This is a genomic window from Hoylesella loescheii DSM 19665 = JCM 12249 = ATCC 15930 (genome assembly GCF_000378085.1).
GTDB classification, from domain to species: domain Bacteria; phylum Bacteroidota; class Bacteroidia; order Bacteroidales; family Bacteroidaceae; genus Prevotella; species Prevotella loescheii.
In genome coordinates this window covers 1-57671 of the sequence record NZ_KB899212.1, presented here as the reverse complement: position 1 = coordinate 57671, position 57671 = coordinate 1, and the positions used below count along the sequence as shown (strand labels likewise).

Sequence of the window (57671 nt, the reverse complement as noted above, 5' to 3'; positions counted from 1 at the left end):
TTACCACTTGCAGCTTACCTTTGGATTCGCGCACCTTCTGTTTGAGCATGCGTTGTATCTCCATGCTCTGCATATTGGTTGTACTCCATACGTTGAACACGGCCACCGCAGCTTTGTTATAGGGCTGTTGACTAACCTTTTCGCCCTTTGTGGAACGAGCCTGAAAGGCTGGCAGCGGTGCACCCACAGAGGTTTTGGCCAATGTGGATATAAGCGTTTGCATGCGGTTTAACTCTCCATTCTTTGGCTGTTGTGCCAAAAGCAACTTCACCAAGCGTTCGGCCTCCTTATAATTAGGCGTTGGCGTGGTGATGAAATACCGTCTAACAAGATAAACGGACACAAGCGATGTGGGGTTATCAGCCGCAAACATGGCAGCTATTTTTGCCACCTGCGGAGGCGAAGCGTTGACAATGGCCTCGCGAAACTGATTCATCAGCTTGTTGTCTTTGGTTCCTTTTACGGTTAATTCCTTCAAGTGAGATGCGTCGCCCTCAATGTCTACGCTCTTTCCTGGTTGTGCAAAGATGGGCTGTTCAGAGAAATTGGGGAACACCATGACAAGCGTCCCCTCGCGTTCGCAAGGGATATCGTAGGTAAAACGTCCGCCTTCGAGTTTCACGGTGTCGATACCATCGATGAGTCCGTTGGTACTATACACGTAAAATTCGCCACGATTGAGGTTCAGGAAACGTCCTTCAACCCTGAAGCGTTTGCCGTCTACACCACATGCAGCGAGCAAAAGTGCAAGCGTTGCAGCAACGAAGCCAGCCCTTACACCTTTAAAAGGAGAAGGGTTAACAATCAGCCAAGCCCTACTAACGAAACCTTTCAGCATGATGCATATAGAAGATATCGATGTCATAGTGACTTAATGCAAATTGTTAACCCTTCAATCATCGTGGCCATAATGGCCGTTCGATGTGCGATTATTACTTGTTCACGTTGGCGAACTCGAGGTCTACGGCTGCACGTTGAGCCAGACGAGCGTCCTTAGCGGTAGCAGCTTGCAGTGCAGTGCTAGCATCTGCGTTGTTACCTTGGCGTGCATAAACCACTGCCATCAGGTAATCGGTAACTGCATCGGGGTGCTTCACATTCTTCAAAGTAGTGAGCGCGCCTTCGTAGTTCTTGTTCATCAGCTTGGCAAGAGCCGACATGTTGCTCTCGTAGCTGCCCAATGTAGATTCAGCCAGCGAGTAGTTGCCCTTGGCGATGTTAAGTGCGCCTACGGCCTTGTTGATGTCGTTAGCCTCTTGAGCTTTAGCGATAAGCGTTTCAGCTTCAGAGATGTTGCCTTCGTAGAGAGCAACCATACCCAAGTTAGCATTTGCTTCGGCAGCGTTTGGCGAAGTAGCCAAAGCCTTTTGGAAGTAAGTGCGAGCCTCAGCCAAGTTACCAGCTTGCATAGCTAGCACACCAAGGTTGTTGTAGGCACGATAATCTTGATCGTAAAGTTCGGTTGCCTTCTTATAGATGTTAGTCTTTTCGTTGGCATTGTCTGTGAGCGTAGCATTGTAAAGAATTTCTTCTGAGCTGAGTTGAGTTGGGTCAGCAGCAAATTGTTCTTTGATTTGCTCATCGCTACGACCAACAACTTCGTAGTTGATGGTAAGACGTGCGCGACGAAGTTCTGGCAAAATGCCAGTGGCCAGTTCGCGGAAGCCTTCGCTCATGTTACGTATTTGGCGCTCACGCTCTTCAGGATCCTTGTACATTGACAACACGCGCAAGATAACGGCCTTATCTTGTAGGTCGGATGCCTGTACCAATTCTTGGAAGCCTTCCCAGTCTTGAGCCGTGTAACGAGCGTCAACAGAGGTCTGAATCTTATTCTGCTTGAGTTGTCCCTTTACGTAACCTTCACCCGTTGTTTGGCGTTTAGCGGCCAACTTGTCGTTGATGGTGAAACCACCTTCGGGCGAAGCGTAAGCGTTAACTTCTACATTGCGCAAGTTTAGTTTCTCGCGGTCGGCGTTAATCTGCTTCAGCATCTTCACAAATTCGGTAACTGAGTTGTTCTTCAGCTCGGTTTTACGAAGGTTGGCTTGGTTGATAAGGAACTTGATGTTAGCCTCTTGCTTCTGTGCCTTGATGCGTTGGAAGCTGTCGGGTGCAATGCAAAGACCGTCGTTGGCCATTGCTTCTTTGTAGAGTTGCGACGTAGACAACACGCCGTAAGAAACTTTCACGGCAGGGATGTCCACCTTTTTCTTACCCTTTCGAGCGTCGAAAGTGAGGTAGAGGTCGCTCTTGATCATGTCAGGCACGTAGTTGAAGTCGGTCTTCATGGAATAGCGACCGCCCATTTTGTAAGGCACCTGCTGTCCATTGGCCATTGCTTTCTCGCCTTGGAAGGTTGCGCCTTCGCCTGTTGCTACTTGACCACCCGCGTAACGCAGTTCGGGGATGATCTTAACTACGGCTTTCTTCTTCATGTACTTGGCTGGGAAGTTGGCATCGATGGTTGCTGATACCAATCCGCCATTGGCTTCCAACGGGGTCGGAGTGACCTGGAAGTTGTCGGCTGACAGTGGTCCGAGCTTCGAACACGACGTCATCGCCAACGAAGAAAGCACTGATAACGTAAGGATTAGATTCTTATTCATAATAGATAAAGTGTTTAGAAGGTGTGCCGCGAGCGGGACTCGAACCCGCACAGCCATTACTGGCCAAGGGATTTTAAGTCCCTCGTGTCTACCAATTCCACCATTGCGGCATCTCATTGGCCTTTCTTTGGCTTTGAGCGGAAAACGAGACTCGAACTCGCGACCCCAACCTTGGCAAGGTTGTGCTCTACCAACTGAGCTATTTCCGCGCAATGATGTGTGCAAAGTTATGCTTTTAACACGTAACAACCAAAGGATTTTACACAATTTAATACATAAGTGCATTCTGCCATTCATCACAAAAGGCGGAAACAGAACATTTTTTCGTCCATCGTTTTTACTCCGTTTGTTTTACGACTTCACATAATAACCGCATCAAGAAAGATTTGCCCAACTATTAAATAAGGTGAACAAACGCAGGCAATTCGGTAAAACAGAAAAAAAACGCAGCAACGAGAGGTTCTCTTAATTTAACATTGTTATGGGGTTGAAAGGCTTTTGGAGGAGGGCATGGAAGCAGGAGAAAAACCTAACCCCAACCCCTCTTAAAGAGGGAGAAGGGAGCAAATGGCATTGCGCCTTTACCTCTTTATCAATGCATGAACTTGCCAAACGGTAGAGCTTTGGGACGTCAAGCCGTGATGTTCCAAGCTTATTCAAGTGCGTGTTATCAAGCTTATACGAAGTCCATGCACAAACATGCAGGCGATATTTCTATGCCCATATATAACAATGAGCAAACGCGCTAGGTGCATTTGCATATAACGAGTGCGCCGTATAACAACGCACCGCAAGGCTATAGACGGGAGGTAAGAGAGCGTTTAGAAAGGTATTGAGCCATGTTTTAGCTGTTCGCGCATCGTTATCACTATGGTGTACTCCTATTACAGATAAGAAAGAACCGTGTTACAGTTGAACTGGAACAAGATTACACATAAGAAGTAACAGGAGTACAACATAGCGGGAACGATACGGGGACTGAAAAAGCCGTGTTTTAGAGCTTATTTCCCGTCTTGCAAATAGCGTAGACCGAGCCAACTAGATATCACCAACAACTTACTTGTTGCTTGTCAACACAATATCATTGCTTAACAAAACAACCACAGTTTGCCGTGTTGCCCGAGCCCCGCGTATATGATACGGCAAGGCGTATTATACCCCTCCCCTTATCGGAGAGGGGTTGAGGGTGAGTTCCTTAAAGCCTTCTTCGCCTTACGACAATCCTTCGATAACGCCGTTCACAACGTCGATGCGTTCGGCCTGCGGACTCTTTGGCAGTCCAGGCATGCGCATAATGTCGCCAGCAACGGCCACAATCATCTCCGAACCCGTGTTGATAACGAAGTCGCGGATGGTGATATCGAAATTGGTTGGCAGTCCGTAGGCCTTCGCATCTTCAGAAAACGAATATTGCGTTTTGGCCACGCACACGGGGAAATGTTCCAAACCCAGTTCCTTTATACGTGCCAACTTCTTCTTGGCAGCAGGTTTCAGCACCACATCGTTTGCCCCATAGATGTTTTGGGCAATTTTGCGCACCTTCGTTTCGATGTCGTCGGTATCGTCGTAGAGCATTTGCAGCGGTTTCGAAGGATTTTTCTCAATGGTTTCCACCACCAGTCGTGCAATCTCTTCAGCACCTTTTCCGCCCTCGCCAAAGGCTGTGTTGAGCGCGAAACCCACGCCCTGCTCCTCGCAATGACGGCGAATGATGTCCAATTCTTCATCCGTATCGGTTGCAAAGCGGTTAAGGCACACCACCACCGTTTGTCCGAAAGTCCGCATGTTGGCAATGTGCTTGTCCATATTGGCCAATCCGCGACGCACACCTTCCACGTTGGGCGCCTTTATTTCCTTTTCGTTCACGCCTCCGTGCATCTTCAAAGCCTGCGCGGTAGCCACCAAAACTGTGAGTTTTGGCGAGATTCCCGCCTTTCGGCACTTAATGTCGAAGAACTTTTCAGCACCCAAGTCGGCACCGAAACCTGCCTCCGTGATGGCATAATCGCCGAAGGTCATGGCCATTTTGGTAGCCAACACACTGTTGCAACCATGTGCAATGTTGGCGAACGGACCGCCATGGATGAATGCGGGTGTGTTCTCGATGGTTTGAACCATATTGGGATGGATGGCATCGTGCAAGATGGCGACGATAGCTCCACCAACGCCAAGATCCTTAACCGTGAAAGGTTGGCCTTGAAGCGTTATGCCCAGCAGCACGTTATCAATGCGTCGGCGCAGGTCTTCCTCGCTTGTTGCCAAGCAGAAGATGGCCATTATCTCCGAGGCGGGCGTGATATCGAAGCCCCCTTCGGTAACGATGCCGTCAGTTTTACCGCCCAACCCAGTAACGATGGTACGCAGATTGCGGTCGTTCACATCAAGAACGCGGCGCCACAGCACTTCTTTCATGCCGAATCCATCGTCTTGGTGTTGGTATATATAATTGTCTAGCAGGGCGGCGATCATGTTGTTGGCCGAGGTGATGGCATGAAAATCGCCCGTAAAATGCAGGTTAATCTTCTCCATTGGCAGCACCTGTGCATAGCCACCACCAGCTGCGCCGCCCTTCATTCCAAAGCACGGACCGAGTGAAGGTTCACGCAGGGCCACCACGGCATTCTTTCCGATGCGGTTCATACCCAGTGCCAAGCCCACGCTAACGGTGGTTTTGCCGTTTCCGCTCTTGGTGGGCGTGATAGAAGTAACCAAGATGAGGTTGCATTTCTTCACTCGCTCTTCATCAATGAGCGTGTAGGGCACTTTGGCAATATGCTTACCGTAGGGTTCTAGCTCAATTGCCGATATGCCGGCCTTTGTGGCAATGTCGTAAATGGGCAGTAAGGTGGCCTCGCGAGCTATCTCGAAATCTGTCTTCATAGATGTATAAAGCTTAGTGTAGTAATACTTGGGTTTAATTAACTCGGGCTCAAATTTAGGCTATTTTTTTGCAACAGCCAAGCCTTTTAGCAAGAAAAAGGTAACGTAAGTTGAATTTTATGTGTGCTTGGGATGGGCAAAGCATACAGCGCCAACCACAACAAGGAGGAAGAAAAGGGATGCGGCAACACGGCCAAGAGCATCACTTTCTGACTTCTTCCCTACCCTTTTTCCCGAAAAATGTAGTACCTTTGCAAGACGATAACAACGGTTAGGCATGGCCTAACCCACTTTTCCAACAACAAAAGTAATGAAAAAGCTATATATCGAGACCTACGGCTGCCAGATGAACGTGGCCGATAGCGAGGTGGTGGCTGCGGTGATGCAGATGGCCGGCTATGAGATGTGCCAAGACGAAGCCGAAGCCGACGCCATATTTATGAACACTTGCAGCGTGAGAGAGAATGCGGAGAACAAGATTTATAACCGACTTGACACGCTGCATGCCGAACAAAAGAAGGGTCGGAAGGTGATTTTGGGCGTGCTGGGATGCATGGCCGAACGTGTGAAAGACGACCTGATAGAGAACCATCACGCACAATTGGTGGCCGGACCAGATTCATATCTGAACCTGCCAGACATGATTGCGCAAGCCGAAGCAGGTAACAAGGCCATCGATATCGCCCTATCGAAGACCGAAACCTATAAAGACATCGTTCCGCAACGCGTCGCTTTGGCCAAGATTAGCGGCTTTGTGAGCATCATGCGTGGTTGCGACAACTTCTGCCACTATTGTATCGTGCCCTATACACGCGGTAGAGAGCGGTCGCGCGATGTGGATAGCATCCTTAACGAGGTGCGAAACCTGCAGCAACAAGGCTACAAAGAGGTTACGTTGCTAGGCCAGAACGTTAACAGCTACCGATTTGTGAACGACGAGGGACAAACGGTAGACTTCCCCCAGCTGCTGCGATTGGTGGCCGAGGCAGTGCCCACGATGCGCATCCGCTTCTCTACACCCCACCCCAAGGATATGAGCGACGCCACGCTTCGCGTTATCGCCGAGGTGCCAAACGTGTGTCGCCACATACATCTGCCCATACAAAGCGGCAGCGACAAGGTGCTGAAGCTGATGAACCGCAAATATACCGTAGAGTGGTATCTTAGCAGAGTGAAGGCCATTCGCGAGCTAGTGCCCGACTGCGGTCTATCAACCGACATCTTTGTGGGCTATCATGGCGAGACGGAAGCCGACCATGAGGAGTCGCTTCGCATCATGCGCGAGGTGAGTTACGACTCAGCTTTCATGTTTAAGTATAGCGAACGCCCTGGCACTTACGCCTCGAAGCACCTGCCCGACGATGTTCCCGAAGACGTGAAGATACGTCGCCTGAACGAATTGATTATGGTTCAGAACGAGAATTCGGCTCGCGCCAACCACGCCGAGGTGGGAAACATTCGCGAGGTGTTGGTCGAGGGCCCGTCGAAACGTAGTCGCGAACAGCTTTGCGGCCGAACAGAACAGAATAAGATGGTGGTGTTCGACAAGGGCAACCACCATATCGGAGAGTATGTTAAGGTGCGGATAACGGGCAGCACTAGCGCCACACTGCTGGGAGAAGCAGTGGAATGAGAACCATAACATAAAGCAATGTGCGGGGACAAGCTGCAGAAGCGGCTTGTCCCCGCAATGTTTTTGCACGTCAATAACACCCAAGATTCACTTAGATCTCCAAGCTGGCCCTTTGAAGAAAACAACCTTGCCTGCCCATAAAACATCTACAATAAGCCTAACTTTAATTGCCAACTTCATTGCGCGTAAAGAAAAAATCACTAACTTTGCAACGATAGATGAAGTGCACTTCACAAAGAGTCAAAATACCAGAAACGAGCTTTACCCGCCATTTTTTTAAGGCGTTTTACCACGAAAAGACAATACGAACTAACCCAACCGATTAGTTCAAAACCGATATCTTTTAACAATAAAATGTACCAACAATGAATAAGAGTAATTTCTTAGCGTGCTGCGCGAAGTCAATCTTCGTGTTCTCAGCAGTAATGATGGCAAGCGTTGCCTTAACGAGTTGTTCAAAAGACGAGCAAGAGGAACAGCCAACCAAGGAGAATTTCGTAGTTTTAGACGGAGCGAAGAAAACCATACATTCTGGCGAATACGAAATCTGGGATTGCTATAAAAATACCAAAATTGAGCTTTTTCTATCAAAAGACGGAAAAGAACGCATCCTTTTGGCCCTTAATCAAGAGCTTCACCTTTACGACGAAATAGATCTGACCGCTAGGGAGACAGAGCGTCGGGCCCATTGGTATTGGCAAGTGGAATACGCTAACGAGAAAGGCGAAAGAACGATTAATGCTTCTGGCAAGCCAGAGAGTTTCTTTGAGAAGTGGGAAAAGCCCGAACCCGTATTCAACAGTGGCACACTTTACTATACAAAGATCAATAAAGACAGCACCACAATTCTGCTAAAAGGGGGGCAGGTGGTGGACAAAATCGGCAAGTTGCATACCCTCACCATCAATTATGAAGGTCCTTTAAAGAAAATCGGCGAATTAGAAGATTAAGGTAATACTTGTGCAAAGATAGGGACTAGAAACCTATCTACCTGTTAACTATTAATTGCCGACCAACAGAAAACGCGGGGACAAGCTGTGGAAACGGCTTGTCCCCGCGGTATTTTTTCAACTTAATCATACCAAGAAATGCTTCGGTTCCCACGTCGTTTTTAAGCGAGGAACCTTGCAGAGCCACAGAACATCCACAATAAGCCTAACTTTTAATTACTAATTTCATTGCATATATAAAAAAAAGTGCTAACTTTGCATCATGAAATGAAGTTCACTTCATAGGTAGATAAAGTGCTGGGAAGAACTTTGAACGAGCTTTGTAGGCCGTTCGCCATGAATATGAGAGGATAAAGTAGCCTAATGAATGAAATCTTAACATATATTCTTTAACAATTAAAATGTACTAACAAATGAGTAAAAAGATTTTCTTAGTGAATTGCGCGAAGTCTATTTTCGCGTTAGTAACAGTAGTGATGGTGAGCATGGCTTTCTCTGCTTGCTCAAGCGACAACAAGGACGACGAGCCGCAACTCAAGCAAAATGCCCTAATCATTAATGGCAGGGAGGTCGCCGTAAAAGAAGTGGTATGCTATACAGACGACGAATGCATCTACAAAATCAAGGTATTCTTCGATAACGATCGCATGGAAGAGCTGCGTTTTCTATTGAATGAGAAAGTCTTCTTCAACAAGGTGATAGACCTATCCAAGAAAGAAGATACGCCCAAGTACTGGGAAGTAATGTACGATGATCAGGCTGGAAACAGGAAGATTGATACATGGAGCAAGCCAGACAACAAATATAATGAGGGTGAAGAAAGATACCCCGTCTTTCAAAAAGGCAGCCTTTTTGTCGTAAAAAAATCCGACAACAGCATCCATATCAAGTTAGAAGGTAAAGTAGATGGCACTGATAAAGGTGCTGTGTACGACCTTGGCTTCCTTTATGAAGGTGAGATGAAAGTAGTTAAGGAATAATAGTATCAGCCATTAAAACGCCCTAACGCCTCCTTTTTGGGTACGGCGTTGCTCTAAAAAGAGAATACTTGGGAGAAGGGCATGATACCAATTCCCCAAAGAATCAATCCTGTGCAACGGCTGTTGCACAGGATTATTTTTTTGCCTAGATAACAAACGATGCGCGAGTTTGGCATAAGAGCGACTCGTTATGTCAACTACCACTGGGCGGTAATTGATGAGATCGACATTCATTTTTTATCTAATCTTGCTCTATAGCCATCGCATCTTATCCCGAATTCACGAAAGCTATACATCTATACGCAGTTGTAGGCCAATATGTATGGCAAAAGAGGGGAAATATTTAACGTGAGTTCGACGAATTCAGAACAACGTAAGTTGTGTGTCAAAAGTCCTATTGAGATTGATGCACGGTTTCTTAGGAAACAGGCAATAAGCTGCAATGGCACCTAATAAGTTGACGATGAAATTGTCAAAGCATCTATGCCTGGAGTGCTCTACCTGTGCGATGTTTTTAAGTTCATCATTCACAGTTTCTATAATGGCTCTTTTTCTGAGTAAAAGTCTGTCTGAAACGCTCATCAAAGCTCCTTTCATGTTACTTTTCAACTTGGTAATAAGCTGTATTCCGTCAACGAAAAGCCTTTGAAAGAGGTTCTTGCCGATGTACCCTTTATCACCGACCAGCTTACCATAGATGAAATCTATGAATGCTTTGTATTCCAAAGGCTTACGGTCATCAACATCTCCCGGCGTTATCATAAAGTTGAGAAGCTCTCCTTTCTCATTGCAAATCAAGTGCAATTTGAAACCGAAGAACCAACCCATAGAGCATTTCCCTCTTTGGGCTATACCCTTGAAAACTTTGTGAATATGTATTCTTTGATTCCTGCAGACGCGTAAGGGTGTACTGTCAACAAAGCTTATGCCCGTGCATTTTCCCAACAGGACTTTCTTGATAAACAAGGTTAAGGGTATTGCTACTTCCCTTTCCAATTCTACTAAACGGTTGTAAGAAACAACTTTGGGAAAGAGGTGGCGAAGATGCTTGCATACTTTTTCAGGATAGAAATGCTTAAAGCAGCGATAGCCAGAATCGTGAAAAAGAATCATTATCAGCATGACTTCTGCTTTTGACATGGTGGAACTTCGCTGATATTTTCTTTTTCCAATAGGTTTTAGCGTATATTTTGCCGTCATTGCATCAAAAAACTTGCAGAAGTCATCTGCCATACAAAATATTTCAGTAACTTTGTCCTCGGTGATCATAGCGATTTTTGTTTGTAATTATTTGAATGTTAACACCTTAAAGTTACAACAAATTTCGCTAATCACCAAATTTATAGACACTTATAATTCATCGAACTCACGTTAATTAATATGTAATATCTATTTTATAAAATGTTGCCAAAATGATTTCTACCGATAAAATAAAAAATAAAATAGTATGCATACTTGTATTATGTGCTACAATTTATATGCCTGTGTTTGGACAAGCAGTCCCTTTCAAATTATGGGGTAAAATAATGACAAAAGCAGGGAAACCTCTCGTAGATGTCAATATAATTATCTATTTTACTAATGATTTGAATAATATCGCAGCATATTGTATATCAGATGAAAACGGGGCTTATTCTATAGAAAGTGCATATAAAGGTGATAGTATAAAAGTGGTAGCTACAGGGCTCAACATAGGCAACTATACTGCCTACATACCTTCCAAAACAAGAGAATTTAATATCATCGTAGAAGAAAAAACATTTATACTAAAAGAAATTGTAGTGAAAAGTACTAGATTATATGCTCAAGAAGACACTATCAATTACAACGTTTCATCATTTCTTTCTAAAAATGAACTTTCTCTTGGTGACGTGTTAAAAAAGATGCCTGGAATTACTGTTGGTGAATCAGGTGAAATTTCCGTAAAAGGAAAGCCTGTTAAGCATTTATATATAGAAGGGATGGATATGATGAAAGACCGCTATGGTATAGCCACCAACAACATAGATCCAAATGCGATTGCTACTGTTCAAGTTTTTCAGAACCATCAAGATATTAAGGCTTTAAAAGGTTTAACAGAAGAAGATAAAGCCTCTATAAATTTGAAACTTCGTAAGGGAGTTAAAGGGGTGTTCAATGTTATTGCGACGCTAAGTGGTGGTGCTGAAAGAAAAATGTTATGGAGTAATAATTTGATGGCAACTCTTTTCAAAAAGAACAGTCAGTTTTTTGCCATTTACAAGGGAAATAACACGGGCGAAGATCTTCGTAGTGAACTACAATCGTTTGATTTTAGAGATACAGGCAGTCCTATGCTCACTCAGATTAGTTTTCCTATTCCCCCAGAGATAAGTAAAGAAAAATATTACTTCAATCGTTCACATTCTTTTAACTATAATAATGTTTATCGTGTCGGTAGAGATGCCGAACTTGCTCTCAATGCAGCTTATTATACCGACTGCGAAAATCGAAATAGTCAAACAACAGTACAACATCTCCTGCCTGATAATACCACCATAGCTTTTAACGAAATCAGCGATGGCAAAAGAAAAGAGCATATGGTATACTTAGACTTCAGCATTGAAAGCAATAAAAAAATGAATTATCTAAAGGAACAAATCAGATTAAACTATCAGAGAGAGCACTATTCAATGAATATAGTCAATAAAGAGCAAATCACCCAAAATAGTGCTATGGATTATTTTAATACGAGTAATCACCTACACTGGATAAAAAGAGGAGACCATGACAAAGGTATGGAAATAAATTCGAAGACTGGTTTTTCACAAAAGCCACATTGGCTTGGTGTTAATATTGATTTATTCAACGAAGACAGTATCAGCATTTCAAAGGGGCTATACCAGCATGCTAAAACATGTAACTTTTACACAGAGAATACGATGAGGTTTCTTCAAACCCTTATTATTGGACCTGTCCAAATTCATCTTGTTACAAATATGAATGTCCATCACGACCGATTGGAAAGTCAGCTTTCTCGTTTATTAGAAAACGATATAACAACATTATTTGCTGCTAATAACCTTAGCATGACTCGTTTTGATGCAGGTATGGGAGTAGAATGTTTCGTGAAATTCCGGCGATTTTCTATAGATGCATATTCCCCAATATTGTATCAACATTGCATTTTAAAAGAAATAAACGGCAAAACATTGAGCACCAAGAACCAGATAGTAACATCGCCTAAAATGACAATGCGCTACAATCTCAATACTGATAACACGCTATCTTTATCTATATGGCGTTCAACACATACTCCCCTCCTTACCAAACTTTACAGTCAAAATATCCTAACTAAATATAATGTACAAACTGTCTATACGTCTCAAGATTTATATAATGCAGACTCGTGGCAGTGCAGTTGTAGCTATAATTATAAAAATTTGCTCTCAATGCTCTTTGTAGACATTTCTACTGGTTATACACATACTCTTCCAAGAATTCTATATGGCTATTCGTATAAAGGCAATACAGAGATACTTAACAGTGTACACACCAATCAAATTGGGCATTCATGTTTTATACTTCTCCAGGGAAGTAAGGGATTTGATTGGAAACGTTCAAAAATAGGTTGGGAAGGGCGATTTATATTCGGTAGCAATCCTATACTCTTGCAAGATCAAGTGATAGATAGTCAATCGAAAATATTGGCTTTCAATCTAGACTTTTCTGCTGTACTAAATTCTTTTCTTGCACTAAACTATCGAGGAGCATTTGCCAATTCTACAGTAGGAATAAAAGATGGTAGCAATATACCTGAACTCACACAATTTACAAACAAAGCAACCTTGACTTTCTCGTTACCAATCCACATCGATCTCAATTTTGGTATTTATCAATACTATAATAACCGTAATACCATCAATAAAAATTATATTTCTGAAGATATTGAAGTAATTTATAACTGTAAGCGGATAAGGTTCAGTCTGGTATGTACTAACCTATCCAACAATCAAACTTATTTAAATTCTACACAGTCAGGACTTTCTTCCTACATTACTCAATACGGTATCAGAGGTCGAAGCGTATTGATGAAGATGAGATTCAAGATATTATGAGGGAAAAGTTGTAATAATCAAGTTTAAAAACAGAAGAAACCAAAACATATTATGTATCATAAAAGAGCGTTTAGATCCGTAAAATACGGTAAGTTTAGCTTAAACAAACATTTTATTTAATTATTTAGTATGAAAAAACTAAAATTACATGAGTTCTCCAAACGAGCTTTAGAAGCTAGGGAGATGAACAACCTTATTGGTGGTTCTGATGAATGGTGTGGTTGTCATGGTCCGTCATCAACAAGTGATAACGGCTTGGCGAATCGCGCAGGAGATCTTGAATCCTCTAGTTCTATCATCTGGATTGGAAGACATTAGTTTCCAACCTACAGCTAAGAGGATTTATCCTCATAGCTGTTTAATATATTTAGAAATATGAAAAAGATAAATTTAACGTTTGCGTTGTTAATACAAGTCATATTAACATTTAGCCAAACCTACACTCAAGGCTGTGCCTCGATTGAAAAAAGTAATGTCCTTGACCATGCTAAGTATAGAATAACTTATTGCCTAAAATTCAAATATAGCAATAATGATAAGGAATATAATCAAGATACTCGAATAGTGCAAATAGGTACAAAAGTTGTCAAAGATTACAGCGATAGATTATTACACTATGATACCCTGGCTACATCAAACTTTAAAATGGGGCGTCCAACTCCTCATCTTTCTGATGCAGTATTTCCATATGAAATTATCAATCATTATTCTTCACAAGGAACATTAGTCAACTATCGTATGTTTTTCCAATTGGGAACGCTAAGATACCTTGAACAATTTGTCAAGCAAAACTGGTCATTAACTAATGGAACAACTATTACAATTTTAAATCATAAATGTCATAAGGCGACATTAACATTTGGCAAACGTATTTATACAGCTTGGTATGCTCCAGATATTCCTATACATTATGGACCATATAAATTTGAAGGTCTTCCTGGCCTAATTATGCAAATAGAAGACTCGGAAAAAAAATATATATGGTCTATTACAAATTTGCAGAATGTGGACGAACCGATATATGACCATATATATAGCGGTACTAAAAAGACTGATAGTAAAAAAGCTAGTGCAACAATTAAAAGACAGTTTAAATCCACAAATGCTCTACTCAATGCAACAGGTGTAAAAAGGATGAAAGTTGTAAGTGGAAAGCTTGTAGAAATGACTGCAACCGATGAAAAGCCAATACCTTTTGAACCAATAGAACTTCCTTAGATATATGATAAAGTTAACACCAGAAGAGGTTAAAGAATGCCTAGCCACTACACCTCAAATTACATTTGAAGTAACAGAACGATGCAATTTAAATTGCACTTATTGTGGATATGGTAAATTGTATTCTGACAAGGAATCTAGATCTGATAGGAATCTTCACGCAGATGATGCAATTGCTTTTCTATCATTTATAAAAAATTATGGGAAGATGGTTATGACACTACAGGAGAATCTGTTGTTTATATAAGTTTCTATGGTGGAGAACCCCTTTTAAATATGCCGTTTATAAAGGAAATCGTTTTTTTTGTTGAAAGCCAGCTTCAATCTTATAATAAACATTTTGTCTTTTCCATGACAACAAATGCAATTTTGCTTCCTCATTATATCAAGTATCTTGTTGAGAAAGATTTTCATCTCTTGCTAAGCTTGGATGGGGATGAAAATGGCTCTTCTTATCGAATATATCGTAATGGGAAACCTGCATATAAGACAATCGTTGATAATATAAACATTGTGAAATCTTCTTATCCTGCATTTTACAAGAAAAACATAACTTTCAATGCAGTTCTTAATGATCGTAATACGATACAAGGTATTAATGATTTTTTTAGTTTACACTTTTGTAAGAAACCATTTATTGGAGAAATAAATGTAACAGGCATAAATCCAAATGAAATTGATCTATTTAAAAAAATCTTTCGAAGCAAAACTCGAGAAGTAGCAAAAGAAAGAGGTCTCCAAATAGAGAACTTTCAAGAGAGTACATCTTATGATACTGTAGCACGTTATCTACAAATGCACTCTCCATATTTTTACCTAAGTTATAATGAACTGTTATATGGTAAGAATTCTCGCAAAAGTGTACCTACAGGTACCTGCCTTCCATTTGGTAAAAAAGTTTTCATCACCGTATCTGGAAAAATATTACCTTGTGAGCATATGTACGTTGTCAAAACAAAGTGCACAACTGCAAATATAGTTATTTACTCTGTAGTTTCATTCTTTTATTCTCAGAAATTCTTTTGTTGATTGAATTTTGCTTTATTATTTCTCTTATCTTTTTGATTTTCTCCCCTTGTCCTAAATATACGTCTCTAGGTGTAAGATTATCCAACAATTCATGAAATCTTCTCTCATTATAATATTTCACCCACCCATCGATAGCCTTTTCTAATTCAGAGGGGCAGAAATAATGATTTAGCTTAATTACATTTTTCATTGATCTGTGATATCGTTCAATCTTTCCTTGCGTCTGCGGATGCAAGGGTTTGCCATGGATATGCTTGATATCATATTTCTTACTGAGATTCTGTTTGAGAGAAGAAGCAATATAGCACGGTCCATTGTCTGAGAGTAGGCAAGGAGGATTCTGGAGTGTAATACCAGTCTTTTCAACCGCTTTGTCTATTGTTCTGGATACATCTTCTGAGGTCATACTCGAACATAGCTCCCAATGGATAATATAACGTGAGTTCGTCGAACTCACGTTATTTAGTAAGGGCAAACGCCTCTATTTGTAAATATTATGTACTGCTTTTTAACATTGTGAGCGCCTATCCAAACCACAAACGCGCCATCAACCCGCATTTAACCGATTCTCGTGAAAATTTATAACTGGCCGATATAGCACTATTTATACAATTCACCCCAACCAAACGACATGCTTTAAAGGAAGCTTTGACACGTCTTATTGCTAGATTTGAGCCTTCTAGACGTAAATGTTAAGTTTACGACTGCTCACCTCGTGCCTTCCGTTTTGTAGGATTCGGCTTGACGTTTTCCCGCTCCTTAGGCTGCTCTTTAAGGTAAAATGTCGTGTTATCGCTAAGCTGGAATGCTGTTCCAGCTTAGTTGGAATAATGTTCCAGATGATATGGAACAGTGTTCCGGCTTAGTTGGAACAGGTGTCCCGTTTATAAAAAATCCAGTAATCAACCTGATAATTCACTTCAAAAGCCAGTGTTATACACTTCGTTGGTTAGTGAATTTGGAGGCGTGAAAATAATGTCGCTTTGTCGTTTGGTGAAATCGGGAGTTGGTAAAACATGGGCAGCGGCGGAAAAAATGAGGCGTAACGAGGTCGGAAAAGAAAGCCTTAAAGATATGTTTTTACCAGTTTTTAAAGGCAAAACCTTCTAGAATGGTGAGGAAACAAGGGATTAATTTGTAAAGTTTAATTATTACGTTTAACACTATCGAAAAACTATGGCACGAATGAGCCTGTGCATATAATACCTGAATTCGGGATAAGATACGATGCATTTTGAGAAAGATTAGATAAAAACGAATGACTATCTCACCTACTACCGCTACGTGGCAGTTGACCTAACGGATTTCTCTTACCCCGCATTCACCCAACAAACGCTATACACGCTACCCAATTTGACGCAACATTATCCCAACTCTCTCCATTAAAACTACATTTACGCCATGAACCTTTTAGGGGCAATACATAAAAAAGGGGTAGCCGAAGCTACCCCTTGGGCATTAGTTGCGACTTGCAAACCACCCCTTTTCCGCCAGGCCCTACATGTAACCAATGCTTCATGCGAACATGAAACCACCTTGTTTATAAGGTGTTCCTTTCCCTCCCTTTCCCTTTCCTCCCTTCCTGCCGTTCCTTTCGTTTTCATTCTTTTTCGTATACCACCATTTAGTGCGTATAACAAATAAAGTAGAATTCGTCAGTTAGGGCAGAGCCAGTCGGTCCGTTTCACGTCGGTACTCAGAAAAAAAATACATCCTTACAGTATCTATCCGGGTCATATTTGGCCTGCTTGCAATTGCTTCCCTATAGGCATCACCTTTCGATCAAGCCTAGCCTAAAAGCTCTCCCATAAAAGAATATCCTTAAACGTTAAAACTCCAGGCAGTTTAGGTAACAACGACTTACTCTAAAGGCTCTATTAAACCACCAAGCGAACTCGGGGCAAACAGACTCCACTAGACTTCTTCTAAATCACAAGAAACTTGTATTAGTAAGAGTTCCAGAAGATCAACCATTTCGCAAAATGGCAACCATTAGTATCTATTGCAAATTTAGTTATAATATCTCAAACATGCAAGCTTTTACGCATCTTTTTTCTGCACATTTACATCTATTAACGAATCGTATTTCAAGCCACTATCTGCCTGCATTCCCTTTATCTGCGTTTGATAACCTAACCAATTGAATGTCTGGCCGTTAATCCATCTTGCGCGCTGGAAATTCTTCACTACGCGCGTGCCTACTTGCTGTACCTCTTCTTCGTTAATAAAGAGTGGCGAATAATTTGCATAATTATCATTTTTCAAATCACGTCTTAATCCCTGCGAAAGGAACTGCGTTCGGGGGAGTGCCGCCACGCGTTTGCCATTGACGACACGTGGCATTTTTCCGCGTCTCAACACAATGTCGCGCCCACCGAGGAAGAACGGGTCTCCGTCGTTCTTGTCTTTTGCGGGATGCTGTGGCACAAAGGGTATCCAGTTGAGTGGCACCTGCGTTTGCAACACGTAAGCATAGTCGGCCGGTCGGTTACCCGCGGCGTTCATCGAGCCATTACCCGCACCCTTCAAGCTTAGTTCAGACTTTTCGCTTGCATTTTTCTGAGCGTTTTGTTCATCCATAAAGGCTTGCACTTGTGCCGCTTCCATAACAAGGTCGATATTTCCGCCACATCCGTCGGACGCATTAGTCTCTACGCCCCACACCATATTGGCCATCTCGTCGCGCAACATCTGCACCTCTTCTACTGGCTTACTCTCCATAATATGGTTTAATGCGGGCGGCAAGAATAGGCCTTTGTCCACCGTTTTCTCTTTGCCCTTGCGCACATTTCCATACATTTGCCATCGCTGTCCGAACGAAGCCGCATTACCGTCTGAACTTCCCGACATGCTTGTTATGGTTGTGACAATGCCGAAGGAGTCGGCTACCTCTATCCGTTCTACGCTGAAGTATGTACCCAACTGGGCTGTTAGTGGGATGAGCATCCAATCGTTTCCGTACATGGTGGCATACTGCATCATGGCAATATTACCTTTGGCCTGCATGCCAACAGCATTTCCCAAGAACACCTTATTATCTTCGAACTCCCACAAGCGTTTGCTGGGTGCACCAGGGAAGGTAGCCAGCGTGGGAATAGACCAGATGTTTTCGGTTTCTCCCGTATCGTTCGGCTGAGACGATTGTTCTTTTGTTACGTCGAACGAGTACCAAGAAAGCTCTCCCGAAGAGTAGTCTTTGGCCTCGAACTTCTGTTGTCCCACCTCCATTTGGCAATCGTAACCCAACTGGTTGTTCTTCCAATACTTGTTGCCACCGCTTCGAGGGAAGTACGTTTTCTGAACCCAGTCACAGAAATCATAATACATCACCTCGTTGAGCCTTTCCTCAATAAAGTCGACACAGTTTTTTCCGCAGGGCTTAAGCTTCTCGAATATGAGATGCGAATTTTGTTTAGCTAGGTTTTCGTAAAGCTCTATGCCATCGAAAAGTTTTTTAGCAAAGCTTTTGGAAAATACACCGAGGCGTGCGTTAAGCTTACGCGTGTGATCTTGCACTTCCTTTTCGTCGAAACTACTATGGCCAAAACCAGCAACCAAATCACCTAAGGGAAAGAGTTCACGTAAGGCTTTCAACGCTCCTGCACGATCTATCTGTGGAAAACGACCTTGCAAAAGATCGAGGAAATACATGGCCGTCTCTACACGCATCAAGGGAGTGATGTCGTGGTTTACGCCTTCCACTTCGGGCTCGATAGGCATATCTTCCTTTGGCTGCCATTTCACAGCCGCCTTTTTACGGTTTACGCGGCATTTTACGTTGAGTGCCGAGCCTGCGTTATTGCCCTTAAACTCGCCCAACTGCCATTGTCGGGAAAGCATCCACAGGGGGTCGTGCACACGAAAGCGTAGTGCGTCGGTTAGGTCTTCGTGCCTTGTGCGACTCTCCAAACGACGCCCAAAGTTCACTTTCAGATTTCGCAGTTCGTCCAGGCTTTCTATATTGAAAAGCAACTCTTTACTTGTTATATAGGCTGTTACCTTATCATCCGTATACATGATGCAATCGTATTAAGTTATTGGTAGACATTATTTTTGCGTAGGATAATTGAGTAGCGGGAAGATACACGATGTCCATCGGTTCTTATAAACGTCTTCGGGCGACACTGCGCGGCTCTTAGCCATACGCATAGCGGCCTTAAGCGTTCCCAGGACATGCTTTTCTGACCAGCGATGTTTGCCACCACGCGTAGAAACACCCACAAGAATGGCCTGTGGAGGTTCGGCGTCGGGCTGGTCGTAGCCAAAGGTGAGGGCAGCCGTCTGCGTTTTGTAGGGGATGCGCTCTACCCAGAAATCGAGCACCACACCAGCCATGGGCTGGAAGGCGTTGTCTTGTTTGTTTACAAGACGTGAGGCATTCATCACCACAAACGAATTGGCGTCGTGCACATGCTTCTCGTCCTCAACCTGCAAGCCCACCCATTGTGGTTCTTTCTCTTGTATAGGCAACTGCATGGGCGTGAGGCTTACGTTGGTTTCGAGGGCGTTGCACTTGGCAAACATGCGCAACTGGTGTAACAGTTGCATAGGTTGGCGCACGCGACCGACATCCATTAGCCAGCTTTCCATATCGAGCTGCGACACGTTAGAGAAGCATCCACCTTGCTTTTGCTGTTCCAAACTTTCGAGATTAACCAAAGGCATCTCGGTATCGGTATAGGTACTACCAGGACGTAGTTTGGTATCGGCATTAAAGTGAGGTGCCATTACAAAGTTGTTCACGAGCATTTTCTTGGCACTTTGCGTTAGGCTCTCAACGTCTACTTTGTTTCCGCCATCCAGCAGCTGCTCGCCGGCATTCAGTCGGGTGTTCAATTGCTCGAGTTGCGAGGTTAAAGCCTGCACAAAAGCTGCCTGCTGCTGGGCTTGTGGGGCTGTAGCCTGAGCGTCGGCGGTGGCAGCAAACTTCATCAAATCGTCTGTTACCGCATCGAGCGCATTGAAAAGTCCTAGCCTGAAAGCGCCCAGCAAATGTTCTATACCAAGCGTAACCGCCTCTTTAGACAAGGAAGCAGCATTATCCTTGCCGCCATTTGCCTTAAGCCAAGCCGCCATATAATCGGCCAGACGTTTCAACTCGCTTTTCAGCACACCGCATCGGCTACCCAGTTCGCTAATATCGTAAGCCTCGTCAGGCGTTTCGGCACCATTTACGATGAGATCATTCATACGCAGCATCCTTGTCGAAGAAAGCATTTCGCGCAAGTTATCTACCGCCAGTTCGGCCTCCTCAAAGGGCAGTTCTTCGCCCTGGACAACGGTGGGTGCGTCTATCACCTCCTGCGAAACAGCTTGTTGTTGCATCCAGCACTTAACGGCCAAGAAGCGGTTAAAACGATCTTTATCGCCAGAAAGATAAACAATATCCGACGGCGACAATCCCAATTCGGCAGCCTTCACGTCATGAGTCTTATCCAAGAGCGTGAAAGAGAATCGCATTTGGTTGTATCCCATCATCTCTCCCATCCACTGGTCTAGAGCTGGTTCAGCCATTTGCAGGGGTGAGGAAGAATGTTTGGGAGCCTTCGCGTTAACGTCTAGCGCCACGAGCATGCGTTGTTCCACATGTGCCGAGTTAAGCGGAATATTCACGACATCGGGCAATGGGATATTACTTTCGCTCTGTACGCAATTCATCAACGCCTCAACGGCCACGCGGTTTCCTTCGCACAGCTTGTAAACACACTCGGAATTCACCACGTCGGCTAAAGCATCATAGGCATCTTCCAGTTCTTGCAACAGCACGAAGAGCCTTTCACGTTTTCTTGAATCAAAAAGCTGGGCCCAACTGCTACCGCCTAAGCTTTCGAACCATTCGTCTACCTTGCCCTTATCGCTAAGATAAAGCGCGGTGAGCGTGCTACGCTTATTGTCTTTCTCCACTAAACGCTTACGCAAATCGTTAAGCAAAGCTACGCCATTTAGCACCCTAACGTCTGAGGGTTTATCTATTTTACCTTGGCTTTCTATATCGGCATCGAGGGGATATAGCTGCCTAAGGTAGAATATAAAGAAGTCCATTTCATAACCACCATCCTGCTTATAGTCTTCGTGTAGCATTCGTTCAAAGTCGTTACCCAAGATGGCACCCAACGACAAGCCGTTTTGCACACCCTTGATGATGCGCAAAGCCTGGCGAACACGTTCAGAAGAGAGGTTGATGCTAAGGTCGTAGTTGTAGCCTTTTTCTCCACCCGTATCTACATGGCTACGTTTAAAGCTGCTTCGAAGCACAGCTGCCGTGAGGGCCTGGTTCACCGATGGAGCCAGCATATACTCGTCTAGCTTGTTCTTCGTCTCGCTCTCCCTGAGATTGAACACCCATCCAAATGCACCGATGGCGATGTGATGTTTGCGCGAACGACGCATGCGTTTGGTCAGCCTATAATGAAGTAGGCCTTGCATCCAAGCGTCGAGGCGATAGTTGAAGAGGTCGAACGCCTCGGTGATGAGCAGTTCCACTTCTTCATTACTCAGCGTCATTCCATTCTTTCTGTTCTTCACAAACTTCTTTACAGTGTACACGATGTCCTTAAAGGGATTGTCTTTCAAGCGGCATAGCGCCCTGTCGTCAGTGAAAGGAACATTTTCGTACTCTTGCAAGAACTGTCGCTGCATCTCCTTATAAAGCCCGTTGGCGCCCGTCGCTTTCTCCACAACATTGAAGAGATTGACGAAAGGCTGCTCGTTTCTCTGCTTTCCACGGAAGAAATATGGCGAAAAGAGCATATTCTGGTTTGCCACGGTGCGCGAATAGAATGTAGACGAATAGGGTGTAGAGTTTATTACCCTCAAGAAATTGGTCTGGCTGTTTCCCACAGACATGTTGTCTTCGTGCAACACATCTTTAACTACGATGTTATTCCAAAACTTGGTGAGGTAGAGCAATATCTCGTGCAGCACATGTAAGGCAGAACCACGCCAGTAAGTCATTTCCCTAAAGTCGCACACAGGCAATATGCCATAGGGTTGCGAACCAATACGCACAGCAGGATAAGCGCCACTAGAGAGAACGCTATACATGAAGTATTTTCGTAGTACATCGTTCCCGCGTATGAGTTTTGCTATGGCATTGCCCTTATTAGCCATAAGTCCGAGGAATGCTTTGTTTACCAACTGAGCCTTGTTTACCTCACGATTGTTTCGGTTGGTGGTGTTAATGAAGGGGTTGTTGATATTCTTGGGCCCGAAACTGTTGCGCACCGGCATCTTAAAGAGGTTAGACAGCATGCGTGCATCGCCATAAGGCAGTGGCAATGTCTTATCTTTGAGCAGGTTCAGCGTCTGGTCGTAATAAGCCTTGACCAAACTCTCGGTAGATGTATCGTAAGTGTTTCCCGTTTGTCGACGTTCGTCTCCATCGCCCATAATATTGGTAGGCGTACCCATGTTAAGCAGTTCGAACCCTTCTTCGCTATAAAGGTGTGCATTGAACAAGTTGCGAACCAGCTCTTGGCTTTTCTCAGAGTTCACGCAATAGTTGTCGTCAATATGCTTGATACCCATTACGTATAACGAGTTGAACTCAAATTTACGTTCTATATGGTTTTGCTTACCATTACCCCTTTGATTGTGGCGCATGTGTGCAAAAGGCTCGAGTGACAGCGTGATGGCCATACCCATACGTTCGGCCTCATCATAATCGGTGAGCCATCGCATAGCGCCTTTAAGTTTCGCATTAGACTTAACGAGGCTGTTATCACCTTCTTCTCCTGCTGCAAAGTTAACCAACTGGTTGAGATCGAGTCCCACTTGCAGTTCGTGGGGAATAAGATGCCCATAGCAATAGATGTCGCGCTCGGAACCAGAACTTTTTTTCAAGGTAGCTTGCAACACGAAGCGGTCGGGCAACAACCGTGTATAGGGCACAGTGAACTTGTTAGCCTCTTCATCGTCGATGGGTTTTCCACATTGTTTGATAGTGGCCGCGCTATAAGTCTGACGTACGATCCACGCCGCACGATAAGGCGGATACTTGTCGCAAAGCCCTTTCCACAAGGCACGACATAGCACATCGTTACCCTTTACTTTCTTCCACTCTTTCCAAAACTGCTTGGCATCATCAAATTCGCTTTGCGTAAGCTTAGCTGTCATCTGCGTAACGGCAATTTCATCGGGATAAATGCGCACACAAAGACATTTTTGGAATTTCTTGTAGCATATCTTCTTCTTCATAGATGACTGTAAGCGTCGCCTAAACAATTCTACTTGGAGTTGTGCATCGGGATCTTCCTCCACCCGCGTGTTATACGCCTTCACCATTTCGTACAGCCAATCATACTCCGCGTGGAAATTAAACACGGTGTTGTAAGCAATGTCCCGCCATCGATTGAGCGTGGTTTGATCAGCCACAGCCTCTGGGTTGCCTAGGTTTATGATACGGAAATGGAGTAACCGCTCTGCCAAGAGGGTGTAACGCTGATAATGCCGCACCATCCTACTCGACTTGATGTTAAGGTCTAAACGTTCATTACGAACGCGAGTAAGATGTTTTTCGAGCTCCTCCAAGGTTCTATAATAGCCTTTACTAATGAAAAACAGATCTTTTTGGGCTTTCCCTCTTCCCTCGTCTACCTTATACATGGTACGTAAAGGTGTGAAATCCATCCTCAAACCTTTAAGCAACCGCACGAATTTCTTTTGCTGTTCGCCCGTAAAATGGGTGATGGTGTCAAGATACTTCGAGAAGTCTTTATCTTTATAATATATGGTTTTGAAGAAGTTGTTGCATTCTCGCAAATTCTTTCGGGCATTCGTAAACTGTATCGTGTACGAATGTTTGTTCACCTTATAGCTACGTTTATGCCCCATGTAGTTAGGGTTCTTCACCATGTTGCGCAGCCTCCGCACCACATGTTCGAAGGTATTGAGGAACTTGGTGGCCTTATGCGCCGAGAGTTCACCGATACAAACGAGACGTGGCAGGGTGTTCATGATACGCGTCCACAGGTCGGCGAGTTTCAGTTTCCATGCCTCTTCGGTTTGTTCGTTCTCGATGTTGCCAATTATTTTATTGCCCAACAGCTGTAACAAGTCGCGCAAACGTGCCTTGTCTTCAGTGTAAATGGCGTCGAGCCGTTCCACCGCATCGAGCAACAGACGTGCTGGCTCCACCAGTTTTTCGGGTGTTTCATAATACGTCTCTGCCTCTTCGAGGAAGGTTTCGAAAGCCATGAATGCACGAATAGCCAAGTCGGGCTCGCTAGCGTCGTCCACATAACGCTTCATGAAACGTGTCTCAATGCGCAAGGGGAACATCACGAGCGACGTAGACACAGCCATATTACCTATTTTGTTGGCTGCGTGCTTCTTTCTTATATTTTGGTTGCTGTACATGATAGATGTTTTTTCGGGTGATGGTTTTGCTGTTTGCTAAATGCTACCTTTTGTCTTATGGCAATTCTCTCACGGCTATACCCCAAGCCTCCTTGTTTTGGCTGCGTGCGATGGTAAATCCATTGGAGTTCTCGTCACGACCTTTTTGCATTGGCATGAAATAAAACCGTTGTGAGGATTCTTTCTCGGCAAATACCAACATGTTGTTGTTGGCCTGTCCTTTGGTCATATTTTGGAAACCCACGATATACAACTCATCAGTTAGCCACAAGCACATGTCGGGCTTAATGGGTGTAGAGTTAAAGTTGGGCTTGCCGTTTGACAATGGCACCATGTAGATATCCGTTTGCGGATACACCTGCATCAGGTCGGCACGTACAGCAAACACCAGCATCTCGCCTTTGCCTTTGGAATGGTTTCGGCCTAAGCTGTCACTCCATTGGTCGATCCGTTTCACATCGTAATAGGTGTCGCCGAAGTCGTCGGGCAATAGTGGTTGATCCCAGAACTTAAGGAAATAGCTTCCCCTTTCGTCGGTGGGATACTCGCGCCACAACAATTCGCGACCCATTTCGGTGTTCATTCCTGCTAGGAAAGCCTCTTCGAAAGCCGGGTTTGAAGCGAAACAGCAGATGCTGTTCTTAGCGATCTCGCCCGATGAGGGCAAGAAGAACTTGTCGGAAAACTCGCGTAAGTAGAACGATGTTGGGTCGGGGAACTCTGGATAAGGCATCACTGGATACCGGTTCGTTATCCGTTGGTTGAAGAACGCTTCTACTACGTCGATCTTCACACCTCTCTTGCCATAGTGTCGAAGTATGTTTTGCAGCTTATTGAGGTTCATCTCGGTCGCGTCAACAAGCTTCTTCTCCTCCGTAGGTTGTTGCGGGGTGGTTATCGATGGTTGCTGTTCAAACTTCAACTCCGACCTTATTGCAGCGTTGGCTTTCCTCAGCATGTCATTAAAAGCACTAACGAAGTTTCCTATTTTCCTTAGTTCCTCGTTTCCACCAGCCAACTCGAAAGCCGAAATTGTAGGTAATCCTGCTGGGCTACTCCATTCGATGGTGCTGGGAACAAAGCTGTTATTCTCTAAATGAACGATGCCATCGCGAAGTTTCTCTAGCAACTGGCGTAAAAGAGATGGATAAATCTCCAGTTTTTTCTTTTCTATCACAGCTGCCTTGGGCAACGAAGGGTTAGCTTCCTCATCATAAGGATAGAAAAATAAGGTGTCATTGTCTATCTCCATACTAAGTGTATAGTACTTGCTATCTACCTTAAGTTTAAATGACCCATTACTTCCCGAATAGGATTCTTTTCTACCTTTCTTAATGACAAAACATTGGTCATCATATTCTGAAAGCACATTTATTGCACTTTCTATAACATTAAACCTCTTCTCTCCTGTAAGAAGGGCAAGGCTGTTGTCTCCTTCCGTCTGCTTAAAAGTTTTATTCTCGTACTTAAACTTCCACTCTCCAGACAATGTTTTTGTGCCAGTCTCTGTTGAGTATTGCGCTTTTGTCAGCACAAAAGAAGGCGATGTGCCCATCACAACAGAAAAGGGAGCCACCACAAAGTAGCGTAATTTCCGTTCAGGGGTATAATAAGCCACCTTAAATCCATTCTGAAAGTCATCCCCTTTATCGCCAAACACATTCGAGTAAACGTCATCGGGCAAAATAACACCATGTTTCGATTCCCCACCTGCATTAACGGTAACAAGTTTGTAAGGCATTGCCAAATCATAAAGAAATCCACTTGTGGGATAACCAACTTGCGACAAGGGGTCTGTGTACTCACGTAACGCGCCCCATGCTGCATATATTTCGTTCTCTATGGTGTCCACTAGGTAAGTCCTCTTGCGTATTTTCTTCCTGTCGCCAATACGTCTTAACCACGTATATATCTCGTGATAGTCCGTGTTTGTGGCATAACTGCAAGGCGTAGGCACCTTTCTTGGCTCCAATCCATAGAAGAATAAAGGATCTACTCTCACTCCTCCGCCCTTTTTCTCACCATCTTTCCACACGGGAGTAAAATACGTACCCTTCTCCGGATCTATAATGAAACCATTCGTTTTGATACCAAACACACCACGGAGCGCGTTAAACTCTGGATAGAAATCGAAAAACTTATTATGTTTGGGTATTACATAACGATCAAAATCGCTTTTGTGTATCGAACGAATCATGCGTACAATGGCCAACGAGTTTATTATCTTGAGCTTATAATCATTCCATGTACCCACTGATGTCAAGCGTAAGGCGTCGCTGAGACTAACTCCTTGACCTACCAAGTATTGTTCTAGCACGCTGTTCATTGGCGAAACCGATCCCTTAGTGAGGTTCTTGGCCATTGTGTTGGCGCTCATCTTGCCCTGGCTCACCTTATTTATAAGCTTCACAGCGGCGTTCGATTGGATGCCCGATAGGTTATCGGTTAGGTTAAACGTACGAAGTTCGTTGATTTTACGTGCCGATGCATCGTTCATTTTCGACATCTGGTAAATCTCGCGAACACGTTGGTTCAACTTGTTTATCTGCTCCACCATACCCCAAGCACGCGTAACAAATTCCTCTTGATAGTCTTTCACCACCTGCGCACCAAGTCCTGCCGCTGCACGATTTCTAAACGCCAAGTTTATATCGTTAACAGCAAGGTTGGTGGTCCATGGTGTGGCAGCGGTCCTTTGTGCCAAAGTATGTCGTGCGCCATAAATGGGCGGAGTCACCCAGGGATCTTCCTCCATGTTTATCTCGCCCTTCTCGTTCTCCAACAATACAGGGTTCAGATCCAAGAGCTCTTTCAATTCCCTACTCATCTCATAGGATTCTTTCTGCAAGCTCCTTTCGTCAAAGTTGAGCATCTTAAGCGCCACGGGCATGTCGATAGGCTTTAAGTCCTCTCCTTTTCCTGCTTCCAATCCAGTGCTGTTGATGTCCAGTTTCAGTGTGGGGTGCATCTTACGAAAACACTCATCGCTCAATGGGTTCATCCTATGTGCATAACCCAAGAAAGTTTCTTCGCCTGTGCTGAACGCCCAATGATAATACACGGGGTACTTTAGGGCCTCCTCACACCCTTTCGCTTCTTCTAAGCTCTGTCTCCACGATGCCGTTTGCATCGAGCATTTTGCCTTTTCACCTCCGCCTGATAGTGCCTGCGGAGCAAGAACGGCCAATCGTCCTGTTTCGAAAGCAGGAACAAGGAAGAGATGATACTGCGTTTTCCTTTCCAATGCTCGATGGCACAATATGCGCGACACACCCGCTTCGGGATGTTTCTCCAAAAACTGTTCGATCTCGCTATCCACATTCGTCGTCACTTGTACGTGAGCGTACAAATGCTGCTCGCCTAAACGGGGGAACAACTCGCCATAATGCGCATCATTCTGTGGGGTTAGCACCAGTATGGAATTACTCTCTTGGTTCTTTTCAAGTTTATATTCGCCCTCTTTGCAGGCCAGCAGCACCATCCATGGGCGCAATCTGCCTTCGTTGTCTTTAACAGGCGTATACCGCCAAGGGATATCTTCTTCGTAAAATTCCACGTAGGGCATGTTAGTAAACGACACGCCTGCGCTGCCATCGGCAGGAACCACTTGGCAAATGGCCTTCTCATCGATGGCCTTCACTTGTTCTGGACCTGCGATGAAGAAGCTACGGCTTATCATTCTCTCGCCACGGCCACCGTTGTTTGGCAGTTCTGTGCTCAGTTTTGTCGACACATTGAGCGTAGAGCGAAGCACTCCACCCTTCTCATTACCTTTTAACGAGTCGGTTTCATTGGCATAGTGCCCTAGTCCTCGCCTAAAATTCGGCAAGACATATACTTTATTACCTGTTGTCATAGCACTTATAATTTGTCGATGAGGTTAGATTGGTCTACTGAATTACGCGATTTCCTTTGGTCTAAGATCTTCACGTAGCGTTGAAAAGACGACTTATCTCTGCGTTCGAAAGCCGACGACACCATTTTAGGAGCAGTTACTGGTTGGACTATCACTTCTGCAAGCGATCCAAAATCAATCACCTTATCGCGAATGAACGAGTTGTATGCATGATCGAACTTGGGATCTTTTATTGCCAGAATTCCTTTTAGGTCTGGCAGTTCGGTTATTCTCCGTGGCCATTTCAGTCTACCTAGCACACCTAGTTTTTCATTCACCAAATCCTCCACCTCCTTGGGCGAGAAATAGCCAACAACACTTCCGTCGCCCTTTACTGCTAAGCCGTCTTCACAAAGCTGAACGTTGCTCAGCAGATCAGAGTCTTTTATCACCAACTTCTCAAAAGCAGCGGCATGTCGCCATGTGGATGGTTTATGGCGAATGTTCGTCATCTCTTTCTCCGTACCTTGTGTCAGCCGTTCTATATTATTCTTTCCAATGAAGGCTTTCACAGGAATGCCAGCCAGTTTCATTTTGGGTTTGGGGGTAAACTCAATGTCTTTTCCTTCTAACTTGTCTATGCGCTCTATCTTTTTGTCCACGCCATTGTCAAGTTCTATCTTACGGGTTCGAAACGCCTTATCGTTGCGCACCTTCTCAGCGTATGAAACGACAACCCCCTTCTTTTTCCATGTCTCGTATTTTATACTGTTCTCCATCACCCTTTTACTATTTTCGTCAAATGCGGGATGTCCCTCGTTCATGCCATCAATCGTAAATCCGCTGTTGCATTTAATGTACGATGGCGCTTTAATCTTATCATCTACAGAGAGTTCGCGATAAAGCGAAGGTGCGAAATCGTTTTGCTCGTCAACAAAGCCCTTTCCACGTTTAAACTCGCACTGCTCTGGGTTAGCGTTCGATCCAAAGCTCACCTGCTGCACTTCAAGACTTACACAGTCGATGGGCAGTGCGTCGTTGCATTTCTCCATCTTGTCGAGTGCAAGTAGGTTGTTGCTCTCGTGTACGGTTTTCATCGGCACAGCGGTCTGGTTGAAGGTGATCTTACCTGTGGGTTGCAACACTTGCAGGTTCTCGTCGTCGTTCTTCTGATCAACAAACCTTACAAGATTGTCTACCATATCGGTGTTGGTTATCAACCAATTGCTTGCCTTTTCGTATTCTGCTTCCAACAAAGGCCACACCTCGATAGTTTTTGCCTCAATCGGATCGGCATTATTTCCCCATGTAAGGTTGAAGTCTACATTTATCTTGAAGATAATGCGGAACGAAGCCTTGCCCTTTATCTTCCATGGTGCAGGACCTTCCACGTCGAGTGACAAGTGTACGCTTGCAACATTCCAACTGCCCACACGCACGCTCATACCTGCAACCGCCGTGAATACGAAGCGGAAAGGATCGAACTGGAACAGGGCATCGAAGCCCGCATAGCCATGTAAACCGAATCGCTTCCAACCTACGTTGATGTCGAGCCGCGCACCTATTTGGAAGGTGTTACTGGTAATGGCAAGATAGCTTTCTAATGACATGCGCACGATCTTATAGTCTAGCTTCACGGCCATGCGCTTCATGTTACTCACCATAAGACCTGGTTCGGGCTTATAGGCGGGATGGAAACCACCAACAGAAAGCAAGAAACCCTTGTTCGGACCACCCCAGTTAAGGCGGAAGGCCATTTCTCCTTCGAGCGTCAGACCCACAATCTGCGAGTCTACAAGGGCTGCATCGAACCACATTCCCTCTTCAAACCTTATGCCGCCAGCGAAGAACACGTTGATGCGGATTATCTTGTCGAGCTTTGGCAACGACACTTTCAGTCCGCCAACGATGAGTATTTCGGTGGGCGACGGCAACTGCAACAGCAGTCCGAAGTCGCATTTTAAAATGGGTTCGTAGCTTATCTGGGCCAGCAAACCAAAGAAGAACTGACCCTTCTTGGCTGGGAACAGGGTCATAACCGAAGCCTTCATCTCGGCCAGATGGTTCGAAAGGTTCTCTACAAAGAATACGCTTCCAAGCGTTCCTTGGCGCACACTCTGCACCATTCCTTCGCGACTGATTTCCCTGTTCAAGCCCAAACAACCGCCAACGCCCGTAAGACTGAATCCCAAACCTAAGGGGATGCCAGGCGTAAAACGTGTGCTGATGAGCACCACAAGACTAAAATCGTGGCCAGGTTTCGAACCTGTGTCGCACAAGACAAAGCCCGACACGGCAAATAGCTTCACGATATTGAGCTCTACCGCACCGAAAAACTCGCCCGTTTCTTTATTTATCGAGATTATTCCACCACCTTTCACGGCAGCGTTATCAATGGTTATGCCTAGGCCTGTGGGCAAAGCCAGCTGTGCCGACAAGTCCCAGTCGCCTACACTTCCGTCTGGTTTACGGTAATTAACGTCAAGCCCTACGCCCAAATCTTCTAACGCCATGGTCACCACACTAGCGAAGTTTATCTGGAACGTACTCTTTACGTTCAGCGCTAGCGTGCCGGCAACTTCGGGTTTTGGACCAAAGTCGATGTCGAAGTGGTTGAAACGCACTGGCCCTAACGTCTTACCGTTAAGGTCGAACCTTAATTTTAGGCGTGCATTTCCACCAAAGTCGAGCCCCTCTTGCAGGTCAAACCACAGATAGGTGTCGAAATCCATCGTGAAATCGTCTTTCAAGAACGTTTTCAACAGTTCCACCTCACTAAGCTTCAGCACAACCTTAGCGCCCTTTATGGCACCTAGATAGCCAAACATCAACTTGTTGCTTTCGTGCGTTTTGGGTGCTATGCTAAGGCCAGTTCCGCCAATGGCCTCACTACAAGTGTTGGCATAGCCCAGATATAGCAGCTGCGGATAGTTGTCGATGCTTGCTGCGAGATACTTGGTATCAAACAGTTTCAAAGGCGGAGCATCTGCATTGCGGGCAAATTTGGCAACAAACATGGCGCAAATCTTATCCCATTTGGTAACATTATTTACCTTCCATCCTTTGGTCACATTAAATCCAAATCCGCTTTGCAGGGCATCTATCGTATCTTTATCTATTGCTCCAACCTCCACTCTACCTGCTTGCAGTTGCGCTTGCAAAGCTAGTGTATGGTTCTTGCCTAACTTAAACGTGGCAGCAAGGTCGCCTTTGAGCATGACGTGGAAGAATATGGCGGGCCGTTTTTCCTCCTTGTCTTCGCCCACAAAGGTGCAAAGCTGCACCAATAGCGAAGTATCTAAGCTAGCCGTTTTATTTGCATTAGCTGCTTTCACGTCGGTTAGATTTACCAAAGTGGCCAAGAGGAACTTACTTTCCAGGTCGTATTGGTAGTCTATATTGCGTACATATTGTGTAAAGTCGTTGTCGGGGATGCTGGGCAGCACGTCGTCGATGTACTTGTGCACCTCGTTTGGCAACCCTTTATACAAGCTCATAACAAGGGTAAAGATGTCTTTATACCCCATAGGCGACGTAGCAAACACGATGGTGGCATCTACAACCTTGCCAAACCATACAACGTATGCCTCTGGAATATCCACGTTTATCGTTACGCCCGTTTTCTCGTTGATAAACTTCAACACCCTTTGACCCGTGTCTTTGGCCTCTTTCAGCGCCGTTAGCGCTTGTGATTCCAAAAGCTTTTCCGCAACACTCACACCTTCCGCAACAAGGTCTACCACCTCGCCAGCCGTTTTCTTGGCATCGCTTGCCAAGTTCATGGCGTCCTTCACCATGCCGTCGAGTCCCTTTACCACCTGTTGCAACCGCTGTCTGATAATCAAGCGCAGCGTGCTCGTTACTGTCGCGGTAATCTCGCGCACGTAAGGCATAAATATTTTTTGCTTTACACGCTGCCAAATGGCCTCGGCTAGGTCTTTGGCAAATCGGTCAATATCGTCCGCTTTGATATCAGGAATCTGCGCTTTACAGTTTGCCACAATTGTATCGACGCATTGGCGGAAACCCATATAATAGCGTTCGGGATTGGGTACAATCACTTCGTTGGCCGCCTTGGTAACGATGTTTACGTAGTCGGTTAGACTTAGCTCGCTCTTTATTTGCGAAAGCTTTTTCTCCATGTTGCCCGAGAGCTGCTTAACAGTATGTGGCGACAACAGCGTAGCAAGGTTATTGGTTTGCACACCTGCCCCAATGCCATCGACAGAAATCGTATTGAGGTCTTTTCTCAATTCTGCCTTAAGCTGCATAAGGGCCGTTTTCAGTCTATTTTCCCATGCTCGCTTACTTAAAGCCTTATGCATGTGGGTGTACACACCGCTTCCCCATGCCCTTATTTCGGTGTTGGCAGCCTTCGCAAGCTTATCAGCCACCGACTCGGGATTAGGCACTTGCCATTTTTTCAGCACGTCTTTAACGGCGCCAACCAACACTTCATCAAACAATTCCTTCTCTGCGGGCGACACCTTTACCTTAGGCACATGCCTCAATACGGCCTTGCGCGCCTCCTTAACCTCGTCTTTCGCACCTTTCCAAGCGTTGTTTGCAGCCTCGGTAAGCAATGCCTCCAGGTCTTTTTCAAAACGTGCACCTTTGTCGTAAGCAGCACTCAACTCGTTGCCCACGATGTTCAGTGCCGTGTCTAAGCAAGCTATGGCCTCTTCCACCATCGCGTCCATGTCGCGCTGCATGGTCTCGGCCAATTCGCGTAACATGTCGATAATCTTACGTATGGTGGTAATGATGGGTCGTATCTTGTTCCACAATTCTTTCTTAGCTTCGCCCACCGTAGTCAGAACCTTTTCGGCAAGGTTGCGAACCAATGTTTCGAGCATGCTGCGAAGCGAAGCGAAGTCGGGGATATCGGGGTTAAACTGCCGTGCTAAGTCCATTACCTTGGCCACTAGAGCTTGTGCGTCGTCAATGTTTTCAATGGGATAAAGGCGCTTCAGATAATCTAAGGGGTGCGCAAAAAGGTCGTCTAGCACATCCCATTTTATCTCCACCACCTCGATGGGATAGGTAAGCTTCGTTAAGTCTGCAAGCTTGTCTATTTCTTTTCCAACACCCGCTTGCACATCGCGCACAAAACTTAGCATGCTGAATTGCGAAAGGTTGAGCAAATTGGTAGAGATACTCAGGTCGCCACCCAGCAATTCAGACATTTTCTTGGTTTTCTCGTTTACGGCCTCTATACCCTCACGGCCCATTTCTTCGGCCTTTTTCAGTTTCCCGTCTGCTGCCGTTGCTGCTTTGGCTATTTCTTCGGAAACTGTGTTTATGCCTTTTTGGGCATTGTTAAGGGCGTTTACCAATCTCTTAGGAACATGCAACTCAATGGTTTTAGGACCAATAATGCCTAAGAAGCTTAGTATGGCGTATGTTTTAGACAATCCATCCGAAAGGGTTTGATAGATGTTGTCGTTAGGCTTCATGTCGTTAAGGGCCTTCCTTGCCTCGCCCGACAAGCGCGCATACAGGTCTTCCACCTCTCTTTGCACATCACCAAACAGTGCCTGTGCCATATTTTGCGCTTCATTACCTAAGCTATTGATTTGGCTTTCCAGGTTTTTCCTCGCCTCATCAAGGCCTTTTCCTGCGTCTGTAACAATGCCGCTGGCCTTCATGCGCACAAAAGCGATCTCGTCTGCAAACACCGTACGGGCGTTTTTAAGCAAAACAATGAACACGTGGTCGAGCACACGCCCTGCAAAGCCTTTGAGGTCGAAGTCTTTAATAATTTTTTCCGCCTGCTCTGCATTATCGTTAAGCACTTTAGCAATGGTGTCTGCTTCAAACGCTTTCACAGAATCAAGCAATTTCTTTACCGACTTAAACAGCTCTCCACCTGTCTGCATAAGACCGAAGAGGTCGCCTGCCGACGATCCTACAGCCGTCTTACAGGCGCCCACAAGCGCGTCTACAGCTTCGAACATTTTCGTAACAAGACCTCTAATCTGCTCCACGCCCTCCTTATTGGCCAACTCAAATCCCAAGCGGGCAAAGATACCATTGATAATATTGGTTTGTAGGGCAAACAACTCGCTGGACGAGGAGATGTTATCCAAGCATTTTTTGAGGTCGGTTTGATTTTTTTGCTTGGCTTCAAAATCGTCAATAGCCGTGCGAACACATACGAACTCACTCTCAAGATCGGCCAGCAACGCATCGCGGGTCTTCTCAAGCAAACTAATAATTTTCGTCATTGCCAAGTTGGCATTGGATTTTCCTGTATCACTCATCTTTCGTCTAGATTAGCGTTATCGATTTATGGTCGCTCCAAGAGGCCGCTGCTCTCAGGTTATACATACTGCTGCGCCATGCCCTTTCTTATGAAAAGGGGACTACAACTTCACGTCGTTGGCTGCTGCGTTTTTGCTATAGGCATAAACGACTTTAGCCGCAAAGCGGCAAACAGAATGTAGATTTGGCGTTTTGGAAATGGCCATAATAAAGTTTTCAAAATGCGTTTGAGAACTCCTGTCAATACGTATCGCCCTCACTATGGCTTCGTTCAACATGGAGTGTTGTGCCGCTGGCTATCCTGCGGATGTAATAACGTCCGTTCCCTTGCGTTCGGCCCGACGGCCTATACAACAATAGGAACGCCTTGGCGTTCATGTATAAAGATAATGTATGCTTGTTTGATAGAAAAGCTATACCTGTGGCAAATTTAAGAAAATTATCCTTTCGTTTATTGTTTTAAGCGGTAAAAAATGTTAATCGCAAGTTCATCTCGACTCTTTTAGTTATTAAGCCTTAATTAAACACCACCCACAACTAAATGCGCAACGTATGAAAAACTTACCACGCTGTATATGGCGGGATTATCAAAAAATAATGATAACTTTGCGTGTAGAATTCAATTTATAGAAAACAATGCAGATGATAACCTGCAAAAATAGGGATAATAAAGTATGAAAAAGAATATCGGGCCCAAGCTGGCCTTATATCCCGCACCGGTAACCGTTGTGGGAACACTCAAAGAAGACGCCAAACCAAACTGGATACTCATTGCCCACGTGGGCATATTGAGCCAAAACAAGCTGTCGCTTAGCATCCACGCGAGCCATTACAGCACGGCACTGATACGCAAGACAAGTAAACTTTCTGTCAACATCGTTGATGAAGCGATGCTTCCCGCAGCCGATTATACGGGCATCGTTAGTGCGAATAAGACCGACAAGTCTGCCGTTTTCGACTACGAGATGGGTGCGAACGGCACACCCATCGTCAATGCCAGTCCACTGGCAATGGAGTGCGAGGTGTTTGATGTATACGAGGTCGACGGCTATGTAAATTTCTTCTGCACCATCGTCAACACCTATGTTGAGGACGAAATGCTTGACGAGAAGGGCCAAATTAACTACGAACGCCTTAAACCCGTGCTCTTCGAGATGCCTACCCACAAGTATTTGGCAACGGGAAAGGTGCTGGGTGATGCCGTAAAGACGGGACGAACGTTCAAGGGAGAATAACCCCCAGCGGTGCGTTTTACGATTGCCGCTATGCTACAAGCTAGCTTGTAGTGTGGCTACAAAAGGTCTGTAGTGTCACTACAAAGCAGTTGTAGCGGCACTACAAAGCACTTGTAGCGTGACTACAACTCGTTTGTAGCCGCCGTACAAGACGTCTTGTACGGCATATCCACTTAAAAATGCCGCTGCGAAAGGTGATTTTTCGGGGTTAAGGGGCTGAAAACCGGAAACCTCTAACGTCGTTTTTTATATTGCCACAAAGACTTTTGGGCGGGTTTGCCCTTACACGTTTGACTTGCCGAAAAATGGAAAGCCGAAAGGCAGATGTGGCAAGGCGACTATCAACCAATATCCACCCAACCACGTAAAATACCTTAAAAAAACAGCGCGTTTATCATATTTTGCACAATAAAGCGAACAAAAGGCAGTTTATTTGAGGAATTCTCACTAAATTTGCAGCTAAAATTAATTCAAAAGCGGAATGAAAAAAATGCGATGGTCTCTCGCTTTGCTGTTCTCGGCGGGTTTTGTGTTTGCATCTTGTCTCAAAGACGATAGCAGGGACATCACCTATTACGACGATACGGCAATTACGGCTTTCACTCTTGGGAAACTAAGCCTGAGGGTGGATTCAACCACTAAAGACGGCAAGAAAGACAGTGTCTACCATAGAAAACTCGATGCCAAGAACTACGTTTTTTACATCGACCAGATAAACAAACGAGTGTATAACCTCGACTCGCTGCCATACGGCGTGAACCAGAAGAAAATCGTTGGAACGTTCTCAACAAGAAACGGGGGCGTGGTTGCACTGAAAAGCCTCACCAGCGATTCGATAACGTACTACAAAAACGGGCAAGACTCCGTGGACTTTACCTCTGAGCGCACTTTCGTCGTATACAGCAACTCGCAAAAGTACTCGCAAAAGTACACCGTAGATGTGCGTGTGCACAAGCAAAAGCCCAACGACTTTAAGTGGAATCAATTGACCACGGTTTCCGCTTTCGCATCTTTGCAGGGCTTGCGCGTTGTAAACGCTGGCTCGATGGTACTGGTTTTCGGTTCTAATGGTAGTGGAACGGTGGCTTACGGCTCGTCTATCACAGACGGGAAGTCGTGGACCAAGCTCTCGCCAACGTTCTCGCCCGATGCCAGCGCATGGAAAAACGCCGTTAGTTTCAATGGGGTGACATACGTGATGAGTGGAAACAGGGTGTGGCAGTCCAGCAACGGCACAACCTGGACCGACTTTGGCGTAAATGCCGCAGGCATGTCGCAACTTGTTGGAGCATCCAACGCAGGGCTGCATCTGCTCAAAGGGGCTAGCAGCCTATACTTGGCTAAGGCTGGAACATCTGAGCCTGTGCTTGAAAACTTGGGTTCGAACGCTGCATTCATGCCGCAACAAGACTTCAACATGGCCGTTTGGAATCACTCGGTAAGCGATAAAACCGAACAAGTAGTGCTTCTAGGCAATCGCACTAGTGCCGCTCATCCCACTGATGCAGCACCTGTTGTGTGGGGAAAGGTAAACGAATACGGCCAAGCAAGCTCTACCCAAAAGTGGGTTTACTACAATAGCTTGGAGGCTGAACACCGACTTCCGCGCATGTCTAACCTGCAAGTGGTGGCCCATGGTCCTGTTCTCTTAGCCGTTGGCGGTGCAGGAATGGGCGCAAGCAGCAGTGAACAGGCGTTGAAAAACGTGTATGTAAGTGCCGATGGCGGACTGTCGTGGAATACCAACCGTATCTATACAATGCCCACCGACATAGCAACAGGCACCACCCACTTTGCCATGGGTGCGGATAAGGACAACCACATTTGGCTGGTTTGTGCAGGAACAGGTAAGGTTTGGCGCGTACGCAAAAACAGCGTAGGTTGGACCAATAACTAAAAATGCGACAAACGCGGGCGTGATTGCAATTCGAAAAAGCCTCGCGCGCGTACATCTATATAATAAGGTGAAGAGAAACTGGCTCGCAACGCTGCTGCTCGTCGCGCTCCCCTACGGAGCGATGGCGCAAGAAGACCCCCTCTATCGCATGGAGGCGGGTGGCACGCTAGGGTTGGTTACCTATTTGGGCGACTTCAATGGGGGTATCTTCCGTGGGGCGCAACCCATGGGCGGACTGGTTCTGCGACGAGTGATAAACCCCTATATGGACCTGCGGCTAGCTGGCTTTGCTGGCAAAATAAAAGGTTCGTCGCAAAACAACAGCACCTATTACCCCGCATACGCGGCATCGCCCTACCACTTTAACCGCCGCCTAGTGGACGTGAGCGTGGCCTACGAATACAACTTCTGGCCATACGGCACAGGGCGCGACTATCGCGGTGCACAACCCCTTACGCCCTATATCGTGGGCGGTCTGGGGCTAACCCACGTTAGCGGTGGCGAAAAAAACGTGGCCACGGCCAACCTTTTCTTAGGTGTGGGCGTGAAATACAAATTGGCCGACAGGCTGAACCTTGGGCTGGAGTGGGCCATGCACTTTACCATGAGCGACAAGTTGGACGGCGTGGCCGACCCCTACACAGTGGGTAGCGTGGGCATGTTCAAAAACAAAGACGGCTATTCGGCCATCTCGTTGTCGCTCACATATAGCTTCATGCCCAAATGCAGAACCTGTAACAAAGACGATTAATGGAACAAGAACTCGACATCAAACGCATACCCAGACACATTGCCATCATTATGGACGGCAACGGAAGATGGGCAAAGGAACGCGGAAAGGAAAGAAGCTTCGGCCATCAAGCCGGTGTGGACACCGTGAGACGCATCACTTCGGAGTGCGTGCGACTAGGAGTAAAATTCCTAACGCTATATACTTTCTCCACAGAAAACTGGAGTAGGCCCGAAACGGAGATTGCCGCGCTGATGGGTTTGGTGCTTTCTTCACTCGAAGACGAGATCTTCATGAAGAACAATGTACGATTCCAGGTGGTGGGCGACATAGAACGCCTGCCGCAATCGGTGCAAGACAAACTGCGCGAAACCATGGAACACACAGCCCGCAACACGGCCATGACCATGGTGGTGGCACTTAGCTACTCGTCGCGATGGGAACTTACGCGCGCTGCACAAAGCATCGCACGCGACGTGAAACAAGGAACACTGCAGCCCGAAGACATCACCGAGGAGCTGATGAACCAACGGTTGGAGACCGCTTTCATGCCCGACCCCGAGCTACTGATACGCACGGGCGGCGAACTGCGCATCTCTAACTACATGCTTTGGCAGATAGCTTACTCGGAACTGTACTTCTGCGACACCTATTGGCCCGACTTCAACGAGGTCGACTTGCATCAAGCCATCGCCAGCTATCAAGCTCGGCAAAGACGATTTGGCAAAACGGGCGTGCAAGTGGAAAGCGAAGCCTGAACCCGCAGGCTGAAGATTATTGACTCATAACGATAGAAAACAACCCAAAGATGAAGATATTACACAAGGTTTTTCCTGTTATCGCCCTCTGCTTGTGCACGCTTAACGCCGCTGCACAGGGCAAAATCGTGTACCCCGACATATCATACGCCGGTACACCCAAGACATTGGTGCTGGGTGGCATCAACGTTTCGGGTATCGAAGGCTATGAAGACTATATGCTGGCTGGCATCTCCGGATTGAGTGTGGGGCAGGAAATAACCGTTCCGGGCAACGACATTACCGACGCCGTGAAACGTTATTGGCGACACGGACTATTCTCTAACGTTATGATTTCTGCCGACTCGATCGTTGGCGACAAGATTTACCTGCACGTAAGCTTGGCCATGCGCCCACGCGTATCGGTTATCAACTACGTAGGACTGAAAAAGTCGGAGCGCGAAGACATGGAAAACAAGCTGGGTCTGCTTAAAGGGGCACAGATTACCCCCAACATGATAGACCGCGCTAAAATCTTGGCTAAGCGATATTTCGATGACAAGGGCTTTAAGAATGCCGACATCGAGGTGCGCCAACGCGACGATGTGAGCAACAAAAATCAGGTTATACTCGATATTATCATCGACAAGAAAGAGAAGATGAAGGTGCGAAACATCTTCATCGAGGGTAACGCACAGCTGCCTAGCAACAAGATTAAGGGCGGACTTTTGCGTAAGGGCGCATTCGCCAAAACCCACGAAGCGGGTAAGCTTTCATCGCTGTTCAAGGCCAAGAAGTTTACCAACGAACGCTGGGCTGCCGATAAGAAAAAGCTTATCGAGAAATATAACGAGCTTGGTTTTCGCGATGCAACCATCGTGGAGGACAGCGTATGGAACGCCGACGACAAGCACGTGAACATCCTTGTAAAGGTGGATGAGGGTAAGAAATACTACCTGCGTAACGTCACTTGGGTAGGAAACACCGTCTATTCTACCGACTATCTTAACGCACTTCTTGGCATGAAGAAGGGCGATGTGTACGACCAGAAGCTGATGAGCAAGCGTCTAACGGAAGACGAAGACGCAGTGGGCAACCAATATTGGAACCATGGTTACCTCTTCTATAACCTGCAACCAACTGAGATGAACATCGTGGGCGACTCCATCGACCTCGAAATGCGCATCGTGGAAGGTCAGCAGGCACACCTCAGCAAGGTGCGTATCAACGGTAACGACCGCCTTTACGAGAACGTGGTGCGCCGTGAATTGCGTACCAAACCAGGTGATCTCTTCTCGAAAGAGGCATTACAACGCTCGGCACGCGAATTGGCTTCGATGGGTCATTTCGACCCCGAGAAGGTTAATCCAGACGTTCGCCCCAACTACGAAGATGGTACCGTGGACATCAACTGGAACCTTGAGCAGAAGAGCAATGACCAAATTGAGTTCTCATTAGGTTGGGGACAGACGGGTGTTATCGGTAAAATCGGCCTTAAGCTCAACAACTTCTCCATGCGCAACCTCTTCGGCAAGAACAAGGAACGCCGTGGAATTTTGCCCATTGGCGATGGTGAGACCCTGGCTATAGGTGCACAAACCAACGGTAAGTACTATCAATCGTACAATGCCAGCTACTCCACAGCTTGGTTTGGAGGTAAACGCCCGCTACAATTCAACGTTAGTGTGTTCTACTCGAAGCAAACAGGCGTGAACAGCAACTATTATAACAACAACTATTACAACGCTTATAACAACTATAGGTATGGCTACGGAAGTAGCTACTACAACAGTTACGAGAACTATTACGACCCCAAGCAGTACATACAGATGCTTGGAGCGACTGTAGGATGGGGTAAAAGGCTTCGCTGGCCCGATGATTACTTCCTACTATCGATGGACCTCTCGTACACGCGATATATGTTGAAGAACTGGCGCTACTTCATTATGAGCAACGGTAACGCCAATAACATCAACCTTGGGCTTACCCTTAGCCGCAGTTCTACTGACAATCCGATGTTCCCCCGCAGAGGTTCGGAGTTCATGGCATCAGTTAGCGTTACGCCACCTTGGTCTAAATGGGACGGTAAAGACTATCGCAACTTGGCCAACGACCCAAAATCGCCCACCTTCTCACAAGAACAGCAGGAGAAATATCGTTGGGTTGAGTACCACAAATGGAAGTTCAAGTCGAAAACTTACACAGCTCTTTCAGGCGGACAAAAGTGTTTCGTGCTGATGTCGCGTATCGAATTCGGTCTGCTGGGTTCGTACAACAGCTATAAGAAGTCGCCTTTCGAAACCTACTATATGGGTGGAGACGGTATGAGCGGCTACTCAACGGGCTATGCCGAAGAAACTATCGGCTTGCGCGGATACGAGAACGGTTCGCTCACTCCATACGGCGCCGAGGGTTATGCCTACACACGTATGGCACTCGAATTGCGTTATCCCTTCATGCTGGGTAACACCACCATCTATGGTTTGGGCTTCGTTGAAGGCGGTAATGCATGGACCGACACCCGCAAGTTCAATCCCCTGCAAATCAAACGCAGTGCTGGCTTGGGTGTACGTATCTTCCTCCCCATGGTGGGACTTATGGGTATCGACTGGGCTTACGGTTTCGACAAGGTGTATGGTACCAAGGGTGGCAGTCAATTCCACTTCATTTTGGGACAAGAGTTCTAAACCTTTCGCATCCGAAAGCGTCTAAATCATAATGGGGAACATGGCTCGGCCTACACCAATTGGCCAGCCTTCACCCTTTTTGCTGACAATAACAAATAAAAGAGGAGAGCTTATGAAGAAACTGATCATCACCTGCATGGTGACCTTGGTGTCGCTAGCAGCTAACGCGCAGAAGTTCGCGCTCATCGACATGGAATACATTATGAAGAACATTCCTGCCTACGAGCGTGCCAACGAGCAGCTCAATCAGGTGTCGAAAAAGTGGCAAGCAGAGGTTGAGGCACTATCGAACGAGGCCGCAACGATGTATAAAAACTACCAAAACGAGGTGGTTTTCCTCTCGCAAGACCAACGCAAGGCCAAACAAGAGGCCATTATGAAGAAAGAAAAGGCCGCTGGCGAACTGAAAAAGAAATACTTCGGACCCGAAGGCGAACTCTACAAGAAGCGCGAAAGCTTAATCGCGCCCATACAAGAGGCCGTGTATAACGCCGTAAAAGAACTGTCGGAACAACGCGGCTACTCGCTGGTGCTCGACAGGGCAAGCGATACGGGCATCATATTTGGGTCGCCCAAGATAGACATTAGCAACGAGGTACTGGGACGTTTGGGCTATTCCAACTAACCATACGCGTTGCCACAACAATGTAAATACTAACAAATAAAACCAATAACAACAATGAAGAAACTATTTTTAATGCTGATGCTCTTCGCCCCAATGGCAATGTTTGCACAGAAATTCGGACATGTTAACGCTCAAGAGGTGATGGCTTCAATGCCCGAATTCCTAAAAGCAAAGGGTGAAATCGAGGCTTCGGCCAAGAAGTTCGAAAACGAACTCACCGCTATGCAAAGTGAATTGAAACGCAAAAGCGATGAGTACGAGAAGAGCAAGAACACGATGAACGCCACCAAACAACAGGAAACGGAGGCCAGCTTGCAGCAGATGTACCAGAAAATTCAGCAAACCTATCAAGACAACCAACAGGCTTTGCAGAAGGCACAACAAGAAAAGATGGGCCCCATCACCGGTAAACTGGTAGATGCCATTAAGGCTGTGGGTAAGACAGGCGGTTATGTCTACATCATGGACGTATCGGCTGGCATTCCCTACATCAGCGAAACGCTCAGCAAAGACGTTACGGCCGACGTGAAAGCACAGCTCAACAAGATGAAGTAAGACAGCTTCTAGGAACCGCTCTTCGGCTTGGTATCACGCCTTTTAGCTGCTGAGTAAGGTTTCGGGCAGGCCAACGCAACGCAATCCTTTTGCTTCTCGCTTATAGCGAACGCTGCAAACGGCCATGCCTTCACAACCGCCGAAAGAACTGATGCCCGTGTTTGACCCAGCTTCTTGCCGTGGCCAAACGCGGGTTTCAGCCTTTTCGCAAATCCACCCTTATATATATAAGGTGTATCCGTGCCGTAATGTGGCACTGATAATTTACGCCGCAATAAGAACAAGCGCCCTTAAATGGTCGCGAAAATACCAACCAAACAATATGAAGAAAACGATTTTAGCAGCCCTCTTACTCTTCACAGCCCTCACGGCTGGAGCACAAGACGTGGCCGCACAAATACAAAACGCACCCGCACAGCGGTCTGCCGCCTTGCGATTTGGCTATTTTAGCTACCAAGACGTATTGCAGTCGGCTCCCGATTACGCTGGAATTCAGCGCAACATCGAAAGCCTTCGCAATAATTTTCAGGCCGAAATGAAGCGTGCCACCGATGAATTCAACCTCAAATACGAGGCTTTCCTCGACGGTTTGAAAGACTTCGCACCCGCCATTCGCATGAAGCGTCAGGCCGAATTGCAAGAACTGATGGAGAAGAACATGGCCTTCAAGCAAGAGGCTGCACGCCTATTGCAGAAAGCCGAAGCCGAAGCGCTGGCACCATTAAAGGCTAGACTGAACCAAGCCATTGCCAAAGTGGGCGAACAAAGGGGTCTGGCCTTCATCCTTAACACCGACAACAACGCTGCGCCCTACCTCAACCCCGCATTGGGCGAGAACGTTTCGGCCGCCATCAGTGCCGAGTTGAAGTAACATTCACCTAGCTACGGCCACTCATTATGGGCCCAGAGCATCCCTTCACAACGGGCAATGCTCGCCCCGAATAGCGTATGAACAAATTTCCACAGCAAGCAGGCCCCATCGGCGTGTTCGATTCTGGCTACGGCGGACTAACCATCTTGCACGGCATTAGGCAGCTGTTGCCCCAGTACGATTATCTCTACTTGGGCGACAACGCCCGTGCGCCATACGGTCCGCGGTCGTTCGACGTGGTATATCAGTTCACTCGCCAGGCCGTCATTAAGCTTTTCGAGCAGGGCTGTCACCTTATTATAATAGGCTGCAACACAGCTTCTGCCAAGGCGCTGCGCTCCATTCAGCAGCGCGACCTACCCTCGCTAGATGCCAAACGTCGTGTGTTGGGTATCATTCGACCAACAGCCGAAACCATCGGCAGCCTTACCGCCACGCGCCATGTGGGTGTCTTGGCCACCGAAGGCACCATCAAGAGCGACAGCTATCGGTTAGAGATACAGAAACTCTTCCCCGACATACACGTGCAAGGCATGGCTTGCCCCCTATGGGCAGCCATCGTCGAGGCCAACGAAGCAGATAGTCCGGGCGCAGACTACTTCGTCAAGAAGCGAATTGATGCCCTTATGCGTACCGACCCGCAGATAGACGCCATCGTATTGGGCTGCACCCACTATCCCCTGCTGATGAACAGCATCGTGAAACATGTGCCATCAGGCGTTCGCATCGTGCCACAAGGCGAATATGTGGCCAACAGCTTGCAGCAATATCTGCAACGTCACCCCGAGATAGACGCGCTTTGCACCAAGCAAGGAACGGTTCGTTATCTCACCACAGAGAACAAAGACAAGTTCAAGGAGAATGCGCAGATATTCCTACACGAGCAAATCGACTGCCAACACGTAAGCTTGGAATAGTCCGCACATCACCCTAAACACCCCACCTACTATGCAAGAAACAAGACAAAACCGCATCGCCCGACTTCTGCAAAAAGAGTTGAGCCTTATTTTCCAATCGCAAACGCGAATGATGCACGGCGTAATGGTGAGCGTAACACGTACACGCGTGTCGCCCGACCTCAGCATCTGCACCGCCTACCTCAGCGTTTTCCCCTCGGAAAAAGGTGAAGAGCTGCTCAAAAATATCGAAAGCAACATCAAGACCATACGCTACGAACTGGGCACGCGCGTACATAATCAGTTGCGCATCATACCCGAACTGCGCTTCTTTATCGACGACAGCCTCGACTATATCGAACGCATCGACGAGCTATTAAAAAAATAACCACTCATGGCCGTATCTCTTTTCATCGCCCGCCGCTACCTTTTCTCCAAGAAAAGCACCAATGCCATCAACGTCATTAGTGCCATTTCTGTGGTGGGCGTAGCTGTTGCCACCATGGCGTTGGTTATCGTGCTGAGCGTGTTCAACGGCTTTCACGACCTCGTGGCCTCGCTCTTCACCGCCTTCGACCCACAAATCGAGGTGGTGCCAGCCAAAGGCAAGGACGCACCAACCGACGATCCCCTACTCACAGAGATAAAGCAGCTGCCCGAAGTGGACGTTGCCACCGAGTGTGTGGAGGACAACGCGCTGGTGTTTTACGGCGATAAGCAGGCCATGGTAACCATTAAGGGTGTTGACGACAACTTCACCCAGCTAACGCGCATCAACGATTTGCTATACGGTGAAGGTGAGTTTGCCTTGCGCGCAGCCAACTTGCAGTACGGCGTGTTGGGCATAAGACTGGCCCAACAGTTAGGAACGGGCGCGCGTTGGAAAGGTTTTATGCGCGTGTTTGCACCAAATCGCGAGGGACAGTTCGACATTTCGAATCCTGCTTCGGGCTTCGTGGTCGACTCGTTGCTATCTCCTGGCGTGGTGTTCTCTGTAAGGCAGGCCAAATACGACCAACGTTACATCCTCACTTCCATATCTTTCGCCCGCAATCTCTTTGGTATGCAGGGCATGCTCACGGCTTTAGAGCTGAAACTAAAACCCAATGCCAACACCGCCGAGGTAAAAAAGAAGATACAAACCCTTGTGGGAAACAAGTATAAGGTGCGCGACAGATACGAACAACAAGAAGACACGTTTCGCATTATGAACGTAGAGAAGGCCATCGCCTACATCTTCCTCACCTTCATTCTTGTGGTGGCGTGCTTCAATATCGTGGGTTCGCTCTCGATGCTCATCATCGACAAGAAGACCGATGTGGCCACTTTGCGCAACCTTGGAGCAACAGATAAGCAGATTGTGCGCATCTTCCTGTTCGAAGGTCGTATGATTTCGGCCGTCGGCGCGCTAGTGGGCGTAGGTCTCGGACTGCTGCTTTGCTGGTTACAACAGCAATACGGACTGGTGAGTTTGGGCAAGAGCGAGGGCTCGTTCATCGTCAATGCCTATCCCGTAAGCGTACACTATATGGATGTGCTGTGGATATTCGTCACTGTCATAGCCGTGGGTTGGCTCTCGGTATGGTATCCCGTGCGCTATCTCAGCCGTAAGCTTTTGGGCTAAACCTTGCCTCATCGCTTCATATCATTTTCTAAAACAATTCTTAACTCTTTATCAATGAACGACATTTGCTGTATAGGACACATCACGCGCGACAAGATTATCACACCCCATCACGAGGCGTTTATCTCGGGCGGAACATCTTTTTATTTTTCGTATGCCATTGCGCGCCTGCCTCGTAAGGTGTCTTATCAGTTGGTAACAAAGCTTGGACGCTTCGAAGTAGAAGAGGTAAAGCGCATGCGTGCCGAAGGTATCGACGTGGTTGCGTTTACCTGTGCCAACTCGGTATATTTCGAAAACCGCTACGAAGGCGACCAAAACAAGCGCACACAGCGCGTGCTGGCCAAGTGCGAACCCTTTAAGATAAGCGAGATGAACGGTGTAGAGGCGAAGGTTTTTCATCTAGGTTCACTGCTAAGCGATGACTTTTCTACCGACTTTATACGTCAACTGGCCACGCGCGGACATATTTCTATCGACGTGCAGGGCTTTTTGCGCGACGTGCGTGGGCAAGAAGTGGTGGCCGTAGACTGGAAAGAGAAGCTGGATATTTTGGCCTACACCCACATCTTAAAGCTAAACGAACACGAAATGGAGGTGATAACGGGTCTTACCGACCCGCGTTCGGTGGCTCGTCAGATTGCTTCGTGGGGTGTTAAAGAGGTGGTTATCACCTTAGGTAGCCATGGCTCGCTCATCTATGCCGACAAAACGTTCTACGAAATCCCTGCCTATCCGCCACGTAAGTTGGTAGATGCCACTGGCTGTGGCGACACTTATTCGGCTGGTTACTTGTATTGTCGTGCCCAAGGTTTAGGTTATGCCGAGGCAGGGAAGTTCTCCGCCGCCATGTGTACGCGTAAATTGGAAGCTACCGGACCATATACGCCAGATAAAGAATGGTTTGGGGCGTAAACTTTTTTTGACAGAAGGAGATGTCTTTTTGACAGAAGAACATAAGAAACATAAGATAAAGGTGAAAAGATGCTTCTTGATGGCGAAGCATCTTTTCACCTTTTTACCTCTTCACCTTTTCACTCTTCCACCTTTTTACCTCTTCACTCTTTCACTCTTTCCACCCTTTCAGCTCTCAAGGCGAAGCATCTTTTCACCCTTTTACCTTTTCACCCTTCCACCTTTCCACCCTTTCACCTTTCAAAGGGTCATCAAGCGAAAGGCACGAAAATAGCTTTCGAACAATGCTTTAACATCTCCTGTTAAGTTCCAGCTTATATGTACTCCTGTTCCAACTTATCTGGAACAGTGTTCCAGATGATGTGGAACGATGTTCCGGATAAGCTGGAACACAAGTACAAGACGTATGTAACTCGCCCGATGTTAAATTCATACGTTATTTATGCTTAACAGGCGCATTACAAATGCATTGCGTTTGTTATGGATAAGACGTTTTTCGTATTGAAGAAAGCTAAGGTATAATGGCGCATACATTCGGCTAATGCGAGATTAAGCACCATTTACATAGAACCAAGCCAGATGCAACAGACATCTGTTATGCCAACTACCGCTTAGCAGTTGGCACAACGCCCCCTACATATAAATGGGCTTTATCGGTGCTGGTTGTTGTCTCGAATAGGTTTATGCACTGAGAACTTACGCACTCCACTTCCTACTAACCCACATCAGCACAAAGTAAAGCAGGGCACCAGAGGCAAGACCTGCGAAGGCATCGATGGCATAATGAGCCATGATGTACACCGTTGAGAAGCACATCAGCACGAAGAATGGCAGCAAACAAAGCAGCAAACGGCGGTTGCCCGTGTGCCAAGCAAGGAGCATAATGATGGTGCTGATGCCCACATGACTGCTGGGAAAGGCAGCCGTAGGACGTTCGCCTGCCTCGTGGGCATGTTCTACCATTTGATAGAAAATGCCATCGGCGTAACCAGGACTGGTAAGACGCTCGCTGTGCAGGTTGAAGTAGTCGCCTACGTTGGGGAAAATGCCCATCGCTATCTTGTCCATACCCACAGCAGGATAATAATATTGCGGACCCGTTACGGGCAAGGCCACGAACACCACGTAATAGATGAAGAAGGCGGCGATAAGCACGAACGATGCCCTTTCGAACTCGGTGTAACGGCAAAAGAAGTAAAATAGCGTTACGGCCAATATCATGGGGAAGTAAGAGGCATAGCCCATGTCCATCAGTTCGCTAAACCAAGCGGACGGCATGGCATCGCAAAACACCAGTGCGGGTTGAAAACCAAACACCGATTGTTCGGCTTGGGCAAACACATGGTCGAGGTTGGGCAGTATGCGGTTTAGCTCGTAGGTATCTGGATACCACCAAGAGAGCAGGTAAAGCTGAGCCACCACGCGCGTTAGCTTGGTGAAACGGCAAGGCACAAGTCGATAGACAACCCACAGGGCCACAGTGATGACGCCGATGCGAACGCGTCCCCAAATCATGGCTTCGGGGTTGGCCAGTTTCGTATAAGTGAAAAACACCATAAGAAGAGTTAGCGTCATGTAGGCAAGCACCACCCATTCTAGTGCCATCAGTCCCTTTCTAGGGGATTTCTCTATTGCAAAGAGTGTTTTAATGAAGTTCATTTTGTGTTCGGGGGGTATTGTATATAGGTTTATAACCAACCGTTCTCCTTATACCATTTCACGGTAAGTGCGGTGCCCTCTTCAAGGTTCACTTGGGCGTGATAGCCCAATTCGTCCATCGTTGGTTCGATGTTGCACCGCCAGTTGCGTTGTTTCAGGATGTGGTATTTGTCGTTGTTGAGGGCCGAAATGCGTCCCGTGGCTCGGCCGATATACTCGCCGAAGAACGTAACCACACGCAAGAACCACACGGGAGCTTTGATGCGCAACATCCAAGGCTTACCTAGATTGCGGTGGATAAGGTCGCTGAAGTCGTATGAGCGATACACACCGCCATCGCTAAGAAAGTATTTGCGACCGCTCATGCCATGATCGAGGGCCAGAAAAACGGCCTGCACCACATCTTGCACATACACAAAGGTGATGTCTTGAGGCTTGTAGCCCACGGCAAAGTCGATGTGCTGCTTGATGCTTTTGGCCATCAGGAAGTAGTCTTTCTCGCGTGGACCATACACGCCAGTGGGCCTAAGCACGATGAAAGGCAGCACCACATCGGTTATTTCGCCGTCTTCGTTCTTGGGATTTAGCGAATCAAGGTATTGCTCGGCCAACAACTTGCTGTGTCCGTAGGCCGTGTTGGGCATGGGCTCGTCGGTTTCTTGTATTTCTTCGTAGGGCTGTTGCTCGCGCACCGGGCCGAAAACGCTGAGCGAAGAGATAAAAACGAAGCGCTTAAGCGGCATCTTCAGTTCTATCACGGCATTGGCCAAGTTTTTCGTTCCTTCAGTGTTCACGCGATAAAAGTCGTCGCGATGCAAGCATTTGGTTGCTCCTGCGGCATGCACCACATAGTCGAAATGGTGTCCGCTAAGCTGACTTTTCAGTCGTTCGGCATTGTTCAGGTCAAGCTCCACAAAGCGAATGCGCTTGTCTTGGAGGTATTCTTTAGAGCTGCTTTTCCTTACGGCGGCCCATACTTCCATGCCTCTGTTAAGCGCTTCTTCAACAATGAAGCTCCCTATAAATCCGCTTGCACCGGTAACAAGTATTTTGTCCATAGTCGATAATTGTTCTTTTCTTAGTTAACAAGTTTACGAAATGGCGGTTTACAAGTTGCCATACACATCTACAGGTTAACTATTGGCTTAACCAAAACGTATGGAATATTAGCCCTTTTTGGACTTTATCCATAGCATTGAAATGCAAAGATACCACAGATTTTTTACAAAAACGAAAGGTGGAGTCGGATTTATTTGCGTATGTTGTATGTACATAACATGGTTTTACGTTTTCTTTGTGTTTGTTGGCAGCACTGCTATAACGGTTAGTTCGTGGTGGAATGGAGCGCGAGCCATGTCTTAACAACCTTCTTTATAGTACGGAACGTTTGTGAAAAACATCTTAAATAATACATGATGTTTGTTCGCTTTTTCTCTTTCGCAAGCTTTCTAGTGTCGTACGTTTGCAAATTTGTTGGCTTTTCTTTAATTTTGCGCAAAAGAATAGTTAATCGTAAGGCATGCGGTGGACCATGTTACATTAAAAGGAAGAAAGATTATGAGACAAGAGAAAAGAACTAAATCGGTGTTGAAACAATATGCCGAGCAGCGTAAGCTGATGTACTCCATTGTCTTAGCTTGTGCTATCATCCTGATGTGTTGCTATCTAGGCTATTGCTTTGGGCGAGATTGTGCAATAAGAGATAACGCAAAAGAAACCTCTGCCATTATGGAAAGACAACAAAAATAGAGGCATACTCTACAGTGTTTCATGGGTTTATCTTCTATCTCTTAAACCCCAATCGGTCGTCAAACCGATTGGGGTTTAATTGTTCGGGGCAAACCGAAATGCGTGCCAGATTACCAGTCGGCCCTGTTGTGGTTGTACTTTTCGGGCCAGATGTGTAAGGCGTAGGTGTAGCCGTAATGGTCGTAAAGGCGAGCCAGACGTGTGGTGCGCTCCACAAATTCGGTGTAATTCTTGCGCGAAGCAGGCATCCATTGCACCTCGGCAAGAGCCGCCATGCGTGGCAATACCATGTATTCGGCTTGCGCAGTGGTGGGAACATACTCGGTCCAAAGGTTTCCTTGCACGCCGATGATGCGGCTTGTGATGTCGGCCGACACCGTATCAGGGCGTGGATTGAAGCTATACACTTGCTCCACGGGTAGATAACCGCCGATTGCTTGCGGCTCGTGTAGCGTGTTTTTCGTCTGATAATAGTCGAAATAGGCATATTTACCAGGGCAAGTGATAACGTTGTGCCCTGCTTTTGCAGCCTTGGTCCACGTTGATAGGTAACGTCGACTGAGCACGATGGTAGACTTAGCCAGCTCGCCTTCCAGTATTTCGTCCCAGCCAATCATCGTTTTGCCTTTTCCGTTGATGTATTGTTCCATGCGGTTGGTGAAATATTGTTGTAGGTGTTTCGTGTCGATACCTTGCTCTTTGGCCTTGTCTTGGCAGCGTTTGCACTGTTGCCACCGTGTGGAAGGAGCCTCGTCGCCACCGATGTTAAAGTAGGCAGAGGGGAAAACTTGGTTTAATTCGTCGATGATGTCTTGCAAAACGGCATAGACACGCTCGTTGCCCACGCAGAGAACATCGTGGTGTACGCCCCAGTTGTGGGCCACGGTGTAGGGGCCGCCGGTGCATCCCAGTTCGGGATAAGCGGCCAATAAGGCTTTGGTATGTCCCGGAATGTCTATCTCGGGTATTACTTCGATGTGTCGTTGTCGGGCATATTCCACAATCTGCTTTATCTCTTCTTGCGTATAAAAGCCGCCATGCGGTTGATGATCGTCTACATCCGAGTTATGACCCACAACCGTTCCACTTCGCCAAGCGCCAATTTCCATCAGCTTAGGATACTTCTTTATCTCAATGCGCCAGCCTTGGTCCTCACTTAGATGCCAGTGAAAGGCGTTCATGTTGTGTAGGGCCATCATGTCGATAAAGCGTTTAACAAAGCTTACGGGGAAGAAATGTCGGCCACAGTCGAGCATCATGCCTCGATAAGGCAGCAAAGGAGCATCGGTAATTTGCACAGCAGGTAGTTCCACTGGGGCATTAGCCTTGTTGTTCGTTACTACGGGTAAGGCCTTGCGTAGTGTTTGAATGCCATAGAAAACACCAGCCGCAGTGCTGCCGGCAATAGTCACTTGCTTTTGCGTCACAGTTATGCGATAGGCCTCTTTGCCGGCAATCTTATTGTCTATCGTTAGCAATATATGGCCTGAACCTTTGGGGGCCGTCGTTGTATGGGCTAGCTTTATGCCTGTGGCATCTGCTATGTATTCTGCAAGAAAGCGGGCATTGTGTTGCATCAGTTCGTTGGAAGTGGTGCAAATAATTGTTGTACTTTCGTTTAACACGAAGGGTTTGCCTTTTGCCATAGTGATGGATTGCGGCAAAGGCACTACATTGTAATCGGCTGTTGCCGAGTGGGTAGTGATGGACAGCAGCCCAAAGGCTGCGAGAAGGAGGGATTTTTTGAATGTCATGAGCTTATGGTTTGTTTATTTTGTGGATAAAGGTTTGGTTTAAACTGTGGGAAATTGGTGGTACATTTTCTTCTGCACGCATTTTAAATTCCAGTCTTGCACCCTTTATCAGTTCGCTATGCTTCACGAATTGAGAGCTATGTGGTTGCCCATTTAGCAATAGTTGCGATACATATACACTTGTGGGGCTGTTTTGCGGAGCGGCAATGTGGATGGCTTTTCCATTGGGAAGGTGCAAGGTGGCTTGCCTAAACAGCGGACTGCCCACAGCATATTCGCCGCTAATGGGCGACAAAGGGTAAAAGCCCAAGGCTGAGAATACGTACCAAGCAGACATCTGTCCGTTGTCTTCGTCACCACAATAGCCGTCGGGACGTGGCGCATAAAGCCGCGACATGATGGTTCGCACCAGGCGTTGTGTCTTCCACGGCTGGCAGAAAGCGTAGAGGTATGGCACGTGGTGCATAGGCTCGTTCAAGTGGGCGTATTGTCCCATGTCGGCATTCTGCATCTCTCTGATGAGGTGGATGATGCCGCGCTTATAATAAGAAATGTCGTAACGCTGGGTTTGCGAGAACACCGAGTCGAGTTTCTCCACAAACTTGGTTTGTCCACCCATCAGCTTTTGAAGTCCTACAACATCATGCGGAACAAACCAAGTATATTGCCAGCTGTTGCCTTCGGTAAAGTGGTCGCCCCAGCGGTATGGGTCGAAGGGTGTCAAGAAACGTCCTTTGCTGTCTTTGGGGCGCATCAACCCCGTGTGCTTGTCGAATAAGTGGCGATAGTTAAGACTTCTTTGGCGGAAAGTTTCTTGTTCCTTCTTGGGGCGGTTCAATGCTTGGGCCAGGCGATAGATGCAATAATCGTCGTAAGCGTATTCCAAAGTGCGCGACACGTTTTGGTTAATGTCTACATCGCAAGGCACATACCCCAGCGTGTTATATTGGGCAAAGCCCTTCCTGCCAACCGAACCAACGGGGCCAACGCTTTCTGTGCTCTTGCGGATAGCCTCGTAAAGCAAGCCTATGTCGTACCCGCGAACGCCTTTGAGGTAAGCGTCGGCGATGACCGATGCCGAATGTTGGCCAATCATGCAATCTCGATGTCCGGGACTGAACCATTCGGGCAGCCATCCGCTTTCCTTATATACGTTTTCCAACCCACGTAAAATTTCGGCCACGATGTTTGGATACATCAGGTTGAGGAAAGGAAATTGCGCCCTGAACGTGTCCCAAAATCCGTTGTCGGCATAGAGGATGCCAGGCATGATGCGCCCATTATAGGGGCTGTAATGCAGGGTGTCGCCCTTGGCATCTACCTCGTAGAACTTGCGCGGGAATATCAACATGCGGTAAAGGCAGGTGTAGAAGGTGCGCAGCTCATCGTGGGTGCTGCCCGCAACGCTCACTTTGGCCAATTCCGCATCCCAAGTTTGTTCGGCCTTTGCTTTCACTTCGTCGAAACTTTGGCTGCCAATTTCGCGTAAGTTAAGCTCAGCTTGTTCTTCGCTAATATACGAAGTGGCGATGTGCATCTCAACGGTTTCGCCCCGTTTAAGGTCGAATCCCACCACGGCTCCCACGTGTTGTCCCTGCTGTTCGTATTGCCCGTCAAGCAATTGCTTGTCTTTCCATGCGGCAGCGTTGAGGAAAGGGCGGTTAAAGGTTATCACAAAGAAGTTTTTAAAGGCAGGCCCAACACCGCCGTTGTTTTTCGTAGAATAGCCCACGATACGCCTTTGCTGGGGTATAAGCTTAACATACGAACCGCCATTGCAGGCATCTATCACCACATACGAACTGTCGCCGCCGTTAAACCGCATTCTAAATGCCGCTGCCCTTTCGGTGGGCGTAAGCTCCACGTTAGTTTGGGCATCACCTAGGTAGGCGTGGTAATAATGAGGTAGCGCGATTTCTGTTTTGTGCGAGAACCAACTGCGGCGGCGTTCTTCGGTAAAGTCGTTGCGACGCGTAATGGGCATTACCGAGAGTTGGCCGTAATCGTTAATCCAAAGACTGGCTTGGTGGGTCTGCTTAAAGCCGTAGAGAAAGTTCTCTTGATAGGTATACAGAAAGCCATTGCCTAGTTTTCCCGTGTGTGGTGCCCAGTTGTTCATGCCGAAGGGCAGGCAAACGGTTGGGTAGGTGTTGCCGTTGGATAGTTCCATGCTCGAATGTGTACCCATCAGAGGGTTCACATAGCGGGTTAGTCCCTCTGCTTTGCAGAGCATTGTGCCTGCAAATGCAAGGAGGTAAGCTAAGAGGTAGCTATTTGGTCGTTTCATTTTTGAGTGGGAGTTAATTGACAAATGAGACATGTGTGCAGTTGCTACGAGTGTGGCGAATGGTAGAAAGGGTGCAATGATATGCTTATCCTATTAACGTCCAGCTCTTCACCTTATATCTTACACCCTTAAATTTGCCTGTGCGTTTAAGGCTTCCGCGCCCGTTCCAGCTAAGCGACACCTTATTATATATACCGCTTTCAAAGCCATAGCTAATGCCGTCGTCTTCGAAAAGCGATGTATTGCGGGGTTGCTTGCCATAAACGCGGCAGTTCAGTACGAACGTTGTTTGGGGTGTAATGCAGTCTGTGGGTTCGGCCAAGGGTAAGATGGTGCCCTCGCGAACAAAGAGCGGCACCTCGTTGAATGCGAAATGTACGTTGTGACTTCGGCCGCCTTCCAGCCTTTCGCTGGTGTTGAAGTTATACCAGTTGCCCTCGGGTAGGTACACCATTCGCTCGTTGCCTTTACCCACAATGGGGCAGGCAAGCAAGTCGTCGCCAATAAGAAATTGGCTATCTATCGCCGCTGCGGCCTTGTCTTTTGGATAGTTCAGCACCAAGGGCTTGAAAGGCGGCGTGCCATCTGTACGATAGCGTGCGAATTGCGCGTAAAGGTATGGCACAAGCGACATGCGGAAGTTGAGTAATTGGCGCACCACGTCTTCGTTTTTTGTGGCCGTAGGCAAGAATTTGTCTTCGTTGTTAAGCTGTTTATCAAATTGCAGCCATGCAGGGTTGCGCAGATACCAACCATTAAAGAGGGTTTGGGCCGATAGTACGGCCACTTGCACGCGGCGGAAGAAGTCTTCTTCATCGGCCGACTCCCGTACCTCGGGCGACCACAGCAGGCCTGTCAGCCCTGCGTTGCATACCATTCGCACATAGTCTTCCAAGTCGTAGGTGTCGCTATAAATAGAAACGGGATAGGGAGAGGCCAACGCTCCCGATGCACGAACGTCTAAATAGGTGCGCATGCCGTGTTTGCGAAAAACGCCATAAAGGGTTTTCTGATACAGCAGTCCAAAAAGTTGGTGCATCTGTTCGCCATCGATGCCCGAAGGGAAAGCGGACAATTCGGGGAAACTCCAATTTAGGTCACCTCGTGTAATGTTAGAATTGTCGCACTCATCCATCTTAAAGGCCGCGATGCCCTTTTGCACAAAGCAGGTGTCGTGGTATGTGGCGAAGATATGCTGTGTGGCAGAGTCGGCGAAGTCGGGCACCAATCCGTTCCACACCAAATGGCTACCCGATTTGGGTTTAAGCAGCGGATGCAGTGGCGAGGACGGGTGAACAAAGGCGTGTTCCCATAAGTTAAGCTTGTAACCCATCGCGCGTGTGCGGCTTATTAGTTCGTTGGGATTGGGAAAATTATCTTTGTTCCACACATACGAACACGAGTAGGCTCGCGTTTGCCACTTGGGTTCTAATCCAATTACGTCGCAGGGTATGTGCTTGTCTCTTAAATAATGTGCTATGCGGTAGGCATCTTCTTGTTTTGAATCCGTTTTCAAACGAAACTTCATGCCAAGCCCCCATAGCGCAGGCATACTTCCCCCGCCGGCAAAAAGGTTGTATCGGCGAAGTGCCAAGTTCATGTCGGGCCCAGCAAACACTAGCACGCTAATCCCCTTTGCGCCTGGAATGTCAACCTGTACGCGTGGCTTTGAACTACTTTGTGTTGACGAACGGTACAGCTCGTCGGTAGATAGTTTTGCCTTTTGGTTTTCTTCTGTTGGCGTATAGTCGGTGTTCTTTCGGTTCGTTCCGATGTAAAACGTGGTATATCTTGCCGTGTTTATAAGCACGGCATATCCCTTGTTCGAAATATAAAATGGTTGCGGCGCATGCGTATAGCCTAGGTCTTTCAAGGGATGGTCGTTTACCAAAGGACGTTTTTTCTTGTTGTTCTGCACAAACGACCCCATTTGCAGGCCAAAGCCATAGATGTTTTCGTCGGCCGAAAGCGGAATTTCTACCACGCACCCTCGTGCATTCACCTCGATATGTATCCCTTCTTTGGAGAAGGGATTACCCGTTGAGGGCATGTCTTTCAGCTCTTTCGCCTCAGGTTCTTTATAACGCAGGGGCGTGTGGGCGTCTTCTTGCCCAGCAGTAAGCAAGTATACGCCAGGCTCTATCTGCCTAAATGTTTGTGCCTGAGTGGTAATTGCAACACTTAGAACTAATGATGTGATAAACGTTCGCATGTTTGAGTTTCTGGGTTTTGTGGGTTGATTGGGGATGTGCTGGCTAGTTGGCTAGCCATTGTCGTAAAGCGAAAATGGTTTTATGAATGAATTTGCCAACAGTTTGCCAAGCAACTTATCAGTACAATGTAGTGTACTAAATAAGTTGACACTTTACCTCAAACAAAAAAAAGTAAAAAAACATGGTAAAGTACAATGAAACGGAGAAAATTCTGTTATTAAGTAAGTACATCACGAGCGGTATGGATGCCCGCAGCTTTGCGTTAAGTTGCGGTGTGCCCTATACCACATTCCTCAATTTTTGTCGGGAGTATGGCAATCCCGACTTGTCCTCAATACAGGAGCTGATGAAGAAAGAGAATATTCCCACCACAGTGGAGGAGCTTCAGGCCTTGCTTGCCAAAGAG

34 protein-coding genes, 2 tRNA genes and 1 pseudogene (1 of these 37 running past the window's edge) are annotated in these 57671 nt (G+C 46.7%); 21 read left to right on the top strand and 16 right to left on the bottom strand.

Translation table 11 applies throughout. The annotated features are described in order from the left end of the window. The 5 genes from F453_RS0103930 to F453_RS0103905 form a co-directional block, all read right to left on the bottom strand. On the bottom strand, nt 1-865 hold the 5' portion of the coding sequence (locus tag F453_RS0103930) for a DUF4369 domain-containing protein (protein WP_018966831.1). 221 nt of this gene lie to the left of the window's left edge; the window shows 865 of its 1086 coding nt (coding positions 1-865); it begins with the start codon at nt 863-865; its stop codon lies beyond the left edge, outside the window. 67 nt (nt 866-932) lie between these two features. Further along, on the bottom strand, nt 933-2609 hold the full coding sequence (locus F453_RS0103925; RefSeq protein WP_025790078.1) for a tetratricopeptide repeat protein: 1677 nt from the start codon (nt 2607-2609) through the stop codon (nt 933-935). Nucleotides 2610-2633: 24 nt separating this feature from the next. Beyond that, a tRNA-Leu gene (locus F453_RS0103920) sits at nt 2634-2719 on the bottom strand. A gap of 26 nt (nt 2720-2745) precedes the next feature. Beyond that, nucleotides 2746-2818 (bottom strand) — tRNA-Gly (locus tag F453_RS0103915). A gap of 1003 nt (nt 2819-3821) precedes the next feature. Then, nucleotides 3822-5489, bottom strand: coding sequence for a formate--tetrahydrofolate ligase (locus tag F453_RS0103905; protein ID WP_018966828.1), 1668 nt, complete (start codon nt 5487-5489; stop codon nt 3822-3824). 310 nt (nt 5490-5799) lie between these two features. Between F453_RS0103905 and miaB the strand changes: the two genes are divergently transcribed. The 3 genes from miaB to F453_RS0103880 all read left to right on the top strand — a co-directional run bounded on the left by miaB (nt 5800) and on the right by F453_RS0103880 (nt 9052). After that, nucleotides 5800-7122 carry a tRNA (N6-isopentenyl adenosine(37)-C2)-methylthiotransferase MiaB gene (gene miaB, locus F453_RS0103895; protein ID WP_018966827.1) on the top strand — a complete coding sequence of 441 codons (1323 nt, stop codon included), beginning with the start codon at nt 5800-5802 and terminating at the stop codon, nt 7120-7122. A 365-nt stretch (nt 7123-7487) separates the two neighbouring features. Then, entirely contained in the window at nt 7488-8072 is a 585-nt protein-coding gene (locus F453_RS0103885; RefSeq protein WP_033404140.1) for a hypothetical protein, read from the top strand. Nucleotides 8073-8485: 413 nt separating this feature from the next. After that, nucleotides 8486-9052 (top strand): hypothetical protein, encoded by a 567-nt coding sequence (locus F453_RS0103880; RefSeq protein ID WP_033404138.1) that lies wholly within the window; start codon nt 8486-8488, stop codon nt 9050-9052. A 363-nt stretch (nt 9053-9415) separates the two neighbouring features. Here F453_RS0103880 and F453_RS0103875 read toward each other — a convergent pair whose 3' ends face one another. Further along, complete coding sequence (locus F453_RS0103875) at nt 9416-10321, bottom strand: IS982 family transposase (protein WP_018966824.1); 906 nt, start codon at nt 10319-10321, stop codon at nt 9416-9418. A 143-nt stretch (nt 10322-10464) separates the two neighbouring features. Here F453_RS0103875 and F453_RS0103870 point away from each other — a divergent pair, with 143 nt between their 5' ends. From F453_RS0103870 to F453_RS15625, 4 genes are all read left to right on the top strand, one after another. Beyond that, the gene (locus F453_RS0103870; RefSeq protein WP_018966823.1) at nt 10465-13128 is read left to right on the top strand and encodes a hypothetical protein; all 2664 of its coding nucleotides are present in this window, start codon (nt 10465-10467) and stop codon (nt 13126-13128) included. A gap of 129 nt (nt 13129-13257) precedes the next feature. Further along, on the top strand, nt 13258-13446 hold the full coding sequence (locus tag F453_RS14960; protein WP_081619107.1) for a TIGR04149 family rSAM-modified RiPP: 189 nt from the start codon (nt 13258-13260) through the stop codon (nt 13444-13446). A 57-nt stretch (nt 13447-13503) separates the two neighbouring features. Next, a complete protein-coding gene (locus F453_RS0103865; protein WP_018966822.1) occupies nt 13504-14346 on the top strand; it encodes a GLPGLI family protein in 843 nt (280 codons plus the stop codon). A gap of 183 nt (nt 14347-14529) precedes the next feature. Continuing rightward, nucleotides 14530-15375: a radical SAM protein gene (locus F453_RS15625; protein WP_374188180.1), complete on the top strand. Its 846-nt coding sequence runs from the start codon at nt 14530-14532 to the stop codon at nt 15373-15375. On the opposite strand, the gene F453_RS14955 is transcribed toward F453_RS15625, so the two are convergent. From F453_RS14955 to F453_RS0103820, 5 genes are all read right to left on the bottom strand, one after another. After that, nucleotides 15326-15832 (bottom strand): integrase core domain-containing protein, encoded by a 507-nt coding sequence (locus tag F453_RS14955; RefSeq protein WP_374188179.1) that lies wholly within the window; start codon nt 15830-15832, stop codon nt 15326-15328. The two genes, F453_RS15625 and F453_RS14955, sit on opposite strands and share 50 nt — an antisense overlap. A 1583-nt stretch (nt 15833-17415) precedes the next feature. Then, nucleotides 17416-19392 (bottom strand): hypothetical protein, encoded by a 1977-nt coding sequence (locus F453_RS0103835; protein WP_018966820.1) that lies wholly within the window; start codon nt 19390-19392, stop codon nt 17416-17418. A 30-nt stretch (nt 19393-19422) separates the two neighbouring features. Further along, complete coding sequence (locus F453_RS0103830) at nt 19423-24732, bottom strand: hypothetical protein (RefSeq protein ID WP_018966819.1); 5310 nt, start codon at nt 24730-24732, stop codon at nt 19423-19425. Nucleotides 24733-24787: 55 nt separating this feature from the next. Further along, nucleotides 24788-28588, bottom strand: coding sequence for a hypothetical protein (locus tag F453_RS0103825; protein ID WP_018966818.1), 3801 nt, complete (start codon nt 28586-28588; stop codon nt 24788-24790). Nucleotides 28589-28593: 5 nt separating this feature from the next. Continuing rightward, nucleotides 28594-34794, bottom strand: coding sequence for a DUF6603 domain-containing protein (locus tag F453_RS0103820; RefSeq protein ID WP_018966817.1), 6201 nt, complete (start codon nt 34792-34794; stop codon nt 28594-28596). A 711-nt stretch (nt 34795-35505) separates the two neighbouring features. Between F453_RS0103820 and F453_RS0103810 the strand changes: the two genes are divergently transcribed. From F453_RS0103810 to F453_RS0103755, 12 genes are all read left to right on the top strand, one after another. Then, nucleotides 35506-36066 carry a flavin reductase family protein gene (locus F453_RS0103810; RefSeq protein WP_018966815.1) on the top strand — a complete coding sequence of 187 codons (561 nt, stop codon included), beginning with the start codon at nt 35506-35508 and terminating at the stop codon, nt 36064-36066. 481 nt (nt 36067-36547) lie between these two features. Next, nucleotides 36548-37963: a DUF6242 domain-containing protein gene (locus F453_RS0103805; RefSeq protein ID WP_018966814.1), complete on the top strand. Its 1416-nt coding sequence runs from the start codon at nt 36548-36550 to the stop codon at nt 37961-37963. Between the two features lie 67 nt (nt 37964-38030). Next, a complete protein-coding gene (porG, locus tag F453_RS0103800) occupies nt 38031-38714 on the top strand; it encodes a type IX secretion system protein PorG (RefSeq protein ID WP_025790080.1) in 684 nt (227 codons plus the stop codon). Next, nucleotides 38714-39451 (top strand): isoprenyl transferase, encoded by a 738-nt coding sequence (locus F453_RS0103795; protein ID WP_009236661.1) that lies wholly within the window; start codon nt 38714-38716, stop codon nt 39449-39451. Before porG ends, F453_RS0103795 begins: the two co-directional genes overlap by 1 nt. 50 nt (nt 39452-39501) lie before the next feature. Next, nucleotides 39502-42117 (top strand): BamA/OMP85 family outer membrane protein, encoded by a 2616-nt coding sequence (locus F453_RS0103790; RefSeq protein WP_018966812.1) that lies wholly within the window; start codon nt 39502-39504, stop codon nt 42115-42117. A 112-nt stretch (nt 42118-42229) separates the two neighbouring features. Beyond that, nucleotides 42230-42742 carry an OmpH/Skp family outer membrane protein gene (locus F453_RS0103785; RefSeq protein ID WP_018966811.1) on the top strand — a complete coding sequence of 171 codons (513 nt, stop codon included), beginning with the start codon at nt 42230-42232 and terminating at the stop codon, nt 42740-42742. 54 nt (nt 42743-42796) lie between these two features. Further along, entirely contained in the window at nt 42797-43297 is a 501-nt protein-coding gene (locus tag F453_RS0103780) for an OmpH/Skp family outer membrane protein (protein ID WP_025790081.1), read from the top strand. 322 nt (nt 43298-43619) lie between these two features. Beyond that, on the top strand, nt 43620-44168 hold the full coding sequence (locus F453_RS0103775; RefSeq protein ID WP_025790082.1) for an OmpH family outer membrane protein: 549 nt from the start codon (nt 43620-43622) through the stop codon (nt 44166-44168). 77 nt (nt 44169-44245) lie between these two features. Then, nucleotides 44246-45085 carry a glutamate racemase gene (gene murI, locus F453_RS0103770; RefSeq protein ID WP_018966808.1) on the top strand — a complete coding sequence of 280 codons (840 nt, stop codon included), beginning with the start codon at nt 44246-44248 and terminating at the stop codon, nt 45083-45085. Nucleotides 45086-45116: 31 nt separating this feature from the next. Then, complete coding sequence (gene rbfA, locus F453_RS0103765) at nt 45117-45452, top strand: 30S ribosome-binding factor RbfA (RefSeq protein WP_009236668.1); 336 nt, start codon at nt 45117-45119, stop codon at nt 45450-45452. 6 nt (nt 45453-45458) lie between these two features. Continuing rightward, nucleotides 45459-46688 carry an FtsX-like permease family protein gene (locus F453_RS0103760; RefSeq protein ID WP_018966807.1) on the top strand — a complete coding sequence of 410 codons (1230 nt, stop codon included), beginning with the start codon at nt 45459-45461 and terminating at the stop codon, nt 46686-46688. Between the two features lie 54 nt (nt 46689-46742). Beyond that, nucleotides 46743-47603, top strand: a complete 861-nt coding sequence (locus tag F453_RS0103755; RefSeq protein ID WP_018966806.1) for a PfkB family carbohydrate kinase — start codon at nt 46743-46745, stop codon at nt 47601-47603. 696 nt (nt 47604-48299) lie between these two features. Here F453_RS0103755 and F453_RS0103750 read toward each other — a convergent pair. Next, the gene (locus F453_RS0103750; RefSeq protein ID WP_025790083.1) at nt 48300-49262 is read right to left on the bottom strand and encodes a phosphatase PAP2 family protein; all 963 of its coding nucleotides are present in this window, start codon (nt 49260-49262) and stop codon (nt 48300-48302) included. A gap of 29 nt (nt 49263-49291) precedes the next feature. Further along, entirely contained in the window at nt 49292-50320 is a 1029-nt protein-coding gene (locus tag F453_RS0103745; protein ID WP_018966804.1) for an NAD-dependent epimerase/dehydratase family protein, read from the bottom strand. Nucleotides 50321-50819: 499 nt separating this feature from the next. Here F453_RS0103745 and F453_RS15620 point away from each other — a divergent pair, with 499 nt between their 5' ends. After that, the gene (locus F453_RS15620; RefSeq protein WP_154650682.1) at nt 50820-51011 is read left to right on the top strand and encodes a hypothetical protein; all 192 of its coding nucleotides are present in this window, start codon (nt 50820-50822) and stop codon (nt 51009-51011) included. 110 nt (nt 51012-51121) lie between these two features. Here F453_RS15620 and F453_RS0103740 read toward each other — a convergent pair whose 3' ends face one another. From F453_RS0103740 to F453_RS0103730, 3 genes are all read right to left on the bottom strand, one after another. Then, nucleotides 51122-52765 carry a beta-N-acetylhexosaminidase gene (locus tag F453_RS0103740; protein WP_025790085.1) on the bottom strand — a complete coding sequence of 548 codons (1644 nt, stop codon included), beginning with the start codon at nt 52763-52765 and terminating at the stop codon, nt 51122-51124. A gap of 4 nt (nt 52766-52769) precedes the next feature. After that, nucleotides 52770-55052 carry a GH92 family glycosyl hydrolase gene (locus F453_RS0103735; RefSeq protein ID WP_026292437.1) on the bottom strand — a complete coding sequence of 761 codons (2283 nt, stop codon included), beginning with the start codon at nt 55050-55052 and terminating at the stop codon, nt 52770-52772. A gap of 85 nt (nt 55053-55137) precedes the next feature. Continuing rightward, nucleotides 55138-57264 carry a glycoside hydrolase family 31 protein gene (locus tag F453_RS0103730; protein WP_018966801.1) on the bottom strand — a complete coding sequence of 709 codons (2127 nt, stop codon included), beginning with the start codon at nt 57262-57264 and terminating at the stop codon, nt 55138-55140. Nucleotides 57265-57446: 182 nt separating this feature from the next. Between F453_RS0103730 and F453_RS0103725 the strand changes: the two are divergent. Next, nucleotides 57447-57671 (top strand): annotated as a pseudogene (locus F453_RS0103725) (transposase); the annotation flags it as partial.

What these genes read in the sequence shown, in the direction of transcription:
- F453_RS0103925 (WP_025790078.1), bottom strand. Translation starts at nt 2,609, where the DNA reads ATGAATAAGAATCTAATCCTTACGTTATCAGTGCTTTCTTCGTTGGCG.
- F453_RS0103905 (WP_018966828.1), bottom strand. Translation starts at nt 5,489, where the DNA reads ATGAAGACAGATTTCGAGATAGCTCGCGAGGCCACCTTACTGCCCATT.
- miaB (WP_018966827.1), top strand. Translation starts at nt 5,800, where the DNA reads ATGAAAAAGCTATATATCGAGACCTACGGCTGCCAGATGAACGTGGCC.
- F453_RS0103885 (WP_033404140.1), top strand. Translation starts at nt 7,488, where the DNA reads ATGAATAAGAGTAATTTCTTAGCGTGCTGCGCGAAGTCAATCTTCGTG.
- F453_RS0103880 (WP_033404138.1), top strand. Translation starts at nt 8,486, where the DNA reads ATGAGTAAAAAGATTTTCTTAGTGAATTGCGCGAAGTCTATTTTCGCG.
- F453_RS0103875 (WP_018966824.1), bottom strand. Translation starts at nt 10,321, where the DNA reads ATGATCACCGAGGACAAAGTTACTGAAATATTTTGTATGGCAGATGAC.
- F453_RS0103870 (WP_018966823.1), top strand. Translation starts at nt 10,465, where the DNA reads ATGATTTCTACCGATAAAATAAAAAATAAAATAGTATGCATACTTGTA.
- F453_RS14960 (WP_081619107.1), top strand. Translation starts at nt 13,258, where the DNA reads ATGAAAAAACTAAAATTACATGAGTTCTCCAAACGAGCTTTAGAAGCT.
- F453_RS0103865 (WP_018966822.1), top strand. Translation starts at nt 13,504, where the DNA reads ATGAAAAAGATAAATTTAACGTTTGCGTTGTTAATACAAGTCATATTA.
- F453_RS0103835 (WP_018966820.1), bottom strand. Translation starts at nt 19,392, where the DNA reads ATGTATACGGATGATAAGGTAACAGCCTATATAACAAGTAAAGAGTTG.
- F453_RS0103830 (WP_018966819.1), bottom strand. Translation starts at nt 24,732, where the DNA reads ATGTACAGCAACCAAAATATAAGAAAGAAGCACGCAGCCAACAAAATA.
- F453_RS0103825 (WP_018966818.1), bottom strand. Translation starts at nt 28,588, where the DNA reads ATGACAACAGGTAATAAAGTATATGTCTTGCCGAATTTTAGGCGAGGA.
- F453_RS0103820 (WP_018966817.1), bottom strand. Translation starts at nt 34,794, where the DNA reads ATGACGAAAATTATTAGTTTGCTTGAGAAGACCCGCGATGCGTTGCTG.
- F453_RS0103810 (WP_018966815.1), top strand. Translation starts at nt 35,506, where the DNA reads ATGAAAAAGAATATCGGGCCCAAGCTGGCCTTATATCCCGCACCGGTA.
- F453_RS0103805 (WP_018966814.1), top strand. Translation starts at nt 36,548, where the DNA reads ATGAAAAAAATGCGATGGTCTCTCGCTTTGCTGTTCTCGGCGGGTTTT.
- F453_RS0103795 (WP_009236661.1), top strand. Translation starts at nt 38,714, where the DNA reads ATGGAACAAGAACTCGACATCAAACGCATACCCAGACACATTGCCATC.
- F453_RS0103790 (WP_018966812.1), top strand. Translation starts at nt 39,502, where the DNA reads ATGAAGATATTACACAAGGTTTTTCCTGTTATCGCCCTCTGCTTGTGC.
- F453_RS0103785 (WP_018966811.1), top strand. Translation starts at nt 42,230, where the DNA reads ATGAAGAAACTGATCATCACCTGCATGGTGACCTTGGTGTCGCTAGCA.
- F453_RS0103780 (WP_025790081.1), top strand. Translation starts at nt 42,797, where the DNA reads ATGAAGAAACTATTTTTAATGCTGATGCTCTTCGCCCCAATGGCAATG.
- F453_RS0103775 (WP_025790082.1), top strand. Translation starts at nt 43,620, where the DNA reads ATGAAGAAAACGATTTTAGCAGCCCTCTTACTCTTCACAGCCCTCACG.
- murI (WP_018966808.1), top strand. Translation starts at nt 44,246, where the DNA reads ATGAACAAATTTCCACAGCAAGCAGGCCCCATCGGCGTGTTCGATTCT.
- rbfA (WP_009236668.1), top strand. Translation starts at nt 45,117, where the DNA reads ATGCAAGAAACAAGACAAAACCGCATCGCCCGACTTCTGCAAAAAGAG.
- F453_RS0103760 (WP_018966807.1), top strand. Translation starts at nt 45,459, where the DNA reads ATGGCCGTATCTCTTTTCATCGCCCGCCGCTACCTTTTCTCCAAGAAA.
- F453_RS0103755 (WP_018966806.1), top strand. Translation starts at nt 46,743, where the DNA reads ATGAACGACATTTGCTGTATAGGACACATCACGCGCGACAAGATTATC.
- F453_RS0103750 (WP_025790083.1), bottom strand. Translation starts at nt 49,262, where the DNA reads ATGAACTTCATTAAAACACTCTTTGCAATAGAGAAATCCCCTAGAAAG.
- F453_RS0103745 (WP_018966804.1), bottom strand. Translation starts at nt 50,320, where the DNA reads ATGGACAAAATACTTGTTACCGGTGCAAGCGGATTTATAGGGAGCTTC.
- F453_RS15620 (WP_154650682.1), top strand. Translation starts at nt 50,820, where the DNA reads ATGAGACAAGAGAAAAGAACTAAATCGGTGTTGAAACAATATGCCGAG.
- F453_RS0103740 (WP_025790085.1), bottom strand. Translation starts at nt 52,765, where the DNA reads ATGACATTCAAAAAATCCCTCCTTCTCGCAGCCTTTGGGCTGCTGTCC.
- F453_RS0103735 (WP_026292437.1), bottom strand. Translation starts at nt 55,052, where the DNA reads ATGAAACGACCAAATAGCTACCTCTTAGCTTACCTCCTTGCATTTGCA.
- F453_RS0103730 (WP_018966801.1), bottom strand. Translation starts at nt 57,264, where the DNA reads ATGCGAACGTTTATCACATCATTAGTTCTAAGTGTTGCAATTACCACT.